A 56293-nucleotide genomic window follows, 5' to 3' on the forward strand; every position below is an offset into this window, starting at 1 on the left:
TCATAACCCGAAGGCCGCAGGTTCAAATCCTGCCCCCGCAATTATACTTTCCTTTGAGAAAGTGATCTGGAACCGTGGTGTAGTTGGCCTAACATGCCTGCCTGTCACGCAGGAGATCGCGGGTTCGAATCCCGTCGGTTCCGCCATTTAATCTTTACATGAGGCAAACTGTTCACTACATCTGCTGTATGGCACTGATGCCCTATATAAAGTGTAAGGAATTAAGATTAGACTTTATTATGGCTCGGTAGCTCAGTCGGTAGAGCAGAGGACTGAAAATCCTCGTGTCGGCGGTTCGATTCCGTCCCGAGCCACCATTTTTAAAAACAATTTAATATGCCGGTGTAGCTCAACTGGTAGAGCAACTGACTTGTAATCAGTAGGTTGGGGGTTCAAGTCCTCTCGCCGGCACCATGTAATCCTGGAGGATTAGCGAAGTGGCCAAACGCATCAGACTGTAAATCTGCTCCCGTACGGGTTCGGTGGTTCGAATCCATCATCCTCCACCAGTTTTTAGGGGCATAGTTTAAAGGTAGAACAACGGTCTCCAAAACCGTTGGTGTGGGTTCAATTCCTGCTGCCCCTGCCAATTAACTTTTTAGAAATTAACCTTTTATGGCGGTCGTGGCGAAGTGGTTAACGCACCGGTTTGTGGATCCGGCATTCGGGGGTTCAATTCCCCTCGATCGCCCCTTTGTTTTTTCATTTTTTATTGGGGATTAGCCAAGCGGTAAGGCAACGGACTTTGACTCCGTCATGCATAGGTTCAAATCCTATATCCCCAGCCATTATGCGGACGTGGCTCAGCGGTAGAGCATCGCCTTGCCAAGGCGAGGGTCGCGGGTTCGATTCCCGTCGTCCGCTCCAAAATATGGCGCCATAGCCAAGTGGTAAGGCACAGCTCTGCAAAAGCTTTATCCCCAGTTCGAATCTGGGTGGCGCCTCCAGCATATGCCGGCGTGGCGGAATGGCAGACGCGCTCGACTCAAAATCGAGTGGGAAACCGTGGAGGTTCGAGTCCTCTCGCCGGTATATTGAATAGCCCTACATGTTGCTTATGCAATGTGTAGGGCTATTTTTATTTTATATGAAACGATTTATGTGCAGTAAGAAAATCTAGAGTAAGAGAAGATGGACGTTAATAAAGATTGACGTATGATTATATTGAGTATATTGTAGATAAGTGAAGTCTTTAATATGGAGGAGTGAAGTAGAGTGACTAATGGAAAAAATGTATCGGATACCGATCTGTTATTTGATCTTTGTGTATGGGAAGAGGCATGGAAGAATCGTCTGAGAAGTTCAAAGTATAAGAAGAAAAGCGCCCCCTTTAATATAGAAGAAGCTTTTGAGCGATGGGCCAGGGATTATCATGCACAGTCGTTCACCGAAGAAGGAAAGCAGCGTTCTGAACGCATTATGGGCTGGATTGAAAACCAGGGTGTGGAATTCTCAGGATTATCCATTTTGGACATTGGAGCGGCCTCAGGCATATTTACCATTCCTTTTGCGGAAAAGGGGGCAAGTGTGACGGCAGTTGAGCCTTCTGAGTTGCTTGTCTCCCTTATGAAAGAGACGATACCTCCAGCTCTGGAATCCAAAATCGAAATCGTAAACGAACGATATGAAGAAATCTCCATTAAGGATAAAGGCTGGGAGAAGAAATATGACTTTGCATTTGCATCCATGTGTCCGGCGATGTCGGATTGGGAAACGATTGAGCAGGCGATCAATTGTGCCCGGAAGTATGTGTATATAAGTACTATGGCGGGACATAAGGAACACACACTAATGGATGAACTTAAGGATGTACTGGGTGTAACTTCTTCACACCAGGTCGGTGATATGGGGTATATCCAACAGTTGCTGTATTTGAAGGGCTATTCTTATACGATGATCATTACGAGAGAAGTTAACTCATTTGAAGTACCGGTGGAAGAGATTATCGAGAAGCTACCAGAATGGCTTAATACGTATGAGTTACCATCGGATGAAGATTCCCTCAGATTGGCTGAGGATTACATTAACGATACGTACAAGGATAGTACGGTGACCTTCTCACGTGGAGGAAGATTTGGTAAACTTCTAATCCAACTTGAACAGCCCAATATGAAAACAGTTCGCACTAAGGATAAGCGATAAATCGCATAAGCGTGGCACGTGTACTGATAATCAGGAATTGAGACTGAGACAATGTAGTCTAACGTCTAAGATGGCACTAGGAAGCATCACAACGCTGTGCCAAAAGATGAACGGTTGAAACATATGAAGTTAAGATTGCAGAAGTGAAGGTGTAAGTGAAGGGAGCAGGTTATGTGCTCCCTCTTTTTTGAAGCCACTAATTCATCGACCGCTTTGAACCAGACCCTCGTTTATTTAGAGATGTTCGACACTTCTGCTTTCTGCTTACGCTCCCGATACTGGCCGGGGGTGATTCCTTCCCATTTACGGAATGATCGGATAAAGTTTTGCGGATTATTGTACCGAAGTCGTGCTGCGATATCTTTAACGGTTAGATCACTTTCGTCCAGCCATTTTTTAGCGATGTTAAATCGGTACTTGGTCAGATATTCACTAAATGCACAGCCTGTCTCTTTGCGGAAAACACTACTTAAGTAGTTGGCATTGTAGTGAAGCTTAACAGCACATTCCTCAAGCGTCAGATCCTTATCATAATCTTGATGAATCATGGCAATCATTTTCTCAGATATATGCTGATACTGGGCGTACTGTCTCGCTTTAAAAACCTGGATGACGGGCAAGATGACTTGATATTTAAACCAATCCTCAACTTCAGCAGCGTACTGCAAACTATGAAGTTCATGAAACATCGAACCACGACCTTGGGAGATCTGTCCGAGTCGTATGCCGGATTCCTGAGTCATTTGCAAAATATGCGTGAGTAGCCTCGTAAGAGCCACCTCATACTCCTCCGGTGTAACCTCCATACCAAAGATCACTTCAAGCAGTTGTTTCAGAAGAGCAGAGGCCTGGACTTCGTCCGCATTTTGAATAGCTTGGATCAACGAATATTCCAATGATTCCGGGTAGGTCATGGACCAAGTGGGAGCGTAATGATCTATGTTCTCATATTGAAAAATAATGCCTGTTCCCAGCTTCATCCGATGCCTTAGTGCTTCCATGGCTTCTGTGTAAGCTTGAGAGATGTGATATAGAGAGCTGTGCGGCTGGCTGAATCCTATACTGACTTGAAGAGCTAGAATCTTATCCATCTGTTGTTGTAACTGGTCTGTTAATACATATAGCTGCTGTGAAAAAATAAACTGATCCTGTTCAACGGTCCCAATCACCGTGACTACCGTATGTTCCAACACAATGGGAAGCAATTGTTGGTTATGCACAACCGTTTCCTCCAATATATTTTGAATAGCGAATAATAAGAGATCACGATCACTAGCTCTATATTTTGTATGATTAACAAGATCGGCCTGTAGTGTAATAACAGCAATTTGTTGCCATTCCCGAACCTGATGCGTGTAGCCATATTCATTCAGGGCGTCATGAAGAGTATGAACAGGGATCTTACCCTGGAACAGACTCATCATAAAATGATTGCGAATCTGCAATAGATGCACATTAAGTGTGTTCTCTAATTGGGAGCGAGAAGCAGATAATTGTGAGACCCCTGCTCTGATCTGTTCGAACTCATCAGAAAATGGTGGTGATTGCTGAGCTACCGTGTTTCCTTCTTTGGACAGGTGGTTGTCACCAAGTTGGGTTAAAAGTTTACGAATCGGGACATGCATTCGCTTGGAGCCGAGCCAGGCGAGTAATAATGAAAGTAAAAGTAAGCAGATACTGATATACAAGGTGTGTAATCCGATATCGATATATTCTTGTGTCAGAATATTGGTAGGTGAGATTAGCACATAAGTCCATCCCTTTAAGGTAGAAGGGCTATACGTCAGGGAATAATGTGTATCGGCGATCTTAACTTCCCGTTTTTCAAAGCCTGTTGAAAATGTGATGGGTGATAGTTTGGTTATGTTGGCTTCCGTATCCCGATCCTGTAATCCAATGGCAGACAACGGTTGTCCAATGTATACAGGATCGGGATGGACCAAGATACGTTGTTCCCGATTCAAAATGATCAGTCCTGAGGCAGCATTGCCTAAGGAGGCTTCTCCTAGTGTATTTTGCAAAGAGCATGCAGGGATTCCGGCAATCAGGGCAGCATCGGAAGATGTATTCAGATTCGGAATAGATCTCGCAAGGGCAATATGATAGATACAGCCTGTAACTGGTGAACGCTCATCATTACTGAACACCGATGAAGGGGAGAGTTGCCATCCAGAGGTTAGCGTATCCGATATCAATTCCTTCATGGGAAGAGCCAGTGGAAAATCCGTATTACGATATAATCCGGCATGATCAATAAGCCAATTCTGAGATTGATTCACCAGGGTAATATCTAACAAAGGTTCCCATGACCTCATATTCTGAAATTCGTTCTGCAGCTTGTCGGCAAGTAAAGGTCCTTTCCCTTCTATTGAAGAAGAAGCAGACAGGGAACGGAGGGTTACTGGAGAGCGAACGGCCTGATCAAGCATATAACTGACTGTAGCAAGTTTGTGCTCTACGTTGGATTGCATTTGTTCCAGCAACTGTCTGTTGGCCTGCGTACGATGCAGCTCAGTTTGGTTTGATGAATAGATAAATGCGGCAATTCCCGTTAATAAAATGGGCAGGGTGCTTAACAGGATTCCGAAGATGATCATTTTATGGAGATAGCTGATTGGTCGCACAGTTTCAGTTCCACCCCTGACATTAGAAATAGTAACACTTTCTATTTTAGTAAACGCTTACATATAGAACAATCTAAATTTTGTTTATTTGGATAAATAAGTAATTTAACAAAAGTGTATAGAAGTAGAGATAAGGGATTGCTGATAGATGATTTTGCAGAAAAGGTTAGAGAAATGGCTTGGACTGACTATCCAATACGGAATCATGAGAAACGAAATTGCAGTGTGAACGTAAATAGAGACATGGACAACATTCTCTCTACAGGTCGACATCTGCTAAAGGGTAGCCTGAATACGGGTAATAGAAGGTATCTGGAGTGCTATTCAGCTTAGGTGGAACGTTGGTCTTATATAGGGACAGACAAAGGTCCAACTAGATCCCCGACCTGAGTCTAGGATGAAAAACCGTCCACGGTCTGTTTTGAAAAGTCGCGGAATCCCCTAGAATAAGGACATAAGGTTAAACAAGAAACACGGAAACAAAAAACAAGAAACAAACGAACAAATGACTCAACACATTAAAAGGAACGAATGGAAAGGGCGGTGAACAACAATTATGAGATTGAATAAGGGAAATGGCTGGGCGATTGTATTGATTGCGCTGGGTGCACTACTCCTCTTCGGAAAGTTAACTCCACTTCTTGGACACTTAATGGGTTATCTGATTCCGGTCCTGATGATTGCACTGGGATACTACGGAGTTAAACGAGGGAATGTGATGCTTGGCTGGATTGTTCTCATCATCGGTATCATCTCACTGATGGGTAAACTGGCATGGTTGATCGGACCGATCATCGCGATCGGGTTAATCATCTTTGGTATCTCAATGCTAAGCAATAACCGCAGTCGTCGTGGTCGGTACTAAGCTTTCACGATTATGAAAAGGAGGGACAGAACATAATGAGTGTATTTCGTCGAATGCGGGATATTACCGTAGCTAATCTGAACGAACATTTGGAGCAAAGTCAGGACCCAGTCAAACTGATTGATCAGTTCCTGGTCTCGACCCGCCAAGACATCGGTGAAGCCGAGAAACTTCGTCATCAATATGCAAGCCATACCAGACAAATGAAACAACAAGCCGATCAGGCAGCAGGTATGGTGAACAAACGGGAAGAACAGGCTTCCATGGCTCTGAAAGCAGGGGAAGAACATCTCGCTAAGCTGGCCTTGCAGGAGAAAATCCTCCACGAGGAAAAAATGGAACAGTACAATGAATTGTATGCACAAAGTTATGCGGCATTACAGGAGTTGGATGAACAGATCGACCAGCTGAAGGTTGAATATCAGAATGTATACAGCAAACGCCAATATTACTACGCTCGTATGCAGACGATTCAGTTACAGCAACGTATGAACCAGAGAGGCAATCACAACGGTCAGAATGTACCCCGTATGTTTAACCGACTGGATGACCAAGTCTCTGATCTCGAATATGAAGCACAAAGTCTCCGCGATATCCGGCGGATGAATCAAGATGGTTCAGGAGTGACTGGCAGCATGTCATCCTCTACGCTGGATAAGGAACTGGAACGCTTAAGACAGAAATTGAACAATGACAGAAAGGAGTAGTCACAATGAATAAATTATACCGCTCGGCGCGTAATCGAAGGCTAACAGGTTTGATCGGTGGCATTTCTGAAAATCTCGGATTGAGTACCACGCTGCTACGTATCATTTTCTTCATCAGTATTTTCGCTACGGGAGGTACATCATTGTTGATCTACTTCATCGCTGCATTGGTGGTACCAAAGGAATCCAATCACGTTGATCCATATGCTTATGATTCCAACGTAAGAGGATACAAGTAAACGAAAGGAGCAAGCACATGAGCAAATTATACCGCTCAACGCGTGACCGGATGTTAACCGGCTTGTGCGGCGGAATTTCCGAAACCATCGGAATGGATTCCACCCTGCTGCGTATCATCTTTGTTATCAGTATCTTCGTAACTGGCGGCACGTCGTTGTTAATATACTTTATTGCAGCACTGGTGGTACCAAAAGAACCGTATCCGCCTTATGATCCATATGGCTACGGTCCGGGCCAAGGCCCTGGTCCTGGCAGAGGATACGACAACTATGATCATCAGCCACCAAGAGGTCCTTTTCAAAATAATCACAACCAACAAGGTCCTGGTAACTTCGGTCCCGGCCCTGGATTCAACGGCAGACCTCAATCTGGTCCCCGTTCTTATGACAACAACGCCTACGGAGCAGGAGCACCGCAAGAAAGTGAACTTGATTCCATGATGAAAGATATCGAGAAAAAAGCACTGAAAAAAGAAGTTGAAGAGCTTCGCCAAAAATTATCTCGTTACGAGAAGGGAGAAAAGTAAAATGGGAGTATTTAAACGGATTAAGGATATGACGAAAGCATCGGTAAATGATATGTTGGATAAAGTAGAGGACCCGATTGTAATGTTGAACCAGTACTTGCGTGATATGGAGGCTGAGATTCATGAGGCAGAGGTAACTGTTGCTAAACAAATGGCAAATGAGCGCCGCATGAAACAACGTTTGGATGAAGCGGAGCGTACTTCGGTACAACGTGAGTCCCAAGCAGAAGCAGCTCTGTCTAACGGTCAGGAAGAAGTGGCACGCAAATTGTTGGAAGAGAAAATCTACTTTGATCAAAAAATTACGGAGTACAGCGAACTGCATGCACAGTCCGAAGCACAAGCAAAAGATCTGTTGCAACAGTTGCATGATATGAAAGATGAGTTCTACAAAATGCGTAACAAACGTAATGAACTTGTATCCCGTGCACAAATGGCAAAAGCTAAAAAACAAATGTCTTCCATCAACAGCTTGCATTCGATCGAAAGTGGCGGCGCATCACTTGGATTCCACCGCATGGAAGAGAAAATCATGCAGCTGGAAGCTGAGGCTGACGTAGCTCGTGCACCTTATCGCAACACATCATCCACGTATACGAATCCTGTAGATGTGGAAAAACAATTCAAAGTGGATCAGCAATTACAAGCCCTCAAAAATAAAATGGGCAATGGTTCCAAGAATGAAGCGAACGGAACTTCAAAAGAATAACTGTTCGCTTAGTGGACAATATGATATTCTATAAATCGTGTATAATGTACGGTTGGTAGAACAAAAGTTAAGCCATACAGGACTTCATTGCCTGATATGGCTTTTCCGTTGAATAAAGAGAGATTAACTTACAGAGGAGGTGCGGCGGGATGAATCAAAAGAGTAAATGGCTTGCAGTTGTCATTATGATTATTGGCACAATGATGTTATTGAATGACAATATTAACTTCCTGACCGCTGCCGCACTGATTCTGTTAACGGTTGGAATGCTTCAAGTCCGCAATGGGGATACCCGCAAAGGTCATCGGTATCTTGGCATTGGTGCGGCACTGTTATTGCTGGATAATTTAATGATTGTATTTTTGATTGTACTGGCTTCTTTAGCTTACTTTTATTCGAAAAACAAAAAGATTCATCTGGACGAAGGCGTTATGAAGAAACAGAATTTCATGGCTCGGTACTACTGGGATCAATCATCCTGGACGTTACGTAGTATGAGTCTGTGGCATGCCATAGGTGAGGTTAACGCGGATCTATCTCTTTCAATTCCGGAGGAGAAACAAACAATCGTGCTGCTGCAAGGAGTTATGGGTAATGTTCGCCTTACACTACCAGAAGATTATGGTGTGGAGATTGAAGCATCGGTTCTTTTCGGCCGGATTAATCTTCTTGGAGAACAAGATAGCGGCATGATGAACAAATTAGTATGGAGAACGCCTGGATATGAATCCAGTGAACATAAAGCAAAATTTGTCATTTCTTATATTGTTGGCGACCTAAACATCAGTAATCCGTAGTAAAATAGATGAAGAGAAGGAGGAGACCCCGATGAAGACAAAACGACATACCGACATGGTAACCCGAAGTATGGGTGAAGGGATCCTCCTGGTTTTCATTGTGCTCGCTGTTATTTTGTATGTATTGTATACATATGGTTATCTTGCTCCGTTTACAGGTTGGCGTCATCTGATTCAATCGGGTCTGGCCTTATTGCTACTTCTGATTGGGATCGGTGCGGTCTTTGGGTTCTATCAGAGTTACCGGGTTAAACGCCGGCTCGAACTGCTGAGGGAAACACTTCTACTGTGGGAGAAGGGCTCTCTATCACGCACTGTACCTGATCTGGGCGATGATGATGTGGGCCGTTTAAGTGAGCAACTCGGACGAATCGGCAAAAAGTGGGAAGATCAGATATCTTCGCTCCAGCGATTGTCTACTCATAATGCACAGCTTGCTGAACAAGCCAGAATTACGGCTATTGTGGAAGAGCGGCAACGTTTGGCACGGGAACTGCATGATGCGGTATCGCAGCAATTGTTTGCGATATCCATGACAGCAACGGCCGTTGGACGGAAGATGGAGAAGGATTTTGAACGTGCTCAGCGGCAGGTGGCTTTGATTGAGGAGATGGCTTCGGTAGCCCAGTCCGAGATGCGTGCGTTACTGTTACATCTGCGTCCAGTCTATCTGGAGGGTAAACATCTCGAACAAGGTCTGCGTGATCTGGTGATGGAACTGAAAACAAAAGTACCCATGGACATTGTGCTCGAAATGGACGAAGACATTGATCTGATCAAAGGCATCGAGAATCATCTGTTCCGGATCGTTCAGGAGGCTATGTCCAATACGTTACGGCATGCAAAAGCGGAAAAAATGGAGATACGGATCCAGCGCCGTACTGATGCGATCCGGGTATTGATTCGTGATGATGGGCAAGGCTTTGATCTGGATGAGAATAAACAAGCTTCTTACGGTCTGGCTAACATGCGTGAACGTGTTACGGAGATTGGCGGGGCCATACATTTTGTAACAGCGCCTGGTAAGGGAACGCGGATTGAGATTACGATACCTTTGATGAACGATGAAAGCGAGGAAGAACATGTCAATGGAACCGGAAGTCGAAACGGAGACGGAAACGTCGATCAAAGTATTGCTCGTGGATGATCATGAGATGGTACGTATTGGTCTTGCAGCGGTACTGGATACCGAAGATGGAATTGAAGTTGTTGGTGAAGCAGGTAGTGGAGAGGAAGGCATTCGGCTTGCACAGGAATATAAGCCTGATGTTGTTCTGATGGACCTGGTTATGGAAGGAATGGATGGCATTGAGGCTACTCGTCAGGTACTTAAAATGTATCCGGAGTGCAAAGTCATCGTATTGACCAGTTACTTGGATGATGAAAAAATGTATCCTGTCATTGAAGCAGGTGCATTCAGTTATCTGTTGAAAACATCAAGAGCCAATGAAGTGGCAGATGCGATTCGCGCAGCCGCTCGCGGGCAATCCGTTCTGGAGTCACAGGTGGCTTCGAAAATGATGAATCGCTTCCGGCAACCACAGGCAGTAGCTCCTTTGCACGATGAATTAACGGACCGGGAAATGGATGTGCTCCGGTTGCTCGCCAAAGGTAAATCGAATCAGGACATCGCTGATGATCTGATCATTGGTATCAAAACAGTCAAGTTCCATGTTACAAACCTACTGGCAAAATTGGGCGTAGACGACCGTACACAGGCCGCGATCTATGCTTATAAAAACGGACTTGCAGAGTAAGCAGGATCATATGCAATAACATAATTAAGCCAAAGAACCGTGCATTAATGTGCGGAAGTTATAGATAAGAGATGATTTAGATAAATTGAACTAAAGATTTGCACATAATGGAGAGGACAGAAAGAACCAGAAGAAGCGAAGCAAAAGCTTTCTGAAAGAAAGCTACTTCGGAAGCATGCACTTCGCCTTTATCCCCGGATTTACCCTTTATGAAAAGAATCAAAAAAATTGGGGGATAACAGCGATCGGAAGGTTGTTCTGTCATCGGAGTGGCGAGTGTAAATATTGTGTAGTTCAATTTATATAGAATAGATGAATGGAAAGCTCTGATCTGCCATGCAAGTGGCGGGTGGGGCTTTTTTGTTGTGTGCAGAAGAAGTATAGCAAATATGCGAAAGGGGCATGCTGTTGATAGATTCATAGAATGCAAGAAAGAAGCGGGGGATTCAAATGTTAAATCGATGGATGACAACAGGTATCTTGGCAATAGCTATCATAATTCTTATTGGTGTGACACAGGTATACGCAGAGAAGAACGAATCCAAAGCTGCCCAACTGGAACAGTTAATCTATACTGCTGACAGTGTGATTGATAATGTGGATCGTCTAGTTATTAAATGGCAAGGAGAAGGCAAGGGAGATGCACAAGCGCAGGCCGTGTTACTGGCAAGTCACTTGGGACTTGAACCACCTGTGCGGGTACGCCAGACGGGCCATGATGTTTACCGCAGTGAAGAGATTGTCGATACGGCTACTGGAGGTGCAGGCATGTTGGTCAATGTCGTCGATACAGGAGACAACGGATACTACGCCATTGTACAACTTTCAGGGGATGCACACATGGATCGGAAGGCATTAATGACAGTACATGAACAGATCGGTCAACTGCTTGTAGACTCAGGGATGAAGGCAAGCTGGAATATGTCTGTGCAAGGTACAGCAGTTACTGCTACTGAACATGATGCGAGTCAGCAACTGGAACTGATCGAAAAACAGCTGTCCACAAAGGTGGATATCGCCTCCGTCGAACGTTATACAGATGCAGGCACTGCAAGTGTCTCTTATAAGGCAGCTGAGCTGCCCCTATCGATCAAGAGTGGCTCGCACATGTTGAATATGCAACTCGCAGTTCACCAGGTTGGGGACGAGGTCGATAATCGAATTACAGTGGGGTTTCCGGTGATTACGATTGAATACTAAGGGATGGATTTTTCATGAATTGGGACCCAATATTGAGAATCTTTATCAGAAAAATGAGTTTGAAATAGTGCATCCATTCAGTTGGTATGCTAAAATGGCATCACATCCAAGAAGGAACTTGCTGGTAATTGACAGTTGTATGTCGTGCATATATAACACCATTACATAGCTCGGGGAGAGCATGAAGGTTATCTTCCCGGAAGAAAGAGGAGCCCATGGTTGAAAAACAATTGCAAGATGAAGTACAGACACCAGGCGCAGTATTTTTCATTTTTGGAGCAACGGGTGATTTGGCCCGCCGGAAGCTGTTTCCGGCTATCTACAGTCTTTACCGTGAAGGCAAGCTTGCCGAAGACTTTGCGGTTATTGGCGTAGCACGTCGTCCGAGGTCCCCAGAAGAATTCCGGGAAGACATCTATGAATCCATTAAAGAGTTCTGCCGTTATCCAGCGGGGGAACCTGATGAGTGGAACGCTTTTGTCGATCATTTTGAATACAAAGCACTGGATATCAATAATGTGGAAGGATTCAAAGAGCTGCGTGCGCAGACGGAGCATCTGGAATCAAAGTTTAACACGCCGGGGAATCGACTGTTCTATCTGGCACTGGCACCTGAGCTGTTTGGCAGTGTCTCGTACAGTTTGCGGGACGGTGGTATGTTGGAAAGTCAGGGGTGGAACCGTTTGGTGATCGAAAAACCATTTGGTTATGATCTGCAATCGGCCGAACATCTGAATGAGCAGATTCGTGAGGTATTCCGTGAAGAGGAAATATATCGGATTGATCATTATCTGGGCAAGGAAATGGTGCAAAATATCGAAGTGATCCGCTTCGGAAATGCTTTTTTTGAACCGCTCTGGAACAACAAACATATTGCCAACGTTCAGATTACGCTGGGTGAGACGGTAGGCGTGGAAGAACGTGGCGGTTATTATGATCATTCCGGAGCACTCCGTGATATGGGGCAAAACCATATGCTTCAGATGCTGACAATGATTGCGATGGAACCGCCGAGTCGCCTATTCCCGGAGGACATTCGGGATGAGAAGGTGAAGGTATTGCGCTCTCTACGGGCGTTCACCTCGGATGAGGAAGTGAGCAACAACGTTGTGCGGGGGCAGTATGCCGAAGGGGAGTACCGTGGCAAGCAGCTTCCGGGGTATCGCCAAGAAGACAAGGTTGATCCGCAGTCGAATACGGAGACGTATTTTGCAGCACGTGTATTCGTGGATAATTTCCGCTGGGCGGGTGTACCATTCTACATTCGGACAGGCAAGCGTCTTCCGGTAAAAACAACCGAGATCGTAGTTGAATTCAAGTCGATGCCAAACAACGTGTACCTTGGGAAAAAGTATAAATTGGAGCCGAATCTGCTGGTCATTCGGGTGAATCCGATGGAAGGCATATATATCAAAATCAATGCCAAGAAACCAGGCTCGGATTCCGAGATTCAGCCACTCGCAATGGATTTCTGTCAGAGCTGCATGATTGGAATTAACTCGCCTGAAGCGTATGAACGTCTGCTGCACGACGCAGCAGAGGGCGATTCTACGTACTTTACCCGTTGGGATGAAGTGGCAACAGCCTGGTCCTTTGTGGATCGGATTGCAGCAGCCTGGGGGCAGAATCAAGGAGAGCTTCATACGTACCCTGCTGGAACTTGGGGACCAGAAGCGACAGATAAGCTGCTGGAGCAGGACGGATTCCACTGGTGGCCGGTGAATGGTCAGGACGAGGACAGCGTGATCTGGCAAGTGAATGGTTAGGGTAGGGTAAGGGCATTAACAACAGTATTAACAACATACACAACATGACTGAGCCTGGGGAAATCGCAAATTTTGCGGTGTACCCAGGCTTTTTAGTGGGGGAAAAGGTAGGTATCCATCATAAGGAAATAAGTAATTTAAATTAAGTTGTTGACAAAAAGTAAGTATGTAACTTATACTCAACACATGAGTTAAAGAGTTACGCAAATGACAAACTTCATTCGGGCAAACGTTTCGGATAAGTTATCATTCATGAGATAAAATGTAAACCAGTTGAAGGGGTTTGCGTCACAGAGAATCATGAAGAAAAAATGTGCATAATATCTTTAATCTAAGAATACTATTTTGTATATATCGAATGGAGGAAAAAGAAAATGATGTTGGATGTAGGATTGTTGTTGATTCGTTTGGTGATTGGATTGTCGTTCATGGCGCACGGGGCTCAAAAGCTGTTTGGTTGGTTCGGAGGTTACGGGATCAAGGGTACAGGTGGCTGGTTTGAGTCGATGGGCATGAAGCCCGGTGCATTGGTGGCGTTACTGGCTGGACTCGCGGAATTTGGTGGCGGATTGCTGCTGGCCCTAGGTCTGCTCACACCGGTAGGTGGCATTCTGATTGCATTGACGATGGTTATTGCAATTGTGAAAGTCCATGGAGCGAACGGATACTGGTCTACACAGAACGGATTCGAATATAATCTCGCGATTCTGGTGATTGGTGTAGCGCTGGCCCTGACGGGTGGCGGACAATACGCGCTGGATGCATTGATTTTCTAAAACCGATAAATAAAAATGAATGAGGAGTGCCTGGATGCCATGGAAATGGCTGAAGGGTGCTTTTTTTTTTGCAAGTGAAAAGAGAAGAATCTGCGGTAGTAATCGGTTATTTTCGGTACAGATTATGGTACAATAGGAGAGTTGGGTTAAGAAGCAGTTCACGGTATACATGAAAGCACAGATTTGAGGAGGATGAACTCCATTGTAAATGTGTAAAATTAATCTAGTGTGTAAATACCTAGTACGTAAAAACTCGTGTACAATCAACCGGCCTCGCCGGATTGCATAAAGATTGAATGATGGACCGGCCATGCCGGATTAACGTGAATGAACGGACGAAAGGGATTAAACCTATGAGCAAAGCTGCAAATGAAATTCTTCAACAGGAAGTGGACAAACGCCGGACGTTTGCCATTATCTCTCACCCGGATGCGGGTAAAACTACATTAACCGAGAAACTGTTGCTGTTCGGGGGCGCGATTCGCCTTGCGGGAACGGTAAAAGCTCGGAAAGCCAGCAAACACGCAACAAGTGACTGGATGGAAATTGAGAAACAACGGGGCATCTCAGTTACCTCTTCCGTAATGCAATTTGATTATCTGGATCATCGCGTCAACATTTTGGATACACCGGGTCACCAGGATTTCAGTGAAGATACGTATCGTACACTGACGGCTGCCGATAGCGCGGTAATGTTGATTGACGTGGCAAAAGGTGTCGAGGCCCAAACGATCAAGTTGTTCCAGGTATGTGCGAAGCGTGGCATTCCAATCTTTACTTTCATTAACAAACTCGACCGTGAGGGTAAAAGCCCATTTGACCTGATGGAAGAGCTTGAAAATGTACTGGGTATTCGTTCGGTTCCGATGAACTGGCCTATTGGTACAGGTCGCGAGCTGTGTGGTGTCTATGACCGGATGAAAAATCAGGTGGAATTGTTCCAAGGGGACGATCACTCGACGATCAAAGTACAAAAGGTAGATGGCTACAAAGATCCGATTATCCGTGAGATGGCAGGAGAATACCTGCATGATCAATTGTGTCAGGATCTGGAGTTGCTGGATATTGCGGGCGACCAATTCGACATGGAGAAAGTTCAACGCGGCGAATTGACACCTATTTTCTTCGGTAGTGCGATCAACAATTTCGGCGTACAGACCTTCTTGGAGAATTTCCTGGAACTGGCACCGAAGCCTGAACCACGTCGCAGTACGGCAGGAGAGATTCAGCCAACAAATGAGAAATTCAGCGGTTATGTGTTCAAGATTCAGGCAAACATGAATCCGGCACACCGGGATCGTATTGCGTTCCTGCGAATTGTATCAGGCAAGTTCCAACGTGGAATGAGTGTGAAGCATACTCGTGTGGGCAAAGAAATCAAGCTGTCACAGCCACAGCAATTCTTGGCACAAGACCGGGATATTGTCGAAGAGGCATATGCTGGCGATATTATCGGTTTGTTCGATCCGGGTATCTTTCGGATTGGCGATTCACTGAGCCAAGGCAGCGAGGTTATCTTTGAGGAGTTGCCAACGTTCTCACCAGAGATTTTCGCCAAAGTTACCGTAAAAAATGCATTGAAACATAAACAGTACCAAAAAGGAATTGATCAGTTGACGGAGGAAGGAACCATTCAGGTGTTCCAGACGGCAAGTTTCGACGAGACAATCCTCGGCGTAATTGGTCAACTTCAGTTCGAGGTATTTGAATACCGGATGAAAGGTGAGTATGGGGTAGATGTGCAATTGCAGCGCATGCCTTATCAGTTCGCTCGCTGGATCGTGGACGAGAATCTGGACCCAAGCAAATTCCGGATTAACTCTGCGCTTGTAAAAGATAAAAAAGGGAATTATGTGGTGCTCTTCGAAAATGAGTATGCAATGAGAACGGCTATGGATAAAAATCCTACAGCTCAATTCCTGGAGACTGCGCCTTAAGTGAAGACAGAAGTATTTCGTGGGAATTGTTAAAAAATTAGTTAAACGTGACAAGCTCATGTGATGAGATAGCTTGTTAAAAATAAGATCCCTCCGCCAATTGGCGGAGGGATCTATTGCTATACACCTTACCTGGAGGCGGGTATGATCCAGCCGAATAAGGGAAAGCTTTCTTTTGCAGACAGAACAAACGTAATGATGGTTACCTTCCCCTCCAATGCTTCACTTAGCGAAGCGGTTGAACGGGAATGGTGTGCAGATGCTCCTGCGCGATTTGAATGAGTTCTTCCTGCTTGGCAGGTTCTGTGTTCTTCCAGATCATCTCGAAAATGGCGCCAAGTCCAGGTAATGCAGCTTCCGGTCCATCTACTGAACCTTCAATCATCTCCCGGAGCTGATCATCACTCTTGTCATGAACTTTATGAACAATCGCTTCACGCAGGCTTAATGTAATGGGCATCGCAATTCCCTCCTCGTATATTCGGCTGCTCTAATACTGTTCCCTGGGAAGCGCTAGCGCATTCAAGTTTATCAGGCTTTGTGGTATACTACGAAGGATTATTTACGTTAGCATGGGTATCCGTAATGATGCGTCATGCTGAAGTGCAGCGGGAGGTTAAGACCCTAATGGCCAAGAAACAGTATGCCGTAATTGGCATGGGACGGTTCGGATCAAGTGTTGCCAATGCACTGAGTGGCATGGGATTCGACGTGCTGGCAATTGATGCGGACGAGCAGCGGACTCAGGAAATGTCCAATGTGGTGACCCATGCGGTATCGGCAGATTCAACAGATGAAGAAGCGCTGCGTGCGCTGGGCATACGGAATTTCGACGTTGTCGTTGTGGCGATTGGTGAAGATATTCAGGCGAGCATTCTGACAACCCTGATATTGAAAGATATGGGTGTACCCGTTCTGATCGTAAAAGCCCAAAATGAGCTTCATGGTAAGGTATTGCAGAAGATTGGGGCAGATAAAGTCATCTATCCTGAGCGGGATATGGGACTGCGCGTAGCCCATCATCTGACCTCGCCTAATATACTGGATTACATCGAGTTATCTGAGGATTACAGCATTTTGGAGATGAGAGCCTCCGAGCAAATGATCGGTAAAAACCTGATGGAATTAAACATCCGTGCACGTTTTGGTTGTAACGTGATGGCGATTCGCAGTGGGAATTCGATGAACATCTCGCCGTACGCTGAGGATCGGATCGAAGCTGGAGATGTGCTGATCATTGTGGGTCACAAGGATCATTTGACGAAAATGGAGCTTGCGTATCCGAAGTGATGGATGCAGATGGGAAGGATGGAAAGATGGATATTGTATCACCGCAAAATACACGTGTAAAAGAATGGGCGCAGTTGCTGGAGAAAAAGCATCGTACCCGTCAACATAAATATATCATTGAGGGCATTCATCTGGTACAGGAAGCATTGCGCGCCGGAGCAGATCTGGAGTGTATTGTGTACGACGGAGAGCAGGGCGTACCTAGCGAACTCGCCGGGCTTGAGAACCCGCTACAGCGTGTGGAGTGGGTTAGTGTATCTCCTGCGGTTATCGCCAAATGTACGGATACGATGACACCGCAGCCTGTATTCGCAATTGTGCGTAAAGGCAGTGAGCCACTGGAAAGCCTGATCGCAGGAGCACGTGGGCTTGTCGTGGTGCTGGATGGTGTACAGGACCCAGGGAATGTGGGGACGATCATCCGTAGTGCGGACGCAGCTGGAGCCGCGGGGGTTGTACTTGGCGCGGGCTGTGCTGATGTGTATAACCCAAAGACGATTCGTTCGACGATGGGGTCATTGTTTCATTTGCCCATTGTGGAGGGCCAGTTGGAATCCTTGCTTCCCGAAGCGAAGGCTGCGGGCGTGAAGCTGGTTAGTACTTCTTTGCAGGCAGAGCATTCATGTTATAGTTATGATTTTACGCAGTCGGTATGGCTTGTGATCGGTAACGAAGGCAAAGGCATCTCGGATGCTACGGCACGTTTGGTAGATGATGCGATTACGATCCCGATGCAGGGACAGGCAGAGTCGCTTAACGCGGCAATGGCGGCAACGATTTTGTTATTTGAGGCGATGAGACAGCGGATTTTTAACAAATAAATGATTCCTGTCCAATTTCAAATTTACCGTCCCTAACTAAAATTAACTGTCCCCAAACCACCAAAGACTGGAAGTTGGTTGCCGCTTTTCCCAACCATTTCTCCAGTCTTTTTGTTTTTCTCTTTGAAGCACGACAGCAGGGATTTTCCATTCAAATCCCGAATAGGTGATATAGTTTCTATTTCTTAAGCTTATAGGCAGGTGTATAAATTGGAAATGAATAATGGAAAAGAAAAAACTCACCTTAGGGAATTTATGGCTTGGGCCGGGGAAAAGGGCTGGGACATAATGAGTAAATCCGGTTCGCAGTCACATTTAAACAGCAGCATTACTTCAAGATATAAAGGACTTCCAGATGAATATTTAGAATTTCTAAATGTAGTTGAAAAATGCGTTGCACCGGATGAGCAAACCTGGTTTATTTGTGAGGCTGAGTTCAACAATAGCACGGAGACCGCATTCCAATGGAATGAATTTGAAATGCTTAGTTTGGAGGCAGCAGAGGGTGATTCTATTTGGCAGTCAGAGATAACGGCTTGGTGGGATCATCACTTGCCGATCGTAATGTCTGTGGAAGATGGATATTCCTTCTATGCCATTGACTTAACAACGGACAGTGGAGCTATTGTCCGTGGATGTGAGCCTGAATTTGAAGAGGTTGAAAAGGTATCCGATTCGTTTGGAGAATTTCTGGCATGGATGATGTCGAATTCAGATTAGCGTAGCCAGGAAAGGTTGATGGTTATACTTATGGCCAGCGGCCTGACATTAGATTATTCAATGAAAGAACTTATAAAACGATATAGGAATTCTTAATTTATGATATAAAAAATGGTTTATATAGCGTGATTTTATTCTTATTTAAGTATGTTCCAAGCATATTTTCTATATATAAAATAATTCTTTACTGTTCGTTCTAGAAATGATATGCTAACAGCAAGTTAGATCTAACTACTTTTTTTTACACATTTAAGAACGATCGTTCTTAAAACTGGAATTACACTAATCTAAAGAATATAAGGGAGAGAATAAGATGAAATACACAGTGATTACAGGAGCAAGTTCAGGAATTGGATATGAAACGGCATTGGCATTTGCAGCACGGGGCAAAAATTTGATTTTGGTAGCTAGAAGATTGGATAAGCTTGAAGAACTTAAATCGACTATTCAGGGTATCGATCCTAAAGTGAATGTTGTCGTACACACAAGCGACCTGTCTGTTACCGCAGAGGCGTACACGCTATATAACGATTTGAAGGAATATCAGATTGAGACTTTGATCAATAATGCAGGGCTTGGAGAAGGCTCGTTCATTGCTGAACAGAATTTGGATAAAGTGGAGACCATGTTGCGTGTTAACATCGAATCTTTGACCATTCTATCTACACTGTATGTGCGAGATTATGCGAATGTGGAAGGCACTCAATTGATTAACGTCTCATCCGCACTTGGATATGCCATTGCTGTAGGCAGTGTTGCTTACTCTGCATCGAAATACTACGTTAGTGCCTTCACAGAAGGTCTTGCCAAAGAACTGGAACTGAAAGGTGCAAAACTGAAAGCGAAGGTGCTTGCACCAGCGATCACGGAAACAGAATTTGTACAAAAATCAATAGATGCTGAAGGATTTGATTACAAAGCGAATATGTCCAAATATCATACTGCTAAAGAAATGGCAGGCTTCATGATCGATCTGTATGATCACAATGAAGTGGTCGTGGGAATTGTAGACCAGAACTATGAGTTCCAACTGACAGGTGCGATCTACCCGGTGATTTCAGAATTGAATTAATACAGCAGAATCCAGAGGATACATCTACAAAATCTCAAATAAGAAGAGGAGTACATCCAAATGGAAAAGATATGGAGTAAAACAAAGATTGGTAACATGGAATTGTCTCATCGACTAGCAATGGCACCTATGACACGCAGTCGAGCACAAGAAGATGGTACACCTGGAGAGTTGGCGGCACTTTATTATGCTCAACGCGCAACGATGGGACTCCTGATTACGGAAGGAACACAACCTTCCGATGATGGACAGGGTTACTTATGGTCACCGGGCATCTACACCGATAAGCATATTGAAGGATGGAAGAAGGTAACGGATGCGGTGCATGAAGCTGGCGGTTATGTATATATCCAATTAATGCATGCGGGTCGCATGTCACATCCAGACAATACCCCGCATCATCGTCAACCGGTTGCTCCGTCAGCAATCGCACCGGGTGTAGAAATGTTTACGGCTACAGGGATGCAGGATATCCCCGTTCCCCGGGAATTGAGTCAGGAGGATATTCAAACGACCATTGCCGATTTCCGAAAAGCAGCAGCCGCAGCGATCGAAGCAGGGGCGGATGGCGTTGAAATTCATGGGGCCAACGGATACTTGATCAATCAATTTTTAGGAGAAAATTCGAATACACGCACAGATGAGTATGGCGGATCTATTGAAAATCGTGCTCGCTTTGCGATTGAAGTAACCAAAGCCATTGTGAAGGAAATAGGTGCAGAACGGACAGGCTTCCGTATCTCACCAGGGACACCGCTGGGTGGAATTCAAGATGGCGAACAAGGCCCTGAACTCTATCGCTATCTTGTAGAAGAATTGGCTCAATTGGATTTGGCTTACCTTCATGTTATGCATCTTGGAGATGAACAACTGCTCCAAGACATTCGTTCGATCTGGCAAAATCCACTGTTGGTCAATCGGGCTGGAAGAACGTTGGAGGATCTCAGTGTCGATTTAGATCGTGGTCTCGCTGATGTGGTACCGGTTGGTGTATGGTCCTTAGCTAATCCAGATTTGGTGGAACGACTTCGACAAGGTGCGCCACTGAATGAAGCAGATCCGACAACCTTCTTTGGATTGGGAAGTAAGGGCTACACGGATTATCCTACGTTGGAAGAATTAAAGTCGCAAGAGGGGCTACACTAGCACAAACCATGGAGCATGGCGTACAACTGAACATTGCGCGCCATGTTCCTACATAAGTTGAACTACTTATTTACACGATAACAGCGATTGGAGGGTTGTTCTGTCATCGTAGTGTCAGTGTAAATAATCTTTAGTTCAACTTATGTAGTCTATAAGCAAAGGAAGAGGATATATGATGAGAGCAGCTCAAATACAGAAATACTCTAAAAAAATCCAGGTGGAAATCAATAATATTGAGACACCTCAGATTCAGAGCCATGAGGTCCTTGTCAGAGTGAAAGCTGCAGGTGTAAATCCGCTGGATATCTTGAATATGAATGGTAGTGTTCGGATGATTGCCGACTATACGTTACCTTTAACTTTAGGGAATGAATTATCGGGTGTCATTGAAGCTGTCGGTGATGATGTTTTGAAATTTAAAGTGGGGGATTCGGTTTATACTAGGTTGCCACTAAATAAAATTGGTGCTTTTGCTGAATATGCGGCTGTACACGAGGATGCCTTATCCATGATGCCTGAAAATCTGTCTTTTATCGAAGCTGCTGCGGTACCCCTTACTGCCCTGACCGCGTATCAAGCATTACATGATGTACTCCGAGCTGAACCAAATAAAAAGTTGTTTATTCCTGGCGGAACCGGGGGATTTGGTGCGATGGCCATCCCGATTGCCAAGTCCATGGGATTAACGGTGATTACAAGTGGCAGTGAACGGGGGAGAGCACGTAGTTTATCCATTGGAGCAGATCAATTCATTGATTATAAGACCGAGCAGTATGCTGATATTCTGTCGAATATTGATTATGTGATCGATACCTTGGGTGCGGACGAGATCAAAGATGAACTGAGCATTTTGAAACCACAGGGGAAATTAGTCTCTTTGAAGGCAGGACCCAATTATCGCTTTGCAGTGGACAGTCAATTCCCGTTGTGGAAAAGAGCATTGTTTGGTCTCGTAGGTGCACGCCTGGATTCTTTAGCGCGTAAGAATCAAAATGAATATCGTTTTTTATTTGTGCACTCCAGTGGAGTTCAATTGCAAGAGATTACAGCTTTTATAGAAAAAGAAGACATTAAACCTTCGATCGATTCTACGTATACGTTTGATGTCATTGAAAAGGCATTGATTAAAGTATCAACGGGTCACTCTCAGGGCAAAGTCATTGTTACCTTTTAAAGACTCGTTAAGATCATGCTCATGCTATTCAATGTTCGTTTTCTGAACAGGAGGGAAGGCAATGGCGAGAGGCAAAGAGTTCGAAGAGTCTGTTGTACTGGATAAAGCGATGAGACTTTTTTGGGAACAAGGTTATGAGAAGACGTCTATGACGGATCTGGTTAATCGTATGGGAATTCATCGTAAAAGCTTGTATGACACATTTGGTGATAAACATACCTTGTTTCTAAAGTCAGTAGATCTGTATGATCACAAAATCAGCTCCGCTCTTGCAGCAGGCGTAAAGCGTTCTAAAACGGCAACGGAAGCACTTCAGTTTATATTTCTTTCTTTAATTCATGGAGAGGAATCTCCAGCATCAGGCTGCTTCATTGTTAATTCGACGGTAGAATTGGCGGCACGTGATAAAGACATGAACCACCGATCGACGGAGATGTTTGCAAATACGGAGAAACTAATCAAGGACATTATGGTGTGGGGACAGCAAGAAGGTGAATTCACAACGGAGTACAACGCCGAGGTATTGGCGGAATATCTGCATAACGTAAGCATTGGGTTAAGGGGGATGGTCAAGACTTCGATGACCAAGGAAAAACTGCTTCGTATAGCGGTGCTATCCATGGATCTCATACTAAGGTAGTCTATTTGTTACTATTATAGAATGTTCATTCTAATTGATGTTCCAGATGAAACATATTTTATAGAAAAGAGAGGCAGGTCACGATATGAGAAAGACAGTTCTAATCACAGGGGTATCGGGTGGGATCGGTAAAGAGTTAGCAAATCGATTTGCCAAAGGTGGACATCATATTGTGCTGGTAGCACGAAGCGAGGGTAAAATACAGGATCTAGCTCAGGAGTATCAGAAAAAGTATGGCATTCAGGCGACGGTTATTGCCAAAGATGTAGCGGCACCTGGGGTACCACAGGAGATTTATAATGAGTTGAAGGAAAAGGGCATTGTTGTTGACTATCTTGTCAATAATGCAGGCTTCGGTTTGTTCGGGACATTTATGGAGACGGATATGGAACAAGAAGTTAATATGATTGACGTGAATATCAAGGCTTTAACCGTCATGACAAAGCTATTCTTGCCGGATATGATCCAACGTGGACACGGCGGTGTGATGAATGTGGCTTCGTTGGTAGGTTTTTTCCCTGGACCGATGATGTCGGTATATTATGCGACGAAAGCGTATGTGCTATCGTTCACTGAAGCTTTGGAGAATGAAGTAAACGGTACTGGTGTTACGGTGACAGCACTGTGTCCAGGTCTGACATCTACCGGATTTGTGGATCGTTCGGGTATGGGTGTCTCGAAGATGTTGCAGGGTCCGATTATGGAAGCTGGACAGGTGGCCGAAGAAGGGTATCGAGGATTTTTACGTGGCAAGACGTTAATTATGCCTGGAGCTCGGAACCGATTCATCGCGTTTATGCCGCGGTTGTTGCCGCGTAAGATGATGACTCGCATAATTAGATCCTCACAGGACAAGACAGGACATTAAACATATAAAGAGGATAAATCAAGTCTTCCTCAAGTCGATCGATACACGTTGTCCTTCATCTTGTCTTTTACGACAAACATATACAAAAACAGGAGGGAAGCTGAAGGGCACAAATTGAATTTTCTCCATCTCAAATAGCTCAGATAATCGTTTCTTCATATGAAGTGAGTACTGGTATAACACTAAGGTGCCTCCAGGTCGGAGCGCTGTATGGATCTGTGACAGGATGTTTTGTCTCATTTCTCTGGAAAAATTAAAAAAGGGCAATCCGCAAACGATGCTATCCAACTGATGCACATGTTCTTGGTTGATCCTTTTTAAAAGATAGGATGCATTGGAATGGAACATGAATTCAGGATATGTTTTCTTCAGATTACTTCTCATTTTGGTGTCTCTTTCAAATAAAAACACGGTTGCCGATTTCGGTAATTGTGATCTTATGAGCCGGGTGATGGCCCCTGTTCCTGGCCCCAGCTCAGCAATGGTTCTTACATCATCCCATCGTACAGACTGGACAATTTTCTTAGCCAAAAATTTGGAGCTGGGGAGGAGACTGCCTACTCGTTTGGGGTTCCTCAGAAATCCTTGCAGGAAAAGAAGTGGTTCGGATGTTTTCATCGCGGTATCCTCCATTATCAATGCTATTGATGTTTCACTGGATGTTAGAAGGCAAGCTTAGTTGGAATATAAATACGTTACGCGTATGTTTTAGTGTTAAAGTCCCCTGATGTAAATCCGTAATGTTTCTCGCAATAGAAAGTCCCAGACCAGATCCTGATTGAATACCTTCGCTATTCCTCGAATAATCCACCTTATAAAAGCGATCAAACAGTCTGTTTTTTTGTTCTATCGTTAGTGGTATGCCTTTATTCTCTACTTCAATGGTAACGTGATTATGCTGCACACTCATTCGAACATGAATCGTGCCCGGTTTAAAGGAATACTTGAGTGCATTCATGAGGAGATTGTCGATGGCTCTAGCGATCTTATCACTATCCAGGGAAACCATGATTGGAGCATTACCGAGTGTTTTTTCAATACGAATCCCATGCTCCTGAGCTAAAGGTTCGAATTCAAACAACAATTGGTCCAATAGCTGACAGAGGTCAATATTTTTCAAATCTAATTGGGTGTTCACTTCGTTAAGACGCGTATATTCAAATAAATCATCGAGTAACTTCTTCAAATGCGTTGCTTTGTTATAGGTATTTTGGATGAAACGATCATACTCTGCTTTATCTTGAAATGATTCTGATTTGAGAAGCTCAATATAGCCAATTATGCTGGTAAGCGGTGTACGCAGATCATGTGAGATGCCAGTGATCATGTCCATCTTGGATTGCTCTAATTCACGTTCTTTAGCAATCTGTTGCTTTAACTGTTCTGTCATGTGATTGATGTTGGAAGCAACGCGTCCAAGTTCATCTTGTCGATTAACGGGCACCCTATAATTCAGATTTCCTTCAGATATGATTTGAAGCCCTTGCTCTAATGTAATGAGATCTCTCACAATTTTTCGTGTGGAAAACAAAAAAATTAACGTGAAAATTACGATGAAGATTGGTGTTAGAACGTAAGGGAAAATGTAAAGAAGCGAAGGCCAATTAAATCTTTCACTAATTTTTGCGGCACCTATGATTAACATATTATTTACACCCACAGAGCCAACAAACGAAATCAATAAACTGATCAACATTTGATATAGGATGTTAATCTGTATCTTTTTTTTAAAATGTGGTAATCGTTTAATCAATTTTATATCCCACTCCCCATACCGTTTTAATGTAATGAGGTTCCCGCGGATTTACTTCCAATTTCTCTCGCAGGTTACGAATATGAACCATCACCGTATTATCTGAATACCCGTAAGGTTCTTTCCATACGGTTTCGTAAATTTTCTCGGAGCTAAATACTTGTCCAGGATGGCTGGCAAGCAACACCAGAATGGAGAACTCCAGTGGTGTAAGCGAAATGTCATTATCTTTGAGCTTCACAGAATGTTTACTTGTATCAATGACAAGGTCCTTGATCAGGATAAGTGAATTGAATTCGGCTTTGCCAATCAGGGTTTGACGTCGTAACTGAGCTTTAACGCGAGCCAGTAACTCTAATGGATTAAACGGTTTGACCATATAATCATCAGCCCCGGTAGTCAGGCCCGTGATTTTATCAATGTCTTCTTCCTTGGCGGATAGCATTATAATCGGAGTGGCTGATACTTCTCTTATTTTGAAGCAGGCTTTGATTCCGTCCATGATGGGCATCATAACATCCAGTATTACGAGTTGGACCGATGTTGTTTTGATAATATTTAGTGCTTCCTCACCATTGGCTGCTTCAATGACTTGATATCCTTCGTTACGTAAATAGACATGAATGACATCCCGGATATCGGGTTCATCATCAACAACAAGAACGGTATTCATAATTGAACACTCCTTAAAAATTTGGATAACATCAGTGTAAACGATAGTCCGGAATGTTTAAATTGTTTCCTTTTTGCGACAGACATAAACGAACGCAGAAGGTATATTCAAAGGCACGAATTCTATTTTTTCGATGATAAAGTGTTCGGATAATGTTTTTTTCATTTGAAGTGAATATTGAAAGGCGATGAATAATCCTCCAGGTTTGAGTGCCTTATAGATCTGGTCTACCAACGTATTTCTTAATTCAGGCTCAAAATTGAAAAACGGCAATCCGCTAAGAATGTAATCCAGTTGCTGAATGCCCTCTTGATTCATGGATTCTACCAATCGAGCGGCGTCTGGATAACAGGAGAACTCCGGGTATGCCGTCTGAAGAGTATTCCTCATCGTTTCGTTCATCTCAAACAATAGGACTTTGGTGGAATCCTGTACTTGTTGATGAATATAACGAGTGATAGGACCTGTACCCGATCCAAGCTCGGCGACTGCTTTTGCCTCTAGCCAAGAGGCTTGCTTCACCATTTTGCTGGCGAGAAACCGGGAACTGGGTATGATACTGCCAACATGTTTAGGGCTTTGCAGAAAGCTTTTCAAAAATAAAACAGGTTCATTGGAATTCATAGGGTTCCTCCATAATGTGATGGTATGTTATCCAAACCAGTTAGAAATGTAATAAATGAAGCGTAGATAGAATGGGGTCACCGAAGTAAATTCCCGCTGTAAAATACGTTATGGTCCATAACAAAGCACTGGAATAGGAGATAAGAGCAAATTGTCTATACTGCACGCCACTGAGTCCCATCACCAAAGGGAGAACATACCGCACGATTGGAATGAACAAACCGACGCACATCGCCCAATTGCCACTTTTATTCAGAATCAGTTCAGCCTTGACGAAGTGTTTATGATGTTGGAATCTGTGTTTTATCTTGGTTCCAAATAACTTCCCTGCAAAATAAGCAAAGGTAATGGCCGTTAATAGTCCTGATAAAATACAGAAGTATGTGATCCATGAATTGATAACTCCTGTATGACTCAAAATGGCACCGCTGATAATCGTGATTTCATTTGGGATTGGAATACCGAAAGGCCCTAATGAGAAGGCAAAATAAAAAATCAGATAACCATACTGATGAAGTAGCTCTAAGATCGTATTACTGATCATTGTTTTGCCTCCTCTCTTGTTGATATAGCAATCTTAATTAAAAAAACTAAGGAATTAATGAGCATAAATCTAAAGAAAATCTAAAGAATACATAAGCAAAGCCAAACAACTTATGTTTAAGAGAAAAAAGCCTTGCCAACGTACTGGCAAGACTTGAACAGGTAGACATATTTAGGAGCGGTGATCAAGTGATATGAATTTCTGAATACCAAATAAAGTTTGCCTCAAAAAGGAACGTATAGGCGAGCTCGAGTTGATTACCTATATCTTTATCTGCAAGGAAGAGGATGATCAAAGAAGAGCCGAGACGTCATAATGACGACTCAGCTCTTTTTTGATGTCCCTGGGGATCAGACTTCTTTGAAATCAGATTATTGTAGGAAGTAGAACCAGTTAAATTTTTTACCAGCAACAAAAAACAAAACAATCCATCCCCATAGAAACAACAAACGTAAAGGTCGTGGAATCAGGAGATATTCTGAGTACAATTTGCTGAAAAGTTTCATTACAGTAGTGACCACCCCTGCTAAGTTACTCCCTTATATCCGCTTTCGAAAGAAAAAGAGACGATAAGATAACCAATATCCCAATAAGTCTGTATACCGTGGCGTAGGCCGCGAAGTAGCTTCTGGCGATTACCAATCCGATGATCGAAATAAGATAATAGCAAAAGACCAAAGGGGATCTTATAACTCAGATGCAGAAACTCCAATTATAACAAAATTAGGTATATTATATCATGATAAACACCAGATCAATAAATAAATCGAACGATATGATGCTGGCATGCCAATATATAGTGTAAGGAGGAGGGGGATAGATAATGAGTGAGCAAGATGAGTACATAGAACTTGTAACGTTAATACGGGCGGGGCATGAAGAAGCTTATGGAGAATTATATGAGAAAACAGTGACGAGGATATATCAAACTGTGCGATTTCTCATCAAGGACAAGTCTGATGCGGAGGATGTAGTACAGGAGATTTACATTCAGGCGTATCGATCATTGGCGCGATATGATGCGGAGCGTGCTTTTCGTCCCTGGTTGATGGGGGTGACGATGCGACAGGTTCAGAGTTATCGACGCAAAAGGTTGATGCAGTTTCGGTTTGGCAAGCGGATCGAAAGATCTGACGTGGGACTAGAATATGATTTTTCCACTGATCTGGTCAACAAACTGGCAAATCGTCCTCTGCTGGAACAGGTGCACCGTTTGCCGTACAAGCTGCAGCAGGTGGTTACACTTCATTATTTGAATGAATACACGCAAGAGGAGATTGCTGGCATATTGGAGATTCCGCTTGGAACCGTAAAATCGCGCATACATGCGGCGCTGGCGAAGTTAAGACAGAAAGAGAAGATGAATCCAAGATTGCGGGGAAAGGTGGAGGATCTGCATGAAACTCGATGAACAGTTGCGAACAGCCTACCAGGAAGAGACCAAAGACTGGTCCGTTCCTGCGAGAATTAAACATAAAATGATGGATGGTATTCGAAGTAATTCGCACATCAGAAGAAATCGAAAAAAATGGCTGATCACTGGACTATTAGCTGTTGTGCTCATTATTCCCACCGGAGCCTACGCAGGATACACCTATCTCGCAGACGGAATATATGGTTCGCAGGAGAATATCAAAGCTATGGGGGGAACAGCTGAGGATTATATGAGGTTGGAAGCAAAGCTGCAGACGGCCAAGGCCCATTTCAGCGAAGAAGAATTTGTTCAATATATGGACTTGCTGAAGCAATTAGGGCAAATGGCCGTGAAGTATGCCGATTCTCAGGGCAATATGTATCCAGAGCAGTGGAGTACAGTGGAGCAGGAACGATATAACCTTCTTGTAGCTGAGCTGGAACCGTTTTTCGAGAAGCTGGAAGCTGTGAGTACTGCTTCACAAAAGGATCCTATGAATGAGCAACAATTCTGGACGGAGCAGTTGGCGCGGGCGGAGGAGATGTTAACTAAAGAGGAGTTTACCGAGTTCAAATCTGTGTATGAACAAATGAAGGCGTATGAAGTGATGGTGGTAGACAAGGATGGAAGCATTCATGATGAGCGCTTGTCAGTGGAACAGAAGGATGATTTGAGGCAATTAAGAGAGCGACTTATTCCGTATTTGGAGAAGTTGGGGCTTGATGTGCGGTGAAGCAAGTGAAATCGGTTTGTACGAGAAGAAGCGGAGAAGTGAATTCTTTCGCTTCTTTCTTGTTGTTGTGATCCATTACTTCCTCCCCTGCACTTTCAGCCGATATTGATGTGGTGTAGAGCCTGTGGTAGTACGGAATACTTTGCAAAAGTAGGAGGGGCTCGTCATACCGACACGGTGACCGATTTCGGGAACGGTGAGCGAGGATCGAGTGAGCAGCACACAGGCATGACGGATGCGGGTGGCTTGAGCATAAGCAACGATGGTGGTGCCAGTCGCTTTTTTGAATACATGAGATAGATGATAGGGGGACAGATGAAGTGTATCTGCGATATGCTCCAAACGAAAAGGCTCCTGGTAATGCTGTTCAATCCATTGCATGATGGCTTCGGCATGAGGGTGAAGAACGGTTGCACTGGACGAGAGTACATCTTCGGAGCGGCGTTGCTGCCCGTCCTGCCACAGATAGCGAAGTTGTGCGAGCAGATCCAATAAAAAGAGGCGTGTATCCTCCTCTATTACGTGGGGAAGGAGAGCTGGATACGTATCTGCATATTGTTCCATTCGTTGAACGAGTGGGGATGTGGTAGCAAGTCGGATGGGCTGAATGGGGGATTGCTCTTCCAGCAGATCCTGTATGAAGTCGTGAGTAACGATAAATTGGGGCCAATGTGCCTTCAGTAGATCAAGTTCAACCATGAGTACATTTCGAATGAAAGGCTGCTGTCTGGATACTTGAATCTGGATGTGGTGCAATTGAAAAGGTCGAAAAATCATGAGCATACCGGGTTCAAGGGAGAAAACCTGACCTTCGGTTATCAACTGCCCATATCCTTCGTGAATATAGGTTATCTCCAGCTGCGAATGAGCATGGAACACTTCGCGAGACGTAGTGTTGGATGTACGACGACAGACCAGATTAAATTGTTCTCCCAGAAAGATGGACTTCATGAATGCCTCCCTTATCATGCGCAAGATAGTTTTATTTTAGCACAAGATGAACGCATAAAAGCGCTTTATTATTGTGTATTGTGAAGGGAATAAGGGAGGTATGCAACGATGTTAAAAGTGGCTATTATCGGAGCAGGTGCAATTAGTGGAGCACATATCTCAGCATATATGGCGTTCCCTGAGCGATGTCAGATTGTTGCTGTGGTCGATATCTACGTGGAAAAAGCACAGAAGCGAATTAATGAATATGGTCTGGAAGGTGCACAAGCTGTCACGGATTACACAGAGTTACTTGCCCTAAACATTGATCTGGTATCAGTCTGTACACCACCGTATACGCATGCTCCCATTGCGTGTGATTTCATGCAAGCAGGTGCACATGTGTTGGTTGAAAAACCGATGGCATCTTCCCTGGAGGAAGCGGATCTGATGTTGAGAGTAGCGCAAGCAAGTGGCAAGTTGTTATCCGTAGTAGCACAGAATCGTTTTACGACACCAATGATGAAGCTAAAAGGTGTGCTGGACAGTAAACGGATGGGACCGATTGTACATGTGCAGGTTGATTCGTTCTGGTGGCGGGGCCACAATTATTATGATCTGTGGTGGCGCGGGACATGGGAGAAAGAAGGCGGAGGCTGTACCCTTAATCATGCGGTGCATCATATTGATGCCATGCTTTGGATGATGGGACCTCCAGTGGAATTACAGGCCATGATGGCGAATACGGCACATGATAATGCTGAAGTTGAGGATATATCCATGTCGATGCTTCGCTTCCAGGAAGGGGCGCTTGGCATGATTACCAGTTCCGTCGTACATCACGGAGAGGATCAGCAGTTAATTTTTCAGGGCAAAGAAGCCCGGGTATCTGCACCTTGGAAAGTCGTTGCTTCTACCGCCCGGAATAACGGATTTCCGGAACCGAATCGAGAGTTGGAACACCAGATTCAGAAGCTCGCTGACGAATTACCGGATGTTATTCATGTCGGTCACGCTGGGCAAGTTGAGAATGTGTTAAATGCTATTGAGACAGGATCTCCCCTTCTGGTGGATGGCCAAAGCGGTCGGAATACGCTTGAACTGATTGTGGGTATCTATAAGTCGGCAAGTACGGGAGAAAAGGTTGTTTTTCCACTAGGGGCGGAAGACGCGTTTTACACAAGAGAAGGAATTATGCAACATGCCGTACATTTTCATGAAAAAAAGACGACGGTGGACAACTTCGAGGATTCGAGTATTACACTCGGGAGCAAGTTGGATTCGTAGTGTTTTCCGTGAAAAGGATGCCCCTCACATAAGTGAGGATGGGCATCTTTTTTTGTACTAGGTCGATTACACCTACATCACCATAAAAAATCAATACACTTGGTTTTTCCATCTATGTAACTGGAAATCACTTTAAGATAATAATCTCCATTGTCATGGATTGGATCAATGAGAGATACAATCAGCTCGTAGTCGTGTGGGGGGAGAATGGGAAGAATCAGTGCTGTTTAGCTTCAGCTTTTTGAGTGTGTTGGTTCAACAGAAAGAGGGTAAAAATATAGCGCTTTCACAGTTAGCGGATTCACGTCATTTTAAACACTCGGAGAAGATGATGCACTGGATTGAAGAAGCATTTCGAATATGAGATGAGTTTGGACCAAATGACGGCTGATGTTCACCTGTCCAAATCGTATGCTTCCCGCATTTTTCATCAAGAGACAGGTAGCAGCATTACGGATTACGTCACAGCTCGAAGGTTGAAGCAGGACTACTTATGCCTTGATATAACAGCATTTTCAGTGGAGGAGATTGGCAGACGTGCCAGATTTCTGAACGGATGTATTTCATCCAGTTATTTCCCAAATCTGCCTAAAAGAACCCGCTGTAGTATCGACAATAATTTGAACGGTGCAGTAAGCATTAATTTGGTTTGCAAAATAATAGCGTTATTACGTCTCTATATACACAATTAGTATTTACCGTTTGAAGTAAATAAATCCCGGCTGTGTATTGCACTTGCCAGTTGCTAAATGCGATACTCCACCTCCGGGATTGCACATCGGTAACCTTCAAGCTAAATAAACATTAAGGATTCCTCAAGCTGTTACAACCACTTATCAGCCCAACGTTCCACGGCGCTTAGCGCTCTCCCCAGTTCCGTTCCTTTTCGTGACAACATATATTCAGTCCGAACTGGACGTTCCGTGACCACATGGCGAACCACAAGTCCTTCTTCCTCCAATTCCTTCATTCGCTCATTTAACACACGTTTGCTCAAGTCAGGGATATAAGCGTGAATCTCACTGAAGCGTTTGGGTTCCTCCATCAACGCATGGATAATGAGGGCTACCCATTTTCGGCCAATGATCTGATAAGATTGTTCCACTTTTGTACATATTTGCTTGGCATTCTCATCATCGCTCATGATTGTACTCCTTTGGTTTAGTATTGCTTGTAATATCATTAGTATACTTATTGTAACCTACTTGTCCACAGGCCATATGTGTAAAATGTCACATACCAATTGTTCTTAATGTTACCACATAAAGCGTTATCATCAAATAAAAACCCTATAAACACTGGAGTTCACAGGTTCGACACGATTATTGACGAATTGTGACGACAGGTGTAATATGGGTAACGTTAATTCAAATGGTTACAATTTATAACCTAAACACAGGTTGTGGAGAGAAGGAATGTTCCATGGTTGAATTCAGGCGCGTTATATAAACGGAGGCAAGGCGGGGAACACACCCACTTATTCCGTCTTTTGTCATGCTTGGATTTGAACATTTTGCAACATCATATACTATACTGCACAGATCACAGGAGGCACTCCAATGGATGCAATGACATTTGTCCTGTTCGGGGCAACAGGCGATTTAGCCAAACGCAAGATTTACCCTGCATTATATAACTTGTACATGGATCAGAAAATGCCGAAATCCTTCTCCGTTATCGGATTGGGACGGCGTGAATTGTCGGATACGGACTTCCAGGCGAATGTTGAAAAGTCACTGCATGAATTCTCACGTCAGACGCCGGAAGAAGCATCTCAGGTTCGTGATTTCATTGGAGCTTTCCGTTATTGTTCTTTAAATAATACGAAGCTTGAAGATTACACCAAATTGTTGGAACTGGTTCAACAGCGTGAACAAGAGCTTAACATTCCCGAAAACCGCATGTTCTACATGTCGGTGGCACCGGAATTCTTTGAGCCAATCGCATTGAACATTCAAGAAAGTGGCCTGGGTAACACCAAAGGCTGGAAGAAACTGATTATCGAAAAACCATTCGGACACGACCTGCAATCAGCTCGTGATTTGAACGAAAAACTGAGCAATACCTTTGCGGAAGAAGAAATCTATCGCATTGACCATTTCCTCGGTAAACCGATGGTTCAAAATATTGAGACGCTCACCTATGCAAATCCGGTGATTCAGGCGTTGTGGTCTAACCGTTATATTGCCAATGTACAGATTACGGCAAGTGAGACGGTGGGTGTTGAAGAACGTGCCGCGTATTACGACCAAAGTGGAGCCCTTCGTGACATGTTCCAAAACCATATGCTTCAGTTGCTGATGATGATTGGTTTGCATTTGCCAAAACGTTGCACACCGGAAGAAATTCAATTCAAAAAGCAAAAAATTGCTGAGGCACTTCGTCCGTTGACAAAAGAAAATATCGCTTCTGAAGTTGTTCGTGCGCAATATGCAGCAGGTGAGCTGCAAGGTTCCTCGGTTGTTGGATATTTGGACGAGCCTGGCATTCCAGTCGGATCTCAGAACGAGACCTATGTTGCCGCAAGACTTTGGATCGATGATCCATTCTGGAGCGAGGTTCCATTTTATATCCGTACAGGTAAACGCCTGGCTGAGAAATCCACCCGAATCGTTGTTGAGTTCAAGGCACCACTGAAGACCGGTCATGAATCCGAAAATACAACGGAACCTAACCTGCTGACGATTGAAATTGGTCCGGGAGAAAGCATCTCGCTTCAATTAAATGCGAAGAATCCATTGAACCATGGTGAAGTGGAACCAATGCATATGACCTTCAACTCGGGTAAACGTAACATCCCTGAAGCTTACGAGAATCTGATCTTTGATGCGATGCGTGGAGATTCCACCTTCTTTGCACACTGGAACGAAGTGGAGCTGGCATGGCAATGGGTGCAACCGATTCAGGAAGCATTCGAAGCGGGCAACGTGCCACTGGATACGTATAGTGCAGGTTCGCATGGACCAGAGTCAGCAAATCGTCTGACCGCAGCAGACGGTTACCGTTGGTGGTAAGTCAAACAAAAGAGTGAGCATAAGAGAACACAAATAGTAAAAACAACTTTACAATCCGTTCTGCTCACAAATAATCATTTGCACAAATCCAAACAAACCTTTTCAAGTCAACAGGATATAGAACGAAATGTTTTATTCCCCTAGAGCTTGTACTCAGGAGCAAGTTGGCTCGAATGTGCAAAATGCTGATATATACAGTATCTATTGTGAATTATACCGTTCCAATTTTGCATAAGCCCTTCCGGTTATGTGGCCGGAAGGCCGTGAAAATTTTTGAATATAGATTAGCTGTTCAGTTTTAAAAATGGTTGGCTTGAACGCTGAGAATGTAGTGTAGGGGACGAAATCAATTCTGTAGAAGCAAAGCGTTCGCCTTTATCCCCGGATTTTCTCCTATATAGGAGATTCAAAAAATCTGGGGATAACAGCGATCAAAAGAACGATTCGTGACCAGAACGGTTACTTCGCCAAACGTTAAGCACTTATTTTTAATTTTGAACGCAAATAAAAATTAAACATTGTTCATAACAGGAGGATTTTGAAATGAAACTTGGACTTGTCGGATTAGGAAAAATGGGATTGAACCTGGGTAGAAACCTGATTGATCACAAACACGAAGTGGTTGCTTTTGACCTGAACGCTGAAGCAGTAAATGAAATGAAAGAATATGGCGCTGAAGGCGTATCTTCTTACGCAGAGATGGTGGCTTCACTCGAATCCCCACGTGTATTGTGGATCATGGTTCCCCACAATGTAGTAGACGCTGTATTGGCTGAAGTTAGCCCATTGTTGTCCAAAGGTGACATCATTATTGAAGCGGGTAACTCCCACTACAAAGAATCCATTCGTCGTTACGAAGAGATGAAACCTAAAGGCATTCACTACATGGATGCAGGTACATCTGGCGGTATGGAAGGCGCACGTAATGGAGCATGTTATATGATCGGTGGAGACCCGGAAGCTTGGGCAATCGTTGAACCGGCATTTAAAGATACTTCCGTAGAGAACGGCTACCTGTATGCAGGTAAAGCGGGCAGCGGTCACTTCCTCAAAATGGTTCACAATGGTATCGAGTACGGTATGATGGCATCCATCGGTGAAGGTTTTGACGTATTGGAGAAAAGTGGATTTGATTTCGACTTCGAACAAGTAGCACGCGTATGGAACAACGGTTCCGTTATCCGCTCTTGGTTGATGGAACTGACAGAACGTGCCTTCTCCAAAGATGCAAACCTCGATGAGATTAAAGGTGTTATGCACTCTTCCGGTGAAGGACGCTGGACGGTTGAAACGGCATTTGACCTTCAAACCGCTACACCGGTTATTGCGTTGTCCTTGCTGATGCGTTATCGTTCCCTGGAAACAGATACATTTACAGGTAAAGTGGTAGCAGCATTGCGTAACGAATTTGGCGGTCACGCTGTAGAGAAAAATTAATTTATATATAACTGTTAACATATGATGAACATCGGGTAATGACTTATATCGTGTTTACGAATTCATCAAGTGGAGGGAACATATCATGAAATTTTTCTTGGATACAGGGAATGTGGAAGAAATCAAACGGATCGAACGTCTGGGTCTGGTGGATGGAGTCACGACTAACCCGTCTTTGATTGCCAAAGAAGGTCGCGTATTTAAAGAAGTCATTCAGGAGATCTGTGGCGTTGTTAAAGGCCCGGTCAGTGCTGAAGTCATCGGTCTCAAAGCCGAGGATATGTTGAAGGAAGCTTATGAAATTGCAGAATGGGCACCGAATGTAGTCATAAAATTGCCGATGACCGAAGATGGGCTGTACGCTTGTCATGAGTTGACGCAAAAAGGGATCAAAACCAATGTCACGCTGATTTTCTCCGCAGCACAGGGCCTGATGGCGGCGAAAGCTGGTGCAACCTACATCAGTCCATTCGTTGGTCGCTTGGATGATATTGCGGTGGATGGTATGAAATTGATTCGTGATCTGCGTCTTATTCTGGACATGTATGATCTGCCTTCCGAGATTATCGCAGCAAGCATTCGCAATATCAAACATGTAGAGGATGCAGCCCTTTCCGGTGCGCATATTGCCACCATTCCGGGTTCGCTTCTGCCGACACTTTGGAAACACCCACTGACGGACAGCGGAATTGAACGTTTCCTGAAAGACTGGGAATCTGTTCCGAAATAAAAAGATAGACATGGCCTGAATCTTTGGGTGGTGTGAACATAAAGCCTTTTGCCTTGCAGAGTAATCTGCGGGTGAAAGGTTTTTTTATCTCTGTTTATGTGTTTCCGATTTCCGGGTTAGTTTAGCCAATGAGGAGTACTCGTCCCTTTCATGTTGTTGTTACTTTTTATCCAGTGTCCACGTACTGTCCTTCTTTTTCGGGACAACGGTGCATAAGGTTAACATATAGCCTATAGCTCATCCCGTAGGGGAGGGACACTTCGATGATGAGAAGAAAATGGCGAAGCCGGAGACGCCGTAAGCCGCCAAGCGGCAAACGCAAAATGTGGTTGATCATTTTATTGGTCACCGCGTTTTGTTTGATGCAGGGCTTTGCTTATGTGGATAAAAAGATGAAGCCCCCCATCATGCACTTGGCCAAGATCAGAGTGAAACAGATTGCGACTGAAGCGATCAACAAGGCGATTACAGCACAGGTTGCCGATGGCAAAACCAACGAAGGACTGATTGACTGGAAGACGGATACCGCCGGGAAAGTGTCCGGTTTCATGCTGAACTACAACGAGCATATGCGAATCACCGCAAGTACGATGAATATTGTGCAATCCACGCTGCAGAATGTACACATGTTAAAAGAAAAAATCCCGCTGGGGCAGGCGCTGGGCAGTCCGGTGTTGGCTTCATTTGGCCCGAGTATACCGGTTCGTATTGAGCCCCAAGGCGCTGTCAAAGTGGACCTGAACACCCGTCAACAGAATGCGGGTATTAACATGATTTTGGTGGAAGTGTACATTCACATCATTGCTGAGGTCGCGGTCGTGGTGCCCTTCGACATGGAACCCGAAACGGTTGATACGGAAATTCCGATTTCCTACCTTTTGGTTGTCGGGGATGTGCCAATGTATTATTACGATAATCAGGGCAAGCCAGTGGGCAGTAACGGCAGTAATGCCCCAGCTATTGCGCTGCCATCAGGTCATACGGGTGTATCAAGCGGTAATGGAGTAACTACGAATCCCCCTGGCCAGAATCAGCAACAGACGCCGTCAGACCATTTGCAAGGGAATGAACTTGAAATTGAGCCGGATGATCTGCCTGATGTGAATGGGGGATTGCAGCTCAATAAGGACGCGCTCCCATGATACACACAAATTTGAATTGCAAAGCAAAGAAAGGGGCCTCTATTAAAGAGGTCCCTTTTTCGCTTTGCTGATCGTGCATATCCTCGTCTCACTTGCTTTTCTTGCTCTTTTGTTTGCGTTCATCCTGTTCCCAATGTTTCAGCTGTGGATAAGGATCAAACGACCATTCGTGCAGTCCGCTGTCGCGATAGATCCCATAGTGCAGATGTGGAGGGAATTTGCCCTGTGTTCCAGGTTTCCCGTAACCCGAACTGCCAACCCAACCTACGACCTGACCGGGGATCACAACTTCACCGATGCGTGCACTTTTGTCAAAACCCGAAAGGTGGGCGTAATAGTGATAATGATTGTTCAAATCACGGATTCCGATGCGCCAGCCACCAAACGGATTCCAGCCTTTGATTTCCACGACCCCGTAACAGGTACTGCGCACAGGCAGGCCATGTGGAGCGAAAATATCTGTTCCCTCATGAATGCGATAACCGCCCCAGCTTCTTTTTGTCCCCCAGGTACTGCGATAGGAGTAGTTGGTTCCGAGCGGGACCGGAAAGGCATGTCCGAATAGATCCAGATTGTCAAAATGCTCATATAACTTCGCGAATTGCTGTATCCGTTGCACAGCACGGGAGTTGTGATAATATTCCCACAAGGCAATGTTGAAGTCCTCTTGTTTGTTTCCGTAACCTTGAATAACAGAAGCCATGCTGTACAGCACATCCTGATCATTGTTGGCATCCGCTATACCGTCTCCTGAACCATCACGTCCATATCCTTTGAAAAAAAGAATGGATTCCGGATGTTGATCCGTCTCATCGGGATTTAGCCATCCTCTCCAGGCCGGAGGGGTCATAAAAATACCCGTAAGCCGCTCCGGATGCTTGCGATCCTTTGGATGTGCACGAGTAATCGTTCGTTCATACTGATCAATGGCAGCAAGCCTGTACCAAGGAATCTGGGTCATCTGACCGATGGTTTCATATAAATGGCGACGTGCAGCGAAAATTTCTGCGGGTTTTAACTCGGCAACCTGTGGTTTGGGAGCGGCCTGGGCGGGTTCACCGTAAACTTCAACAGGCAAGAATGGGAGAAGCAGAGTACCTGCAAGTAATGTTTTGATCCAAAAGCGGCACGTGTGCCTGAAGGTCAAGCGTTGTTGCACTGGGAAGCAACCCCTTTCCATTAGAATGATACAAGGTACCCGATGAACCAAGCTAAAGGTTAGCGTTCTTCAAAAGTTCTCATTTTATCCATGTAAGCTCTTGGGGGGAATCCAATTATACAAATTGTCCATATCGGGCATGAATGCACAAGATGTGACAAATGGGGGTTTTTCCAGCGCTTTCATGGTATAATATGTTCCGAGCAACAGCCTAACTTCAGTAGAAAGAAGGTTTATGCATTGGCTAAACGTGTTAAAGAACCGAAGCCGGATTGGATTCGGATCAAATTGACAACCGGCGATAACTATCAGGAAATGAAAACGATGATGCGTTCCAAAACGCTGCATACGGTATGTGAGGAAGCACGGTGTCCAAATATTTATGAATGCTGGGCCAATCGAACGGCCACTTTTATGATTTTGGGCGACATTTGCACAAGGGCATGCCGTTTTTGCGCGGTGAATACAGGCTTGCCAACGGAGCTTGATTTGCAGGAACCAGAACGTGTGGCGGAAGCAGCAGAGCAGATGAATCTGCAACACTGCGTAATTACAAGCGTAGCCCGTGATGACCTGAAGGATGGGGGAGCTACGATTTTTGCAGAGACCGTGAAGGCCGTAAGACGACGGTTGCCATTGTGTAGCGTTGAAGTACTCATTCCAGACTTTCTGGGCGATCGGGAATCTTTGCAGATTGTAATGGATGCCAAACCTGACATTCTGAATCACAATATTGAGACGGTTGAGCGGTTGTCAGACAAAGTGCGTGCCAAGGCGAAATATAAACGTTCACTGGAATTGCTTGCTCGTGCCAAAGAAATGCAACCTAACATCCCTACGAAATCAAGCATTATGCTTGGTGTAGGTGAGGAATATAATGAAATTTTATCAACAATGGATGATCTTCGTGCGGTGAACTGTGATATTATGACGATTGGTCAATATTTGCAGCCATCGGAGAAACATCTGTATGTTGAAAAGTATTATCCGCCAGAGGAGTTTGCTGCATTGAAACAGGAAGGATTAAAACGTGGGTTCAGCCACGTCGAATCCGGCCCGATGGTACGCAGCTCCTACCATGCGCATGAACAGGTGAAATCGGCTACCAAACATGCTGAACAGGCGGCAACACACGCGTGATGGAGGATACCGGATTGGAAGAAGAAAAAATCACAGAACAGATTCAGGACCAACTTCAGGAGCAGATCCAGGAGCCGGTTCAGGAATCAGTTGTTGAATCAGTTGAGGAAAAGCCCAAAGAACCGGTCATTGTACAGATCGGCGGCAAAAATTATGAAATCGTCCAGAACCACAAAGAGGGCTGGAATCCAGAGGTTTTCCGTGATCGTTACAGTGAAGTGCTGGAGCGTTATGATTATATTATCGGAGACTGGGGTTATAGCCAGTTGAGGTTAAAAGGTTTTTACCGTGATAACCATCCAAAAGCAACGAAGGATTCCACGATTGCCAGTATGGTGGATTATATCAATGAATATTGTAACTTTGGCTGTGCGTACTTTGTGCTTCAGAAGAGCAAGGATCAACCTCAAGCCAAAGCAAAAAGCGGTTCCTGAGAAGGACCGCTTTTTTGGTGTGTTTATTTTAGTCAAGAAATGCCGTGCGAACCCGGTTCCAGAATGGATAAGGGCGGAAACGTGCGAAACTGACCTTGTGACTGGATACCTGACAACGGACGGAGATCAGATCCTCCACCATCACATTCACATGATCAATCGTCATCAATAACCGCTGATCCTTGCGGGAGAAAATATCACAATGATGATGCTTGGGCAAAATAACCGGTGAACCAAGTGTACGATAGACCCGGTTATTAATCGATGCAATCTCCGCAATCTGAATCGCCTCGATGGTTGGATGAACCATGGCACCGCCAAGGGCCTTGTTGTATGCCGTGCTGCCTGATGGCGTGGATACACAGATGCCATCCCCACGGAACATCTCAAATGTCACATCGTTAATATCGACCTGGGCTACGACGGTACCGTCTACACCTTTTAACGTAAATTCATTAAGGGCGATGTAAGAGGAATTCCCCGACTTTTTACGAATCTCAAGCTCCAAGAGTGGGTATTGTACAATACGTGGTTTGAGACGCTCCGGATCTCCCTTGCCACTCATCAGCCTGACTAACTCCCGTAATTCTTCCTTCTTCCAATCGGCGTAAAAGCCGAGATGGCCTGTATGAACCCCAACAAAAGCAATATCCGGAATACGGTCGATGAAATTGTGAAATGCCTGTAGCATCGTACCATCGCCCCCGATGGAGATAACAATCTCCGGCGATTCTGCATCCAGCTTGAACCCTTCTTCCTTCGCCAGCGCATGAAACTGCTGACTGAGATCAATCGATAACTGGTCTCCGCGGTCTTGAACATAGTATCTCAAGATGAAAGCTCCTTTGTGGTCATTATACTACCGATGATAATCAATTCCGCGGAAGAACACAACGTTTGGGCGCATATTCAGTTAAATATAGATGAATCGTCCACTTATTTTTTGGCATGTCGTCTAGGCTTGAGAATGGAACTTAATATTGCAAGGAATAACAACAACACGATGAGGCTTACAAAAACAATCATTCCGGATAAGAAAATCAGTCCCCAGTCCGGTGTATACGTTGATAACGATGGGATGAAACCGGGCTCCATGAGAACGGGTGAAGAGGAATGCCCCATCATGGGTGTCCATAACAGCAGGACCAGCACAGGTGCGATTAGCGCATGGATTGCTCTGGCAAATAGAAATGGACCGTATCTCATGGGTGTGTTGCTAAGAACACTCATAATCTGTGCATGGACGGATAATCCGCCCCAGGAGAGAACAAAGGCTGCTGCTGCCACTTTATAGACGAGTGGGATGGATGCCCCGGCACTCCCAGCCTCTTTGTTCCCCAGCGTTACTTCAAACAGCCCACCGACCAAGCTAGGAGATAAGGATGGAGGCAGTCCGCTATGTCGTAACAATTCCTCGGTTATGCCGAATAATCCGCCAAGCCAACCGGTCTGGACAAGTAGCTCCATCATGACCGAGAAGAATACAACCAGCCCTCCTACGATAATAATAAGGCGAAGGGATGAGGAGACTGCCTGGCGCAGCAGTTCACCGAATGTCCGTCCGTCAGCTTTTCTTGCTTCATGCATCGCATAGATGGCCCGGACCAGTCTGTTTCTAGGTATCCCCTCCGATCGAGATCCAGAAGAACTGTCTGGGTGTGAGCCTTTTGCTGTACCCCCGTGAAAACGCATGAGCATACCCACCAGAAAAGCTGCAGCGTAATGGCTCGCAACCAATACTGGAGCAATGGCGACATTATGGAAGAATCCAACCGATACCGCTCCAATCATGAAGATCGGATCGGATGATGTAGTGAAGGCAACGAGCCGTTCTCCTTCTTCCCGGGTAACCAGCTTTTGTTCCCATAACTGAGCGGTCAGTTTCGCCCCTGTAGGATAACCGGATGCACAGCTCACGGCAAATACAAAACCACCGCTTCCGGGAACACGAAACAATGGACGCATCAGTGGATTCAGCAAGGTACCTAGAAAATGAACAATGCCAAAGCCGAGCAACAGCTCGGACAGCACCAAAAAAGGAAAAAGGGAGGGAAACAATACGTCCCACCAGATGGACAGTCCACGTACACCTGCATGCCAGGTTTCCGCTGGATACAAGACCATTAACACACAAAGGATCAGGAGAGCGATTGTGACCAGGACATGGGTGAGTCGTTGTGAAGCAGCCATGAATTCTTCTCCTTTATATTTGGAATGGTCGGTGTGCGGAAGTCTGTGATGTTATTGCCATCAATATATGAAAAAAAGTGGACAAACAGTACAAAATTATACGTAGAAAGCGCTTGCAAAAGTGGCTGTGTTTTTGAGTGATGTGTGCTAAAATGAGAAAAACGCCTGAACGTCACCTAATTGTCTCCAAGGTGGAATTCAATTCGGATGGAGTGATGATCATGAGTCTTGTCACCGGAATCCTGGTCTGTGCTTTTGTATATGTGATACGTGCCTCGCTGGTACGCTCTGAGGAAGAGGACTGGCGGAGTTATTAATGAAATATCTAGTGCGCCAACCCAAGCGGTTGGCGCTTTTTTTGTGTTATGTTTCGAATAAGGTCCTATACACAGATGGCAGGTTACATGTCCTGATGATTTCATGTTATATAGGACTTTTTGGTTTTTTTTGATAGAATGGAGATAAAGGCTTTTGTGGCCTGGATATTGTTACTGTTTTCACAATGTTCACGGAACGTGTAATATATGGCAAAATTCGACATCAGAAAGGGGAATCAGACGAATGAATCCCAGTTTGAGTATTTATGACAATCTTGGCGGTGAGAAAGGTGTTCGCGCGCTGGTCGAGGCTTTCTATCCGATCGTTCAGCAGAATGAGCAGCTGGCTCCGCTTTTCCCGGAAGATATTCAGCCGGTCATCGACAAGCAGTATATGTTTTTGTCTCAGTTTTTTGGAGGACCAGGGCTGTTTTCCGAGGCGTTTGGACATCCAATGATGCGTGCCCGTCATATGCATTTTGAAGTGACGGTTGAACGGGCTGAGGCGTGGCTGGCATGTATGGATCAAGCCTTAACACAGATTGGTGTGGAGGAGCCCTTGCATGCGTTTATCCTGCAGCGTTTATCCGGGCCTGCACATCATTTTGTAAATACACCGTAGATCCGAATATGATTACAAGCGTACGGGAGAGGGATGGAAGAGATTGGAATTAGAGCCGCTGTATAAGGTGAAAGTGACCTGCCATTATTGCGAAACCGAGTATGAAACCTCACGGGTAAGACCGAGTTTGAAAAGGCCCTACCGGACGGATTCGGATTTTTGTGCTTACTACAAGCTGGAGAATCCAGATTTTTATGTGGTTCGCATCTGTCCGCAGTGCGGGTTTGCCACGACGGAGAACGCAACGGAGCATTTAAATGATGCTCAGCGCAAGGCATTTAAGGAACAGATCGGTAACCGCTGGGTTAAACGTGATTATAGCGGAGCACGAACACTGGAACAGGCGCTGGCTACGTACAAGCTTGCCTTGCTGTGCGCACAGGTTATCCGGGAGAAAGATCGTGTCGTCGCTGGTCTGTTGCATCATATAGCTTGGTTGTATCGTTATATGGAGGACCATGCACAGGAACATCGTTTTCTTGAATTTAGCCTGGAAGCCTATGTGAAGGTGTTCGAACGTGAAGGAACGGGTGGCAATGAAGCCAAACTGTTGTATTTGCTCGGGGAATTGAACCGCAGGGTAGGCCGGTTTAATGAAGCAGTGCAATGGTTCAGCAAGGTCATTCATGACAAGCGGATCACAGATGCGGCCATGATTCGTGCTTCAAGGGAACAGTGGGCCGTGCTGCGTGAGCAGATGATTTCAAGTAAGTTGGAACTCCCTGAAGAGATGCTGGAAACAGACAAAGAGGCTGCAAAGCGCAGCCCCCTCTAGGTTGATCTTACATTAGTTACGGACAGGACGGCTGGATAACAAATAGTCACTGTCGTTGTCGATCACGGTCATGCTTGTATTACAGCAGGGAAAGACCAGTAATTTCTTTTTGCCTTCGCGAATGAGCACAAGCTCTTTGGGTTTGAGGGGGAGCAGCACGTTGCTTGCGTGACAGTAGGGACATTGCTGTACATAGATGTCTCCCATCACAATATCGTAAGGCCAGCTGTTCTCAAACGGAATCATTCTTGTTCGCCTTCTGGTGCGGAAGGTTTGGAGGTTTCTTGTTTGGCGAGTTCCGCAATCTTCTGCATCAGGATATGTTGGGGCATGTGCATCAGGTGCTCCAAAGGTACGCCCAGGGATTCTGCTAATTTGACGGCTGTATCAGCCGATACTTGTAAAGGTTTCATACGTTTACCTCCTGAAGGTTGCTATAAGTATTTCTCTAGTATAGAGATATGGCTGACAGAAAACCAGTTTTTAATTCAATCCTAACCATCCAATTTATAGAGAGAGGTGCCTTATTAAATGAAAACGCCATTACACCCCGTATGGGACCTGGAGTCCATTTTTAGTGGAGGTTCTTCCTCCGAGACATTTGCTGCGTATCTGATTGAACTGGAAGAGGATGTGCGTAAACTGCAACATCTGCTGAACGAAACAGCTGCACCGACTTCATTAGAAGAGACGGCTGCATTTGATCCGATTTTGGAACTGCTGCAAAGCTGTTATATCCGCATATCGGAAGGATCTGCGTTTGTATCCTGCCTCTCATCGCAAAACCAGAAGGACAAAAAGGCAACGCAGCTTCAGGGCGCCATCAGTTCTATTGCAGCGATGCTGAACGGCAGCAAATCGAAGTTTGATAATACACTCAGTCAGACATCGGATTCGGTGTGGGACGCTTGGATTGCTCGGGAAAATATTCAGCCGCTGGCATTTGTACTGAACGAGAGTCGCACGCTGGCTCGTGAGAAGCTGTCGCCTGAACTGGAAGGTCTTGCTCTGGATCTGGGTGTGGATGGTTACCATGGTTGGGGCAAATTCTATAACACGATTGTCAGCAAGGTGAACATTCCATTTGAGCAAGATGGGGAAACGGTGATGCTCTCCGCAGGACAGGCTGCCAACAAGCTGAGCGATAGTGATCGGAATGTACGCGAGACGGTATTCGCAAACTGGGAGCAGGCTTGGACCGATGTTGAAGATTTCTGCGCTGACACGCTGAATCACCTCGCGGGATTCCGTCTGAAGTTATATGAGAAACGTGGCTGGGATGATATCCTCAAAGAACCTCTGGCCATCAACCGGATGTCACGTCAGACACTGGATACGATGTGGGATGTGATTAACAGTGCCAAACCTGCGCTTGTTCAATATCTGGAGCGCAAGGCAGAACTGCTGGGGGTAGACAAGCTCAGCTGGAGCGACGTAGATGCACCTGTAGGTAAATCGAGTGGCAAAATCACTTACGATGAGGCAGCCATCAATATTGTTGAACAGTTTGCCAAGTTCAGTCCTAAACTTTCCTCGTTTGCAGAGATGGCTTTTGAGAAACGCTGGATCGAAGCAGAAGACCGTCCTGGCAAGCGTCCAGGCGGATTCTGTACGTCTTTGCCACTTAGCAAAGCAACCCGAATTTTCATGACCTTCTCCGGGACACCATCTAATGTGTCGACTCTTGCGCATGAACTTGGGCATGGATATCATCAACACATTATGGAAGAGTTGCCTGCATTGAATCAACGTTATGCGATGAATGTGGCTGAGACAGCGTCCACGTTTGCTGAACTGATTGTAGCAGATGCCCTGGTGCAGGCGGCAACAGATGAGCAAGAGAAGCTGGCTTTGCTGGAAGACAAGATACAGCGAAGTGTGGCTTTCTTTATGAACATCCATGCCCGGTTCCTGTTTGAGAATCGTTTCTATGAACAACGCAAAAAAGGTCTGGTCAACGCGGATGAATTATCCAAATTAATGGTGGAGGCGCAGCAGGAAGCGTTCTGCGGTATACTTGCATCAGATCATCCTCATTTCTGGGCATCCAAACTGCATTTCTATCTGACGGGTGTGCCATTCTATAATTTCCCATACACGTTCGGTTATATGTTCAGTGCGGGAATCTATGCGAGAGCACAGCAAGAAGGAACGGCATTTGGAGATAAATACGATGATTTGTTGCGGGATACAGGGCGTATGACGGTCGAAGAACTTGCTCAGAAACATTTGGGTACGGACCTGACACAACCGGAATTCTGGCAAAATGCTGCGGACTTGGTTATTGCCGATATTGAGCAGTTTCTGCAGATGACAGCAACCGAAAAATAGGTTGAATATATATGAAAAGGCTGCAATTCCGTGTTAACAGACACAGGATTGTAGCCTTTTTTTTGTACAAAATCCTCATTTTCGATTCTCGAAGATTTTGTCGTAATTAATTGAAAAAGCTCAGTTTAAGGGAGCGGAATGGCAATTAATTGTGCAAATCATAGTTAGAAATACCCAACTTTGCCGTTCTTTGTTGAATGAGCACATATGATGTCATATAATGAGTCGTAAGTCCTTGCTGTATAGGACTATAAGCATATAAGGAGAGTGTTAATATGAAAATTGATGAGCTTTCATTAGCGAGACAGTTGGATCTGGTATTCAAAGAACTTGATAATGAGTTATCAGGGTTAGATTCAGGGGTAGTTTTTGTGCAAATACGAAACAACGTAATTGGGAAGTTCGGTATTCGACATAATCCGATAGCTGGACGAGATGGGCAGATGGATGTGGAGGAAGGGGGGCTAAACGTAACCCAGAGAACTTCTTTCCGGGCGATGGCGCTGGAGACGTTGAAATTCAAACGCAATTGGACGCATGGCGAAATATCGTACGACTTCACAGTAAGACAAGGTATGATTTTGGTAGATGCAACGATGGAGTCTAATTACAATATGGCCAGCCTGATGATTCGTTACCCTAGAACCAATACATACAAGGATTCAGATATGGAGTCGACCTCCTAATTAGTTGCACAAGAGAAAGCGGCACTTCCGAAGAAGGCCGCTTTTACTTTTGGATTCTGCTTAGGCTCAAGCAATAATTACGAGCTTACGAACGACCCGATAATTGCTGCTCAGCGATTTGCACCAGACGTTTAGTGATGTATCCACCCAGAGAACCTGTCTCACGGGAAGTATAGTTACCGTAGTAACCATCTTGTGGAATAGTTACACCCAGCTCTTGAGCAGCTTCAATTTTCAATTGTTGCAATGCTGCTGTTGCTTGGGGAACGACCAGGTTGTTGGAGCGGCTACCGCTACCTTGGTTTTGACTTCCGTACATATGTGTCACCTCCTTATGGGTTGGTGATGTTAGTATGGTTAGAGAATACGGAAATATACATGATATGGCGTAAGGGAAAATATGGATAACTATCAGTGCACAGGACACATAAAAAAGCCGACCCAATGCGGGTCGGCAAGTTGTATTTGGATATCAAAATATAGGGTGATATGCGTAAAAGCAAAGTAGAGCATGATCAGCTCGCTTAGTCTGTAGGAGGTATAACCTCAATACGTGTAAATAACTCAACAGGCTGTTCCGGTTCCAAGCGAATCAACCCGGTTTGTTCATCCGATAAAGCCAAATTAGGTGCATCCGGGAGCCAAGTGTACGGTTCAATGCACAAGAACTGATCGGATTCACCTTTGGTGAAGAGAACCCAATGTTTGAAAAATGCTTCATCTGCTGAATATTTCAATGTATATCCATCTTGCCTGCGTAAGTAAGCCGTAGCCGGTTCACCTTCGGTAGCTTTCAACAGGGTATCCCAGTTACGTCCCTGCAAATTGATGCCTTCGTTCAGAGCAGACCATTCACCCAGGGATTCCAGTTCACCTGTCGGTAGTTGTTCTTCATTCTGTCCGTATATTCCGGAAACAGGAAGTTGCAGTGTCCAGTCGGCAGGTTTGCCGTCTAACAAAAACCATGTATGATATCCCATCCCAAAAGGAGCAGGTGTTGAGCTCAGATTGGTGACTCGCAGACGCTGGCTAAATACAGCGTTTTGCAGACTGAACGTCATCTCAAGTTTTAGGGGAATCGGGAATTGGGCCATCCAATGCTCTTCATTTTTGGTCAGTAATTCAGTCGTAATTGCACAGCCGTCTTCATCTTCCTCAATGTCACTGACACACCAGGATTGGGTACGGTGGAGACCGTGAATATGGTTGTCATTCGCCGTGTTCTGATCGAACTGGTAACGAACGCCTTCATATTCGAATTGTCCACGATGAATGCGCCCTGGTGGAATCAGGAGAGGAACGCCAAAATGGTACGGCTTCTGCAGATAAAAGGCAAGATCGTCTTCATCCGGACGGCGGACGACATCTCTGTCCTGCACTAAATCGCGAATAGAAATAATATTATTTCCAAGACGCGGCAGCAGGGTGATTTCCAATTCACGGCTATGTAGGATATACGTGTCGTAACCATTCCATTGGCCTTTGGTCACTTGTTTCATATCGATGCTCCTTTTCCCACTTGAAATCTGTCTGCAAGCAGTTGTGATGAAGCTACTGCTACAGGCGTGTCGTTGTGTACATGCCAGCTATTTCCTGCGCTATTTTGTGTGAAGTAGGCAACAGGATAAGCAATTCCATCATAACAGATTTTGATGTCTCGGGTAAAAAAGTTCAACTCATTTTGACATTCACGCCTGTGCGCATTAAGATGGAACTCTGAAAGCATTTATTAGAATTAAATGACATGAAATCGATGACAGGGATAAGTAGGCCAAGAGAATCCTCTCCAGAAAGCCGGTGGTTGATGTGAACCGGTGTGAGCTCTTTACCGAATGGACCCTTGAGTGTAGGTTTGAACAGGTTAAGCCAGAGATGGGCTTGCCCCACTAGAGTCTGCCGTATAATCCACGTTACGGAACAATGAAGGCATTTCTTCAGCTTGACTTGATTTCAGGGTCAGGAGCAATCGAAGAAAAGCGAATAAGGGTGGCACCACGGTCTCACGTCCCTTGCGGATGTGGGGCCTTTTTGCGTTCGCAGAGAATGGCAAGAGTTTTTTTTATATACAATTAGGGAGGCGTTATGTGTAATGAAAACAGTACTTTCAGGTATTCAGCCAAGCGGTAAGCTCACATTGGGCAACTATATTGGTGCAATCAAAAATTTTGTAAAACTCCAGCATGACTATCAATGTCATTTCATGGTGGTTGATCTTCACGCCATCACCGTGGCTCAGGAGCCAGCAGCATTGCGTGAACAGTCGGAAGCGGTAGCCGCACTGTTTATTGCAGCAGGTATTGATCCGTCGAAATCTAACGTATTTCTGCAATCCCATGTACCGCAGCACGCGGAATTGGGCTGGTTGATGACAACGCTGACCTCCATGGGTGAGCTTGAACGCATGACTCAGTTTAAGGATAAATCATCCGGTAAAGATTCCGTTGGTGCCGGACTGTTTGTGTATCCATCATTAATGGCGGCTGATATTTTGTTATACAATGCTGACCTTGTACCAGTAGGTGAGGACCAGAAGCAGCATCTGGAACTGACACGTGATCTGGCAGGACGTTTTAACCACCGTTATGGGGAGTACTTCACCATTCCAGATCCGTATATTCCGCAGGTGGGTGCACGGGTAATGTCACTTGATGATGCCTCTTCGAAAATGAGCAAAAGTAACCCTAACGCTGGCAGCTATATTGCCCTGCTGGATCTGCCGGATGTGATTCGCAAAAAAATCAGCCGTGCCACTACAGATTCGGGACGTGAAGTCGTATATGATCCGGCAAACAAACCGGAAGTCAGCAATCTGATGAGTATTTATGCTGAATGTGCAGGTATGACGCTTAAGGAAGTAGCTGAGCGTTATGAAGGCAAGATGTATGGTCCGTTCAAAAAGGAACTGGCTGAAGTGGTTGTATCTGTGATTGAACCGCTGCAACAACGATATAATGAGATTCGTGAGTCTGGCGAATTGGCGGATGTTCTGGATACGTCAGCCCGTCGTGCAGAAGAAGTTGCTGCTCAAACGTTGGATGCAGTGAAAGAACGTATGGGATTTGTTCCGAGACGTAAACAGTAGCCCTGAACAAGATCTTCATTTCATGCAATGAATAGTTAACATAAATAAAGAGGAGCCCTATTGAAGGACTCCTCTTTATTTGTGCGTTCATTATTGAACTATTAAATGACCTAATCAAGAAGTGGGCTCTGAAGCAGCCGAACGAACTTCCTGACGTTCTTTTTTGGCACGAATCACAAATCCCCAGCCAATGTTGGCAATGGACAGGACAAACAGTAGTGCAGCAAACCAACCGGAGTAGGAGATCATAATTGCTGAAACCGTTAACAAGATAATCGAAGAGAATGCGAACCATAAAGACAAGCCTTTACTCATTGGGAAAAACCTCCATCTACAAATTTAGTAAAACTCCGTATAACCTGTAGCCTACGAGCCATAATAATCTTGCAAGCTTGCAATTACATTACAGACACAGATTGAAGGGAGATTATAAATATGGCTCAAGGATCTCGTTCTAACAACTTGGTGGTACCTCAGGCAAATTCAGCACTGCAACAATTGAAAATCGAGGCTGCACAGGAACTGGGTGTAACTATCCCACAAGACGGTTACTATGGTAACTACACTTCCCGTGAAACAGGATCTTTGGGTGGATATATCACCAAACGTCTGGTACAAATCGCTGAGCAGTCTCTGGCTGGGTCTGGCAAATAATTTATTTTAACCAACAGCAACAAAACAGGATAAACGGAAAGCCCGGAGCGGAAACGCTCCGGGCTTTCTCGCGTATCAGTTCCTATGTCTGATTGTGCCTTGCCATGCTCACTTCGTCAAGGGCGTGCAGATAAAAGTTTTTTATCCATTTTCTCATCGCTTAACCAGCCTACATACGTATCAATCGTCTCAAAATTCCGATCCATCACAATCACAGCGACAAATGGATATTGTTTCCGGTGTCGATAACGTACATCTGCCCAGCGGACCTTGTAACCAGCAGGCAGTTCTTCAACCTCTGCCACCGCATAGGAGGTGAAATAGAGGAAGGCACTGACTTCCGGCGATTTACGTGAAGCAGCAACGGCCGCGTGAGTAGAAGACGAGGCGTGCAGACTCCATACCAGATTAGAACCATCCATTTTACCGATCACATAACTGCCGTCCTCAACTCGTTTAACCACATGCCAGCGGTTCCAGGATATCGTTGGAATGACGATGTATCTTGCCTGCTCTGGGCTGTTGTCGAGACGTCTAACTTTTCTGACTGCTTGTGCACGAGCAATCGTTCGCCATATATAATATAAACCGGTCAAACTATACAACGTAACGAAGAGTGGTGCAGGGGCGATCAGATCAAAGGCCCATAACAGGATAGCTATGACATGTGTAGTGAATAGAAACGGATCAAAAATATGAATGATGTTCCAGGCGATCCAGCGTTCCGTAAAAGGCCGGGCGGCTTGGGTTCCATAGGTGTTGAACAGATCGGTGAATACGTGAAAGCCTACGGCCACAGCGGTCCAGGTGGCAACGTGTCCAATAGGGACACCAGGGAATATCAGTGCAATGACGCCGGTGATGAGCAAAACCCATAACAGGAGAAATGGCAGAGAGTGTGACAAGCCCCGATGATTCCGAATGTAAAGCGAGTTGCTTTTGAGACGTAACGCAGTATCAATGTCCGGGGCCTGGGAACCGGCGATCGTGCCAACCATTACCGCAGCTGCAAGCATGGGACTCGCCGCGACGACAGGATCGACATAAGCCAGACCGGCTAGACCAATCCCCATGACAAAATGTGTAGAGGTATCCATAAACGTCTCCTTTGTGTGGTATATCGTTCTAAGGCATATTACTTCTCTATCTAGGTGATACCCATATATAGTGTATAATATCCGTTTGTCAGGATGCAAAACATCCCTAATTTCAAAGTTATGACAATTTCCTGTGCCATACCCAATAAATGTACGTAGTTTGTCAAACTATTTTGGCATTTCCTATGATAAACTTTATATCGGATACAGTGAGAAAATCGCCAGAGAACGTACGATACTATTCGAATGATATACAATGCTAAAATAATTTATGGGCATTGTTCCTTTAAACCGTTACAATAATATAGAATCTCATAAAAAGTAGGTTTCTTTGAATACATATGTCACAGTAGATGGATAAAGCGAAACAAACGTGATTTTGGATTCACATATGTATGCGTATTCATAAGAGGAGATACAGAAGGGACGAGGAAGATGCTGAAAAAGTACAAATGGACATGGATGCTGCTCGGGCTCGCACTGATTATGGCTGTGTATCTGATGTGGGGCACCGTATTTGCCAGTAAGGAAAAATTACCCGAGATTCGTGAAATCCAATCCTTTTCTATGGAAAATGTAGATGGCAGTACAGTATCGCTGGAGGATACTCAAGGGAAAGTCCGCTTGTTCTACTTTTATTTCACCAGTTGTCCGGATGTCTGCCCTATTACGACCTTTACGTTATCCCAGGTGCAGGATCTGTTGAAAGAGGACGATACCTTTGGTAAAGATGTCTCATTTGTATCTATTTCATTCGACCCGAAAGTCGATACAAGAGAGAAGATTAAGACGTTTGCGGACCGCTTCCACGCGGATTATTCCGGATGGTACTTCTTGCGAGGGGATATGGACAAAACCAAACAGTTTGCCAGGGAATCATTCCAGATCCTGATCGATGGGGAGAGTAAGGATGATTTTGCCCATATGAATATGATTGGTCTGGTGGATGAGAACAACCAGCTACGCAAGGTATATAATGCATTTAATACAGAGGACGTTGTGCCTGCTGTCATTGCCGAGGATATTCGCAATCTGATTAAGGAATAATCATCTGACCATCATACTGTAAAGGCTGCCTCTGGTTGGATATCAATCCAAAGGCAGCCTTTTGGTATTTCATTTTAATAGGAAGGATGTTCAGGGTATTGGATGTATGTCTCTAACCCGGCCTTCTCCAGCTGGGCAATGATATACTCATCAGGTGTTCCTTCCACACCCGCATATCCTCGTCGTGTATACATCTGTACTGCATCCGGGAAAGCATCCCGAAGTACACCTCTAATTTTTTTGCCGGAACTGTCATTATCCATAAATAAAAAGACTTCATCATAACCGACCTGCTTGCGCAGAGTCTCCAGCTTGAGGGAATTAAGTGTTCCAAACGTACATAGAATGTTGATTTCGGGTCCAACCAGACGTTTCAGTTTGCTTCGGTCATTCTTACCTTCCACAATGACATGAATAGGCATGATATTCACCTCTTGTTCGAGAGCTTATGTCGACATTCCCCGGGAAATGTTGCAGCGAAAATCGACTGATTATATAAAATGGACTCCTTTCTTTACACTGTTCACCACGCGGACAGGAGCACCTCTGATTTCTAAATTCTTTTTCACATACATTAGGAATTAATTCTGATCAGTAGTGACCGTTACGGTTACGGATCGTTCCTTCGATCGCTGTTGTCTCCAAATTTCTGATTGATTTTATTTTTTATAGGTTGAAATATGGAGACAAAGGCGAACGCTAACGCTTCTTCAAAATCGATTCCGTACCCTTCACTACTTCCAATGATCATACATACCCAATGATGGTATTCAAAAAAAGATGAAATCTTAAAGACGGTGCTGATGATCCCTAGGCCGCTCCGTTCGTGTGTAAAACGTCAGTCCATTTTATATAGTTTAGCTGTAAATGGGGGAATGATGCAAAGCTAATGAAAATACAGACCTAATTACTGTCATAACGGTAGGGAAGAAAAAGCTTGATACAGGCCTAATTCAATATACTTTTCGGATCGGACAGGGAAGCTTCGCGTCTGGATGTATAGTATGGAAGCAGCAACATACCAATCATTAACAAAAGAAACGCGATGAAATAGGGTGATAACCCGACACGAAGTTGCCCGGCTGTGATGGGGCCGATGAAAGAGCCGATGGAGGTGGCAATGGATTGCAACGAGAAAATGCGGCCCAACTTGCTTCCTCCGCTCAGACGGATAAATAGGGTTGCCATAGCTGGAAAGATGATGCCTTTGGACATCCCGAGTACAAATAATACAGTAGACAACGGAACTTGCGGAATGGCTGCCATCACAAAAAAACACAAGGACATTAACAGTACGCCCACAACCAGACGCAGCTTGGGGGAATACCGATTGAGAAATAACATGCTGAGGGTGAAGAGTGCCCCAATACTGATTATAGAGAACAGCAGTCCGGTAGACATGATGGACGATTGTCCTCCGCCCCGCAGGGGTAATTCGAAGAAGAGAATCCCTTGGGCACAGGCAATCACCAGAGGCAAGGCGAAGTATCGCCAGGACACCGGCAGGAATACGCTTGTGGCATCTGCTGGTGAAGCGTCAGGTTTAGCAGGTACCGTTACTTTCTCATGCTGTTTGACGATACCACGGGGCATGGTCATGAAAGCAATGACACCTGTGAGAATAAGCAGATAGCCCAAACCTGAGAATGTAGCAGAGAATCCCATGGAACCCACAATGATCGCACCGGCTGCTGGCGATACAACAGAAGCGAGGGTATGTACTACCCCGTGACCCGACATATACTTCCCCTGTTTCACCGGATCGCTGGATAACTGTGCAAGCAGGGCGAGACATGCAGGAGACAGGAAGGCCAGTACAAAACCGCTGATGGAACGCAGCGCCAGCAGTTGCCATGGTGTTTGGACATAGGCTTGCAGGAGCAGGATGAATCCTGCACCGAGCAGACTGAATACAATGTAGCGGCGACTGCCATGTTTATCGATTTGTGTTCCAGCAATCAGATTGCCAGGAAGATGTGTTAAGGAATAGATGCCCATCATCCAGCCAATGAAAGTAGGGGCGGCTCCCAGCGAGATGGCAAAAGGGGTCAAAATGGGATACTGGGCGTGCAAATCAAATACGGCAAGGAACAAAAACAGGTATAGCCAGATGGCCGTTTTCACATAAGCCCCTCCTTGTTAAGCGATGCATGTTCAAACTACAGGTCTTGAACGTGTTCCCCGTTCTCCCGGCAAGAACCTCATGGTACTACTTGTACGCCCGGCGGGACGAACTTAGACCGTTTATTTTTAAGGGAGAGGGCTTAGCTGACAGCAGCTTCGGAAATCATGTATAATATTCGGGAGTGTTACGAATGAATTCTAATACGGAAGGTGTAGTCATGAACATAGAAGTAATCAAAGAGTTTGTGATGCAGAACTGGCTGGTGATCGTGGTTGCATTGATCATATTGTTCTTTGTTCTAAATGTGGTCAAAACCGTATTGAAATGGGCGATTGCCATCATCATTATTGCGGCTCTACTGATATACAGCGGCATCTCCATTGATCAGATCAAACAGACAGTGACAGACGTACAATCCAGCACGATGGACACATTGAAGAAGGAAGCAACCAGCATGATGCTTAAGGAGGCTTCCAAAGCGAAATACGTCAAAGGACAGGATGGAGCGTTCACCATCACAAGTCCCAATGTGGAGATTAAGGGCAGAACTCAATCGGATAAAGTTGATGTGACCTT

The 56293-nt window shown here is 44.9% G+C and carries 60 protein-coding genes, 10 tRNA genes and 1 other annotated feature (1 of these 71 cut by a window edge); of the genes, 50 read left to right on the forward strand and 20 right to left on the reverse strand.

The annotated features are described in order from the left end of the window. Positions 1 to 68: 68 nt before the first annotated feature. The 11 genes from AC1DE7_RS28570 (at position 69) to AC1DE7_RS28620 (ending at position 2142) form a co-directional block, all read left to right on the forward strand. A tRNA-Asp gene (locus AC1DE7_RS28570) sits at positions 69 to 146 on the forward strand. Between the two features lie 95 nt (positions 147 to 241). Then, a tRNA-Phe gene (locus tag AC1DE7_RS28575) sits at positions 242 to 317 on the forward strand. 21 nt (positions 318 to 338) lie between these two features. Continuing rightward, positions 339 to 414: transfer RNA gene (locus AC1DE7_RS28580), tRNA-Thr, on the forward strand. 9 nt (positions 415 to 423) lie between these two features. Beyond that, positions 424 to 509 (forward strand) — tRNA-Tyr (locus AC1DE7_RS28585). A gap of 6 nt (positions 510 to 515) precedes the next feature. Next, positions 516 to 589: transfer RNA gene (locus tag AC1DE7_RS28590), tRNA-Trp, on the forward strand. A gap of 29 nt (positions 590 to 618) precedes the next feature. Further along, positions 619 to 691 (forward strand) — tRNA-His (locus AC1DE7_RS28595). Positions 692 to 713: 22 nt separating this feature from the next. Next, a tRNA-Gln gene (locus AC1DE7_RS28600) sits at positions 714 to 788 on the forward strand. Between the two features lie 4 nt (positions 789 to 792). Further along, positions 793 to 867, forward strand: a tRNA-Gly gene (locus tag AC1DE7_RS28605). 6 nt (positions 868 to 873) lie between these two features. Further along, positions 874 to 947 (forward strand) — tRNA-Cys (locus tag AC1DE7_RS28610). 6 nt (positions 948 to 953) lie between these two features. Then, a tRNA-Leu gene (locus tag AC1DE7_RS28615) sits at positions 954 to 1032 on the forward strand. A 183-nt stretch (positions 1033 to 1215) separates the two neighbouring features. Beyond that, positions 1216 to 2142, forward strand: a complete 927-nt coding sequence (locus tag AC1DE7_RS28620) for a class I SAM-dependent methyltransferase (RefSeq protein WP_477535684.1) — start codon at positions 1216 to 1218, stop codon at positions 2140 to 2142. Between the two features lie 230 nt (positions 2143 to 2372). Here the strand turns inward: AC1DE7_RS28620 and AC1DE7_RS28625 are convergent, their stop codons facing one another. After that, positions 2373 to 4766: a helix-turn-helix domain-containing protein gene (locus tag AC1DE7_RS28625; RefSeq protein ID WP_477535685.1), complete on the reverse strand. Its 2394-nt coding sequence runs from the start codon at positions 4764 to 4766 to the stop codon at positions 2373 to 2375. Positions 4767 to 5322: 556 nt separating this feature from the next. Between AC1DE7_RS28625 and AC1DE7_RS28630 the strand changes: the two genes are divergently transcribed. The 12 genes from AC1DE7_RS28630 (at position 5323) to AC1DE7_RS28685 (ending at position 16046) form a co-directional block, all read left to right on the forward strand. Then, on the forward strand, positions 5323 to 5631 hold the full coding sequence (locus AC1DE7_RS28630) for a LiaF transmembrane domain-containing protein (protein WP_017692311.1): 309 nt from the start codon (positions 5323 to 5325) through the stop codon (positions 5629 to 5631). A gap of 35 nt (positions 5632 to 5666) precedes the next feature. After that, positions 5667 to 6338 carry a PspA/IM30 family protein gene (locus AC1DE7_RS28635; protein WP_017692312.1) on the forward strand — a complete coding sequence of 224 codons (672 nt, stop codon included), beginning with the start codon at positions 5667 to 5669 and terminating at the stop codon, positions 6336 to 6338. 5 nt (positions 6339 to 6343) lie between these two features. Then, positions 6344 to 6577: a PspC domain-containing protein gene (locus AC1DE7_RS28640; protein WP_036673255.1), complete on the forward strand. Its 234-nt coding sequence runs from the start codon at positions 6344 to 6346 to the stop codon at positions 6575 to 6577. A 17-nt stretch (positions 6578 to 6594) separates the two neighbouring features. Further along, the gene (locus tag AC1DE7_RS28645; RefSeq protein WP_017692314.1) at positions 6595 to 7104 is read left to right on the forward strand and encodes a PspC domain-containing protein; all 510 of its coding nucleotides are present in this window, start codon (positions 6595 to 6597) and stop codon (positions 7102 to 7104) included. A gap of 1 nt (position 7105) precedes the next feature. After that, the gene (locus tag AC1DE7_RS28650; RefSeq protein WP_017692315.1) at positions 7106 to 7813 is read left to right on the forward strand and encodes a PspA/IM30 family protein; all 708 of its coding nucleotides are present in this window, start codon (positions 7106 to 7108) and stop codon (positions 7811 to 7813) included. Between the two features lie 149 nt (positions 7814 to 7962). Then, entirely contained in the window at positions 7963 to 8610 is a 648-nt protein-coding gene (gene liaF, locus AC1DE7_RS28655; protein WP_036605686.1) for a cell wall-active antibiotics response protein LiaF, read from the forward strand. 31 nt (positions 8611 to 8641) lie between these two features. Next, the gene (locus AC1DE7_RS28660; RefSeq protein ID WP_036673257.1) at positions 8642 to 9757 is read left to right on the forward strand and encodes a sensor histidine kinase; all 1116 of its coding nucleotides are present in this window, start codon (positions 8642 to 8644) and stop codon (positions 9755 to 9757) included. Then, a complete protein-coding gene (locus AC1DE7_RS28665; protein ID WP_145153731.1) occupies positions 9699 to 10367 on the forward strand; it encodes a response regulator transcription factor in 669 nt (222 codons plus the stop codon). Before AC1DE7_RS28660 ends, AC1DE7_RS28665 begins: the two co-directional genes overlap by 59 nt. Before the next feature lie 465 nt (positions 10368 to 10832). Continuing rightward, entirely contained in the window at positions 10833 to 11567 is a 735-nt protein-coding gene (locus tag AC1DE7_RS28670) for a YwmB family TATA-box binding protein (protein WP_477535686.1), read from the forward strand. Between the two features lie 215 nt (positions 11568 to 11782). Beyond that, positions 11783 to 13333: a glucose-6-phosphate dehydrogenase gene (zwf, locus tag AC1DE7_RS28675; RefSeq protein ID WP_036605690.1), complete on the forward strand. Its 1551-nt coding sequence runs from the start codon at positions 11783 to 11785 to the stop codon at positions 13331 to 13333. Positions 13334 to 13710: 377 nt separating this feature from the next. Further along, entirely contained in the window at positions 13711 to 14109 is a 399-nt protein-coding gene (locus AC1DE7_RS28680) for a DoxX family protein (RefSeq protein ID WP_024634146.1), read from the forward strand. A 353-nt stretch (positions 14110 to 14462) separates the two neighbouring features. Then, positions 14463 to 16046: a peptide chain release factor 3 gene (locus AC1DE7_RS28685; protein WP_127548121.1), complete on the forward strand. Its 1584-nt coding sequence runs from the start codon at positions 14463 to 14465 to the stop codon at positions 16044 to 16046. 226 nt (positions 16047 to 16272) lie between these two features. Here the strand turns inward: AC1DE7_RS28685 and sspI are convergent, their stop codons facing one another. Next, a complete protein-coding gene (sspI, locus tag AC1DE7_RS28690) occupies positions 16273 to 16506 on the reverse strand; it encodes a small acid-soluble spore protein SspI (protein ID WP_036673259.1) in 234 nt (77 codons plus the stop codon). Between the two features lie 128 nt (positions 16507 to 16634). On the opposite strand from sspI, the gene AC1DE7_RS28695 reads away from it, so the two are divergent. The 8 genes from AC1DE7_RS28695 to AC1DE7_RS28730 all read left to right on the forward strand — a co-directional run bounded on the left by AC1DE7_RS28695 (position 16635) and on the right by AC1DE7_RS28730 (position 23777). Then, a complete protein-coding gene (locus AC1DE7_RS28695) occupies positions 16635 to 17336 on the forward strand; it encodes a potassium channel family protein (protein ID WP_076211287.1) in 702 nt (233 codons plus the stop codon). A gap of 26 nt (positions 17337 to 17362) precedes the next feature. Next, positions 17363 to 18157, forward strand: coding sequence for a TrmH family RNA methyltransferase (locus tag AC1DE7_RS28700; RefSeq protein ID WP_340984261.1), 795 nt, complete (start codon positions 17363 to 17365; stop codon positions 18155 to 18157). Between the two features lie 216 nt (positions 18158 to 18373). Continuing rightward, a complete protein-coding gene (locus tag AC1DE7_RS28705; protein WP_036673263.1) occupies positions 18374 to 18877 on the forward strand; it encodes an SMI1/KNR4 family protein in 504 nt (167 codons plus the stop codon). A 313-nt stretch (positions 18878 to 19190) separates the two neighbouring features. Beyond that, the gene (locus tag AC1DE7_RS28710; RefSeq protein WP_477535687.1) at positions 19191 to 19949 is read left to right on the forward strand and encodes an SDR family NAD(P)-dependent oxidoreductase; all 759 of its coding nucleotides are present in this window, start codon (positions 19191 to 19193) and stop codon (positions 19947 to 19949) included. 60 nt (positions 19950 to 20009) lie between these two features. Next, positions 20010 to 21095 carry an alkene reductase gene (locus AC1DE7_RS28715; RefSeq protein ID WP_477535688.1) on the forward strand — a complete coding sequence of 362 codons (1086 nt, stop codon included), beginning with the start codon at positions 20010 to 20012 and terminating at the stop codon, positions 21093 to 21095. A 175-nt stretch (positions 21096 to 21270) separates the two neighbouring features. Next, on the forward strand, positions 21271 to 22269 hold the full coding sequence (locus tag AC1DE7_RS28720) for an NADP-dependent oxidoreductase (protein WP_477535689.1): 999 nt from the start codon (positions 21271 to 21273) through the stop codon (positions 22267 to 22269). Positions 22270 to 22330: 61 nt separating this feature from the next. Then, positions 22331 to 22909: a TetR/AcrR family transcriptional regulator gene (locus AC1DE7_RS28725; RefSeq protein ID WP_477535690.1), complete on the forward strand. Its 579-nt coding sequence runs from the start codon at positions 22331 to 22333 to the stop codon at positions 22907 to 22909. A gap of 85 nt (positions 22910 to 22994) precedes the next feature. After that, on the forward strand, positions 22995 to 23777 hold the full coding sequence (locus AC1DE7_RS28730; RefSeq protein ID WP_477535691.1) for an SDR family NAD(P)-dependent oxidoreductase: 783 nt from the start codon (positions 22995 to 22997) through the stop codon (positions 23775 to 23777). An 18-nt stretch (positions 23778 to 23795) separates the two neighbouring features. On the opposite strand, the gene AC1DE7_RS28735 is transcribed toward AC1DE7_RS28730, so the two are convergent. The 5 genes from AC1DE7_RS28735 to AC1DE7_RS28755 are packed head-to-tail and all read right to left on the reverse strand — an operon-like array spanning position 23796 to position 27371. Continuing rightward, positions 23796 to 24410, reverse strand: a complete 615-nt coding sequence (locus AC1DE7_RS28735; RefSeq protein WP_345774781.1) for a class I SAM-dependent methyltransferase — start codon at positions 24408 to 24410, stop codon at positions 23796 to 23798. 19 nt (positions 24411 to 24429) lie between these two features. Beyond that, positions 24430 to 25473 (reverse strand): sensor histidine kinase, encoded by a 1044-nt coding sequence (locus AC1DE7_RS28740; RefSeq protein WP_477535701.1) that lies wholly within the window; start codon positions 25471 to 25473, stop codon positions 24430 to 24432. A gap of 49 nt (positions 25474 to 25522) precedes the next feature. After that, positions 25523 to 26203, reverse strand: coding sequence for a response regulator transcription factor (locus AC1DE7_RS28745; RefSeq protein ID WP_127548140.1), 681 nt, complete (start codon positions 26201 to 26203; stop codon positions 25523 to 25525). Positions 26204 to 26260: 57 nt separating this feature from the next. Continuing rightward, positions 26261 to 26827 carry a class I SAM-dependent methyltransferase gene (locus AC1DE7_RS28750; protein WP_477535692.1) on the reverse strand — a complete coding sequence of 189 codons (567 nt, stop codon included), beginning with the start codon at positions 26825 to 26827 and terminating at the stop codon, positions 26261 to 26263. Positions 26828 to 26867: 40 nt separating this feature from the next. After that, entirely contained in the window at positions 26868 to 27371 is a 504-nt protein-coding gene (locus tag AC1DE7_RS28755) for a DedA family protein (protein ID WP_477535693.1), read from the reverse strand. A gap of 823 nt (positions 27372 to 28194) precedes the next feature. Here AC1DE7_RS28755 and AC1DE7_RS28760 point away from each other — a divergent pair. Then, positions 28195 to 28782, forward strand: coding sequence for a sigma-70 family RNA polymerase sigma factor (locus AC1DE7_RS28760; RefSeq protein WP_127548146.1), 588 nt, complete (start codon positions 28195 to 28197; stop codon positions 28780 to 28782). Then, complete coding sequence (locus tag AC1DE7_RS28765; protein WP_127548148.1) at positions 28769 to 29518, forward strand: DUF3600 domain-containing protein; 750 nt, start codon at positions 28769 to 28771, stop codon at positions 29516 to 29518. The genes AC1DE7_RS28760 and AC1DE7_RS28765 overlap by 14 nt, the downstream gene beginning before the upstream one ends. Positions 29519 to 29593: 75 nt before the next feature. Here AC1DE7_RS28765 and AC1DE7_RS28770 read toward each other — a convergent pair whose 3' ends face one another. Further along, a complete protein-coding gene (locus AC1DE7_RS28770; protein WP_477535694.1) occupies positions 29594 to 30469 on the reverse strand; it encodes an AraC family transcriptional regulator in 876 nt (291 codons plus the stop codon). 108 nt (positions 30470 to 30577) lie between these two features. Here AC1DE7_RS28770 and AC1DE7_RS28775 point away from each other — a divergent pair, with 108 nt between their 5' ends. Both AC1DE7_RS28775 and AC1DE7_RS28780 read left to right on the forward strand, forming a co-directional pair. Next, positions 30578 to 31735: a Gfo/Idh/MocA family protein gene (locus AC1DE7_RS28775; protein ID WP_477535695.1), complete on the forward strand. Its 1158-nt coding sequence runs from the start codon at positions 30578 to 30580 to the stop codon at positions 31733 to 31735. Between the two features lie 365 nt (positions 31736 to 32100). Continuing rightward, positions 32101 to 32427 carry a helix-turn-helix transcriptional regulator gene (locus AC1DE7_RS28780; RefSeq protein WP_477535696.1) on the forward strand — a complete coding sequence of 109 codons (327 nt, stop codon included), beginning with the start codon at positions 32101 to 32103 and terminating at the stop codon, positions 32425 to 32427. A gap of 131 nt (positions 32428 to 32558) precedes the next feature. Here the strand turns inward: AC1DE7_RS28780 and AC1DE7_RS28785 are convergent, their stop codons facing one another. Continuing rightward, positions 32559 to 32879 (reverse strand): winged helix-turn-helix transcriptional regulator, encoded by a 321-nt coding sequence (locus AC1DE7_RS28785; protein ID WP_036605715.1) that lies wholly within the window; start codon positions 32877 to 32879, stop codon positions 32559 to 32561. Between the two features lie 415 nt (positions 32880 to 33294). On the opposite strand from AC1DE7_RS28785, the gene zwf (AC1DE7_RS28790) reads away from it, so the two are divergent. The 4 genes from zwf (AC1DE7_RS28790) (at position 33295) to yunB (ending at position 38058) form a co-directional block, all read left to right on the forward strand. After that, positions 33295 to 34749: a glucose-6-phosphate dehydrogenase gene (zwf, locus tag AC1DE7_RS28790; protein ID WP_315372933.1), complete on the forward strand. Its 1455-nt coding sequence runs from the start codon at positions 33295 to 33297 to the stop codon at positions 34747 to 34749. A 543-nt stretch (positions 34750 to 35292) separates the two neighbouring features. After that, complete coding sequence (gene gnd / locus AC1DE7_RS28795) at positions 35293 to 36186, forward strand: phosphogluconate dehydrogenase (NAD(+)-dependent, decarboxylating) (RefSeq protein WP_017692367.1); 894 nt, start codon at positions 35293 to 35295, stop codon at positions 36184 to 36186. A gap of 85 nt (positions 36187 to 36271) precedes the next feature. Then, positions 36272 to 36916: a fructose-6-phosphate aldolase gene (gene fsa / locus AC1DE7_RS28800; RefSeq protein WP_036605718.1), complete on the forward strand. Its 645-nt coding sequence runs from the start codon at positions 36272 to 36274 to the stop codon at positions 36914 to 36916. 263 nt (positions 36917 to 37179) lie between these two features. Further along, positions 37180 to 38058 carry a sporulation protein YunB gene (gene yunB, locus AC1DE7_RS28805; RefSeq protein WP_127548160.1) on the forward strand — a complete coding sequence of 293 codons (879 nt, stop codon included), beginning with the start codon at positions 37180 to 37182 and terminating at the stop codon, positions 38056 to 38058. Between the two features lie 88 nt (positions 38059 to 38146). Here the strand turns inward: yunB and AC1DE7_RS28810 are convergent, their stop codons facing one another. After that, positions 38147 to 39217, reverse strand: a complete 1071-nt coding sequence (locus AC1DE7_RS28810; RefSeq protein WP_100529782.1) for a M23 family metallopeptidase — start codon at positions 39215 to 39217, stop codon at positions 38147 to 38149. Between the two features lie 240 nt (positions 39218 to 39457). On the opposite strand from AC1DE7_RS28810, the gene lipA reads away from it, so the two are divergent. Next, the gene (gene lipA / locus AC1DE7_RS28815; RefSeq protein ID WP_017692371.1) at positions 39458 to 40357 is read left to right on the forward strand and encodes a lipoyl synthase; all 900 of its coding nucleotides are present in this window, start codon (positions 39458 to 39460) and stop codon (positions 40355 to 40357) included. A 14-nt stretch (positions 40358 to 40371) separates the two neighbouring features. Then, positions 40372 to 40791, forward strand: a complete 420-nt coding sequence (locus AC1DE7_RS28820; RefSeq protein ID WP_235200693.1) for a YutD family protein — start codon at positions 40372 to 40374, stop codon at positions 40789 to 40791. Between the two features lie 28 nt (positions 40792 to 40819). On the opposite strand, the gene AC1DE7_RS28825 is transcribed toward AC1DE7_RS28820, so the two are convergent. After that, positions 40820 to 41623: an NAD kinase gene (locus tag AC1DE7_RS28825; protein ID WP_036673293.1), complete on the reverse strand. Its 804-nt coding sequence runs from the start codon at positions 41621 to 41623 to the stop codon at positions 40820 to 40822. A 104-nt stretch (positions 41624 to 41727) separates the two neighbouring features. Beyond that, positions 41728 to 42981 (reverse strand): sporulation integral membrane protein YlbJ, encoded by a 1254-nt coding sequence (gene ylbJ / locus AC1DE7_RS28830; RefSeq protein WP_477535697.1) that lies wholly within the window; start codon positions 42979 to 42981, stop codon positions 41728 to 41730. Positions 42982 to 43133: 152 nt separating this feature from the next. Between ylbJ and AC1DE7_RS28835 the strand changes: the two genes are divergently transcribed. The 3 genes from AC1DE7_RS28835 (at position 43134) to AC1DE7_RS28845 (ending at position 44695) form a co-directional block, all read left to right on the forward strand. Further along, positions 43134 to 43298, forward strand: coding sequence for a hypothetical protein (locus AC1DE7_RS28835; RefSeq protein WP_155984997.1), 165 nt, complete (start codon positions 43134 to 43136; stop codon positions 43296 to 43298). A 244-nt stretch (positions 43299 to 43542) separates the two neighbouring features. Beyond that, on the forward strand, positions 43543 to 43920 hold the full coding sequence (locus AC1DE7_RS28840; RefSeq protein WP_076254602.1) for a globin domain-containing protein: 378 nt from the start codon (positions 43543 to 43545) through the stop codon (positions 43918 to 43920). A gap of 43 nt (positions 43921 to 43963) precedes the next feature. After that, the gene (locus AC1DE7_RS28845; protein ID WP_036605724.1) at positions 43964 to 44695 is read left to right on the forward strand and encodes a DUF2225 domain-containing protein; all 732 of its coding nucleotides are present in this window, start codon (positions 43964 to 43966) and stop codon (positions 44693 to 44695) included. 12 nt (positions 44696 to 44707) lie between these two features. On the opposite strand, the gene AC1DE7_RS28850 is transcribed toward AC1DE7_RS28845, so the two are convergent. Continuing rightward, positions 44708 to 44941 carry a hypothetical protein gene (locus AC1DE7_RS28850; protein ID WP_017692378.1) on the reverse strand — a complete coding sequence of 78 codons (234 nt, stop codon included), beginning with the start codon at positions 44939 to 44941 and terminating at the stop codon, positions 44708 to 44710. Next, positions 44938 to 45108 (reverse strand): YycC family protein, encoded by a 171-nt coding sequence (locus tag AC1DE7_RS28855; protein ID WP_074096390.1) that lies wholly within the window; start codon positions 45106 to 45108, stop codon positions 44938 to 44940. Before AC1DE7_RS28855 ends, AC1DE7_RS28850 begins: the two co-directional genes overlap by 4 nt. A 118-nt stretch (positions 45109 to 45226) precedes the next feature. On the opposite strand from AC1DE7_RS28855, the gene AC1DE7_RS28860 reads away from it, so the two are divergent. Further along, entirely contained in the window at positions 45227 to 47026 is a 1800-nt protein-coding gene (locus AC1DE7_RS28860) for a M3 family oligoendopeptidase (RefSeq protein WP_477535698.1), read from the forward strand. Positions 47027 to 47301: 275 nt separating this feature from the next. Further along, entirely contained in the window at positions 47302 to 47712 is a 411-nt protein-coding gene (locus AC1DE7_RS28865) for an O-methyltransferase (RefSeq protein WP_282320259.1), read from the forward strand. 85 nt (positions 47713 to 47797) lie between these two features. Here AC1DE7_RS28865 and AC1DE7_RS28870 read toward each other — a convergent pair whose 3' ends face one another. Both AC1DE7_RS28870 and AC1DE7_RS28875 read right to left on the reverse strand, forming a co-directional pair. Continuing rightward, positions 47798 to 48031: an alpha/beta-type small acid-soluble spore protein gene (locus AC1DE7_RS28870; protein ID WP_047841310.1), complete on the reverse strand. Its 234-nt coding sequence runs from the start codon at positions 48029 to 48031 to the stop codon at positions 47798 to 47800. Positions 48032 to 48236: 205 nt separating this feature from the next. Continuing rightward, positions 48237 to 49211 (reverse strand): aldose 1-epimerase, encoded by a 975-nt coding sequence (locus AC1DE7_RS28875; protein WP_315371211.1) that lies wholly within the window; start codon positions 49209 to 49211, stop codon positions 48237 to 48239. 245 nt (positions 49212 to 49456) lie between these two features. Beyond that, positions 49457 to 49725 (forward strand) — a binding site (T-box leader). Between the two features lie 76 nt (positions 49726 to 49801). On the opposite strand from AC1DE7_RS28875, the gene trpS reads away from it, so the two are divergent. Then, on the forward strand, positions 49802 to 50794 hold the full coding sequence (gene trpS, locus AC1DE7_RS28880) for a tryptophan--tRNA ligase (RefSeq protein WP_477535699.1): 993 nt from the start codon (positions 49802 to 49804) through the stop codon (positions 50792 to 50794). A gap of 114 nt (positions 50795 to 50908) precedes the next feature. Here trpS and AC1DE7_RS28885 read toward each other — a convergent pair whose 3' ends face one another. Beyond that, entirely contained in the window at positions 50909 to 51109 is a 201-nt protein-coding gene (locus tag AC1DE7_RS28885; protein WP_017692385.1) for a hypothetical protein, read from the reverse strand. Between the two features lie 120 nt (positions 51110 to 51229). On the opposite strand from AC1DE7_RS28885, the gene AC1DE7_RS28890 reads away from it, so the two are divergent. Further along, a complete protein-coding gene (locus tag AC1DE7_RS28890) occupies positions 51230 to 51448 on the forward strand; it encodes an alpha/beta-type small acid-soluble spore protein (RefSeq protein WP_017692386.1) in 219 nt (72 codons plus the stop codon). Between the two features lie 116 nt (positions 51449 to 51564). Here the strand turns inward: AC1DE7_RS28890 and AC1DE7_RS28895 are convergent, their stop codons facing one another. Further along, complete coding sequence (locus tag AC1DE7_RS28895; protein ID WP_036605731.1) at positions 51565 to 52545, reverse strand: metal-dependent hydrolase; 981 nt, start codon at positions 52543 to 52545, stop codon at positions 51565 to 51567. Positions 52546 to 52980: 435 nt separating this feature from the next. On the opposite strand from AC1DE7_RS28895, the gene AC1DE7_RS28900 reads away from it, so the two are divergent. Beyond that, a complete protein-coding gene (locus tag AC1DE7_RS28900; protein ID WP_036605732.1) occupies positions 52981 to 53592 on the forward strand; it encodes an SCO family protein in 612 nt (203 codons plus the stop codon). Between the two features lie 74 nt (positions 53593 to 53666). Here the strand turns inward: AC1DE7_RS28900 and AC1DE7_RS28905 are convergent, their stop codons facing one another. After that, positions 53667 to 54014 carry a toprim domain-containing protein gene (locus AC1DE7_RS28905; protein WP_036605733.1) on the reverse strand — a complete coding sequence of 116 codons (348 nt, stop codon included), beginning with the start codon at positions 54012 to 54014 and terminating at the stop codon, positions 53667 to 53669. 526 nt (positions 54015 to 54540) lie between these two features. After that, positions 54541 to 55716 carry an MFS transporter gene (locus AC1DE7_RS28910; RefSeq protein ID WP_340984278.1) on the reverse strand — a complete coding sequence of 392 codons (1176 nt, stop codon included), beginning with the start codon at positions 55714 to 55716 and terminating at the stop codon, positions 54541 to 54543. 191 nt (positions 55717 to 55907) lie between these two features. Between AC1DE7_RS28910 and AC1DE7_RS28915 the strand changes: the two genes are divergently transcribed. Next, positions 55908 to 56293, forward strand: the 5' portion of a protein-coding gene (locus AC1DE7_RS28915; protein ID WP_174806458.1) for an ATPase. It continues 97 nt past the right edge of the window; only the first 386 of its 483 coding nucleotides appear in the window; the start codon lies at positions 55908 to 55910; its stop codon lies beyond the right edge, outside the window.

It is taken from the genome of Paenibacillus sp. 10L310, assembly GCF_056395745.1.

Excerpts from the sequence above, each read along its gene's own strand:
- AC1DE7_RS28870 (WP_047841310.1), bottom strand. The coding sequence starts at position 48,031 with ATGTACGGAAGTCAAAACCAAGGTAGCGGTAGCCGCTCCAACAACCTG.
- liaF (WP_036605686.1), top strand. The coding sequence starts at position 7,963 with ATGAATCAAAAGAGTAAATGGCTTGCAGTTGTCATTATGATTATTGGC.
- AC1DE7_RS28900 (WP_036605732.1), top strand. The coding sequence starts at position 52,981 with ATGCTGAAAAAGTACAAATGGACATGGATGCTGCTCGGGCTCGCACTG.
- AC1DE7_RS28750 (WP_477535692.1), bottom strand. The coding sequence starts at position 26,827 with ATGAATTCCAATGAACCTGTTTTATTTTTGAAAAGCTTTCTGCAAAGC.
- AC1DE7_RS28760 (WP_127548146.1), top strand. The coding sequence starts at position 28,195 with ATGAGTGAGCAAGATGAGTACATAGAACTTGTAACGTTAATACGGGCG.
- AC1DE7_RS28850 (WP_017692378.1), bottom strand. The coding sequence starts at position 44,941 with ATGATTCCGTTTGAGAACAGCTGGCCTTACGATATTGTGATGGGAGAC.
- AC1DE7_RS28855 (WP_074096390.1), bottom strand. The coding sequence starts at position 45,108 with ATGAAACCTTTACAAGTATCGGCTGATACAGCCGTCAAATTAGCAGAA.
- AC1DE7_RS28885 (WP_017692385.1), bottom strand. The coding sequence starts at position 51,109 with ATGAGTAAAGGCTTGTCTTTATGGTTCGCATTCTCTTCGATTATCTTG.
- AC1DE7_RS28865 (WP_282320259.1), top strand. The coding sequence starts at position 47,302 with ATGAAAATTGATGAGCTTTCATTAGCGAGACAGTTGGATCTGGTATTC.
- trpS (WP_477535699.1), top strand. The coding sequence starts at position 49,802 with ATGAAAACAGTACTTTCAGGTATTCAGCCAAGCGGTAAGCTCACATTG.
- AC1DE7_RS28905 (WP_036605733.1), bottom strand. The coding sequence starts at position 54,014 with ATGCCTATTCATGTCATTGTGGAAGGTAAGAATGACCGAAGCAAACTG.
- AC1DE7_RS28770 (WP_477535694.1), bottom strand. The coding sequence starts at position 30,469 with ATGAAGTCCATCTTTCTGGGAGAACAATTTAATCTGGTCTGTCGTCGT.
- AC1DE7_RS28735 (WP_345774781.1), bottom strand. The coding sequence starts at position 24,410 with ATGGAGGATACCGCGATGAAAACATCCGAACCACTTCTTTTCCTGCAA.
- AC1DE7_RS28890 (WP_017692386.1), top strand. The coding sequence starts at position 51,230 with ATGGCTCAAGGATCTCGTTCTAACAACTTGGTGGTACCTCAGGCAAAT.
- zwf (WP_315372933.1), top strand. The coding sequence starts at position 33,295 with ATGGATGCAATGACATTTGTCCTGTTCGGGGCAACAGGCGATTTAGCC.
- AC1DE7_RS28840 (WP_076254602.1), top strand. The coding sequence starts at position 43,543 with ATGAATCCCAGTTTGAGTATTTATGACAATCTTGGCGGTGAGAAAGGT.
- AC1DE7_RS28725 (WP_477535690.1), top strand. The coding sequence starts at position 22,331 with ATGGCGAGAGGCAAAGAGTTCGAAGAGTCTGTTGTACTGGATAAAGCG.
- AC1DE7_RS28635 (WP_017692312.1), top strand. The coding sequence starts at position 5,667 with ATGAGTGTATTTCGTCGAATGCGGGATATTACCGTAGCTAATCTGAAC.
- AC1DE7_RS28765 (WP_127548148.1), top strand. The coding sequence starts at position 28,769 with ATGAAACTCGATGAACAGTTGCGAACAGCCTACCAGGAAGAGACCAAA.
- AC1DE7_RS28645 (WP_017692314.1), top strand. The coding sequence starts at position 6,595 with ATGAGCAAATTATACCGCTCAACGCGTGACCGGATGTTAACCGGCTTG.
- AC1DE7_RS28630 (WP_017692311.1), top strand. The coding sequence starts at position 5,323 with ATGAGATTGAATAAGGGAAATGGCTGGGCGATTGTATTGATTGCGCTG.
- ylbJ (WP_477535697.1), bottom strand. The coding sequence starts at position 42,981 with ATGGCTGCTTCACAACGACTCACCCATGTCCTGGTCACAATCGCTCTC.
- sspI (WP_036673259.1), bottom strand. The coding sequence starts at position 16,506 with ATGCCCATTACATTAAGCCTGCGTGAAGCGATTGTTCATAAAGTTCAT.
- AC1DE7_RS28670 (WP_477535686.1), top strand. The coding sequence starts at position 10,833 with ATGACAACAGGTATCTTGGCAATAGCTATCATAATTCTTATTGGTGTG.
- AC1DE7_RS28685 (WP_127548121.1), top strand. The coding sequence starts at position 14,463 with ATGAGCAAAGCTGCAAATGAAATTCTTCAACAGGAAGTGGACAAACGC.
- AC1DE7_RS28650 (WP_017692315.1), top strand. The coding sequence starts at position 7,106 with ATGGGAGTATTTAAACGGATTAAGGATATGACGAAAGCATCGGTAAAT.
- AC1DE7_RS28665 (WP_145153731.1), top strand. The coding sequence starts at position 9,699 with ATGGAACCGGAAGTCGAAACGGAGACGGAAACGTCGATCAAAGTATTG.
- AC1DE7_RS28895 (WP_036605731.1), bottom strand. The coding sequence starts at position 52,545 with ATGGATACCTCTACACATTTTGTCATGGGGATTGGTCTAGCCGGTCTG.
- AC1DE7_RS28875 (WP_315371211.1), bottom strand. The coding sequence starts at position 49,211 with ATGAAACAAGTGACCAAAGGCCAATGGAATGGTTACGACACGTATATC.
- AC1DE7_RS28860 (WP_477535698.1), top strand. The coding sequence starts at position 45,227 with ATGAAAACGCCATTACACCCCGTATGGGACCTGGAGTCCATTTTTAGT.
- gnd (WP_017692367.1), top strand. The coding sequence starts at position 35,293 with ATGAAACTTGGACTTGTCGGATTAGGAAAAATGGGATTGAACCTGGGT.
- AC1DE7_RS28745 (WP_127548140.1), bottom strand. The coding sequence starts at position 26,203 with ATGAATACCGTTCTTGTTGTTGATGATGAACCCGATATCCGGGATGTC.
- AC1DE7_RS28740 (WP_477535701.1), bottom strand. The coding sequence starts at position 25,473 with ATGTTGATCAGTTTATTGATTTCGTTTGTTGGCTCTGTGGGTGTAAAT.
- AC1DE7_RS28710 (WP_477535687.1), top strand. The coding sequence starts at position 19,191 with ATGAAATACACAGTGATTACAGGAGCAAGTTCAGGAATTGGATATGAA.
- AC1DE7_RS28835 (WP_155984997.1), top strand. The coding sequence starts at position 43,134 with ATGAGAAAAACGCCTGAACGTCACCTAATTGTCTCCAAGGTGGAATTC.
- AC1DE7_RS28785 (WP_036605715.1), bottom strand. The coding sequence starts at position 32,879 with ATGAGCGATGATGAGAATGCCAAGCAAATATGTACAAAAGTGGAACAA.
- fsa (WP_036605718.1), top strand. The coding sequence starts at position 36,272 with ATGAAATTTTTCTTGGATACAGGGAATGTGGAAGAAATCAAACGGATC.
- zwf (WP_036605690.1), top strand. The coding sequence starts at position 11,783 with ATGGTTGAAAAACAATTGCAAGATGAAGTACAGACACCAGGCGCAGTA.
- AC1DE7_RS28640 (WP_036673255.1), top strand. The coding sequence starts at position 6,344 with ATGAATAAATTATACCGCTCGGCGCGTAATCGAAGGCTAACAGGTTTG.
- AC1DE7_RS28775 (WP_477535695.1), top strand. The coding sequence starts at position 30,578 with ATGTTAAAAGTGGCTATTATCGGAGCAGGTGCAATTAGTGGAGCACAT.
- AC1DE7_RS28705 (WP_036673263.1), top strand. The coding sequence starts at position 18,374 with ATGAATAATGGAAAAGAAAAAACTCACCTTAGGGAATTTATGGCTTGG.
- AC1DE7_RS28715 (WP_477535688.1), top strand. The coding sequence starts at position 20,010 with ATGGAAAAGATATGGAGTAAAACAAAGATTGGTAACATGGAATTGTCT.
- AC1DE7_RS28700 (WP_340984261.1), top strand. The coding sequence starts at position 17,363 with ATGGATATTGTATCACCGCAAAATACACGTGTAAAAGAATGGGCGCAG.
- AC1DE7_RS28755 (WP_477535693.1), bottom strand. The coding sequence starts at position 27,371 with ATGATCAGTAATACGATCTTAGAGCTACTTCATCAGTATGGTTATCTG.
- yunB (WP_127548160.1), top strand. The coding sequence starts at position 37,180 with ATGATGAGAAGAAAATGGCGAAGCCGGAGACGCCGTAAGCCGCCAAGC.
- AC1DE7_RS28730 (WP_477535691.1), top strand. The coding sequence starts at position 22,995 with ATGAGAAAGACAGTTCTAATCACAGGGGTATCGGGTGGGATCGGTAAA.
- AC1DE7_RS28720 (WP_477535689.1), top strand. The coding sequence starts at position 21,271 with ATGAGAGCAGCTCAAATACAGAAATACTCTAAAAAAATCCAGGTGGAA.
- AC1DE7_RS28680 (WP_024634146.1), top strand. The coding sequence starts at position 13,711 with ATGTTGGATGTAGGATTGTTGTTGATTCGTTTGGTGATTGGATTGTCG.
- AC1DE7_RS28780 (WP_477535696.1), top strand. The coding sequence starts at position 32,101 with ATGAGTTTGGACCAAATGACGGCTGATGTTCACCTGTCCAAATCGTAT.
- AC1DE7_RS28660 (WP_036673257.1), top strand. The coding sequence starts at position 8,642 with ATGAAGACAAAACGACATACCGACATGGTAACCCGAAGTATGGGTGAA.
- AC1DE7_RS28695 (WP_076211287.1), top strand. The coding sequence starts at position 16,635 with ATGCGTCATGCTGAAGTGCAGCGGGAGGTTAAGACCCTAATGGCCAAG.